The 55,009-nt window shown below is 70.3% G+C and carries 51 protein-coding genes and 1 pseudogene (1 of these 52 cut by a window edge); 37 read left to right on the forward strand and 15 right to left on the reverse strand.

Annotated elements, in window-relative coordinates; genetic code table 11:
- The 8 genes from AB0C35_RS23840 to AB0C35_RS23875 all read left to right on the forward strand — a co-directional run.
- Positions 1-400, forward strand: the 3' portion of a protein-coding gene (locus AB0C35_RS23840; protein WP_358459432.1) for a cation acetate symporter. Its footprint begins 1,328 nt before the window's first position; only the last 400 of its 1,728 coding nucleotides appear in the window; its start codon lies beyond the left edge, outside the window; it ends in the stop codon at positions 398-400.
- Between the two features lie 157 nt (positions 401-557).
- The gene (locus AB0C35_RS23845) at positions 558-908 is read left to right on the forward strand and encodes a DUF485 domain-containing protein (protein ID WP_358459435.1); all 351 of its coding nucleotides are present in this window, start codon (positions 558-560) and stop codon (positions 906-908) included.
- Positions 905-2,515, forward strand: a complete 1,611-nt coding sequence (locus AB0C35_RS23850) for a cation acetate symporter (protein WP_358459438.1) — start codon at positions 905-907, stop codon at positions 2,513-2,515. The genes AB0C35_RS23845 and AB0C35_RS23850 overlap by 4 nt, the downstream gene beginning before the upstream one ends.
- Before the next feature lie 552 nt (positions 2,516-3,067).
- Positions 3,068-4,597, forward strand: a complete 1,530-nt coding sequence (locus tag AB0C35_RS23855; protein ID WP_358459441.1) for an ATP-binding protein — start codon at positions 3,068-3,070, stop codon at positions 4,595-4,597.
- 29 nt (positions 4,598-4,626) lie between these two features.
- Positions 4,627-5,061 carry a roadblock/LC7 domain-containing protein gene (locus tag AB0C35_RS23860; protein ID WP_358459443.1) on the forward strand — a complete coding sequence of 145 codons (435 nt, stop codon included), beginning with the start codon at positions 4,627-4,629 and terminating at the stop codon, positions 5,059-5,061.
- A complete protein-coding gene (locus tag AB0C35_RS23865) occupies positions 5,058-5,423 on the forward strand; it encodes a DUF742 domain-containing protein (RefSeq protein ID WP_358459446.1) in 366 nt (121 codons plus the stop codon). The genes AB0C35_RS23860 and AB0C35_RS23865 overlap by 4 nt, the downstream gene beginning before the upstream one ends.
- Complete coding sequence (locus AB0C35_RS23870) at positions 5,404-5,985, forward strand: ATP/GTP-binding protein (protein WP_358459449.1); 582 nt, start codon at positions 5,404-5,406, stop codon at positions 5,983-5,985. Before AB0C35_RS23865 ends, AB0C35_RS23870 begins: the two co-directional genes overlap by 20 nt.
- 60 nt (positions 5,986-6,045) lie before the next feature.
- Positions 6,046-6,633: a GAF domain-containing protein gene (locus AB0C35_RS23875; protein ID WP_358459453.1), complete on the forward strand. Its 588-nt coding sequence runs from the start codon at positions 6,046-6,048 to the stop codon at positions 6,631-6,633.
- A gap of 12 nt (positions 6,634-6,645) precedes the next feature.
- On the opposite strand, the gene AB0C35_RS23880 is transcribed toward AB0C35_RS23875, so the two are convergent.
- Entirely contained in the window at positions 6,646-8,166 is a 1,521-nt protein-coding gene (locus AB0C35_RS23880) for an acyl-CoA dehydrogenase family protein (RefSeq protein WP_358459456.1), read from the reverse strand.
- Between the two features lie 386 nt (positions 8,167-8,552).
- Positions 8,553-9,446, reverse strand: coding sequence for an AraC family transcriptional regulator (locus AB0C35_RS23885; protein ID WP_358459459.1), 894 nt, complete (start codon positions 9,444-9,446; stop codon positions 8,553-8,555).
- A gap of 98 nt (positions 9,447-9,544) precedes the next feature.
- Between AB0C35_RS23885 and AB0C35_RS23890 the strand changes: the two genes are divergently transcribed.
- From AB0C35_RS23890 to AB0C35_RS23920, 7 genes are all read left to right on the forward strand, one after another.
- Positions 9,545-10,483: a sugar ABC transporter permease gene (locus AB0C35_RS23890; protein WP_358459462.1), complete on the forward strand. Its 939-nt coding sequence runs from the start codon at positions 9,545-9,547 to the stop codon at positions 10,481-10,483.
- The gene (locus tag AB0C35_RS23895) at positions 10,480-11,301 is read left to right on the forward strand and encodes a carbohydrate ABC transporter permease (RefSeq protein ID WP_358459465.1); all 822 of its coding nucleotides are present in this window, start codon (positions 10,480-10,482) and stop codon (positions 11,299-11,301) included. The genes AB0C35_RS23890 and AB0C35_RS23895 overlap by 4 nt, the downstream gene beginning before the upstream one ends.
- A 50-nt stretch (positions 11,302-11,351) precedes the next feature.
- Complete coding sequence (locus tag AB0C35_RS23900) at positions 11,352-14,108, forward strand: family 78 glycoside hydrolase catalytic domain (RefSeq protein WP_358459468.1); 2,757 nt, start codon at positions 11,352-11,354, stop codon at positions 14,106-14,108.
- A complete protein-coding gene (locus AB0C35_RS23905) occupies positions 14,105-15,370 on the forward strand; it encodes an extracellular solute-binding protein (RefSeq protein WP_358459471.1) in 1,266 nt (421 codons plus the stop codon). Before AB0C35_RS23900 ends, AB0C35_RS23905 begins: the two co-directional genes overlap by 4 nt.
- A 265-nt stretch (positions 15,371-15,635) precedes the next feature.
- Positions 15,636-16,043, forward strand: coding sequence for a PGPGW domain-containing protein (locus tag AB0C35_RS23910; protein WP_358459474.1), 408 nt, complete (start codon positions 15,636-15,638; stop codon positions 16,041-16,043).
- A 143-nt stretch (positions 16,044-16,186) separates the two neighbouring features.
- On the forward strand, positions 16,187-16,543 hold the full coding sequence (locus tag AB0C35_RS23915; protein WP_358459477.1) for a hypothetical protein: 357 nt from the start codon (positions 16,187-16,189) through the stop codon (positions 16,541-16,543).
- Between the two features lie 137 nt (positions 16,544-16,680).
- Positions 16,681-17,481, forward strand: coding sequence for an SAM-dependent methyltransferase (locus AB0C35_RS23920; RefSeq protein ID WP_358459480.1), 801 nt, complete (start codon positions 16,681-16,683; stop codon positions 17,479-17,481).
- A gap of 42 nt (positions 17,482-17,523) precedes the next feature.
- Here AB0C35_RS23920 and AB0C35_RS23925 read toward each other — a convergent pair whose 3' ends face one another.
- Positions 17,524-18,705 carry a cytochrome P450 gene (locus AB0C35_RS23925; protein ID WP_358459483.1) on the reverse strand — a complete coding sequence of 394 codons (1,182 nt, stop codon included), beginning with the start codon at positions 18,703-18,705 and terminating at the stop codon, positions 17,524-17,526.
- 148 nt (positions 18,706-18,853) lie between these two features.
- On the opposite strand from AB0C35_RS23925, the gene AB0C35_RS23930 reads away from it, so the two are divergent.
- Genes AB0C35_RS23930 through AB0C35_RS23940 form a run of 3 tightly spaced genes read left to right on the forward strand, consistent with a single transcriptional unit; the run spans position 18,854 to position 22,113 of the window.
- Positions 18,854-19,990 (forward strand): NAD(P)-binding domain-containing protein, encoded by a 1,137-nt coding sequence (locus tag AB0C35_RS23930; RefSeq protein WP_358459486.1) that lies wholly within the window; start codon positions 18,854-18,856, stop codon positions 19,988-19,990.
- A 41-nt stretch (positions 19,991-20,031) separates the two neighbouring features.
- Complete coding sequence (locus tag AB0C35_RS23935) at positions 20,032-20,694, forward strand: dienelactone hydrolase family protein (RefSeq protein WP_358459489.1); 663 nt, start codon at positions 20,032-20,034, stop codon at positions 20,692-20,694.
- Between the two features lie 6 nt (positions 20,695-20,700).
- The gene (locus tag AB0C35_RS23940; RefSeq protein ID WP_358459492.1) at positions 20,701-22,113 is read left to right on the forward strand and encodes an RtcB family protein; all 1,413 of its coding nucleotides are present in this window, start codon (positions 20,701-20,703) and stop codon (positions 22,111-22,113) included.
- A gap of 118 nt (positions 22,114-22,231) precedes the next feature.
- Here AB0C35_RS23940 and AB0C35_RS23945 read toward each other — a convergent pair whose 3' ends face one another.
- Genes AB0C35_RS23945 through AB0C35_RS23955 form a run of 3 tightly spaced genes read right to left on the reverse strand, consistent with a single transcriptional unit; the run spans position 22,232 to position 25,604 of the window.
- Entirely contained in the window at positions 22,232-22,666 is a 435-nt protein-coding gene (locus AB0C35_RS23945) for an archease (protein ID WP_358459495.1), read from the reverse strand.
- Between the two features lie 51 nt (positions 22,667-22,717).
- Entirely contained in the window at positions 22,718-24,259 is a 1,542-nt protein-coding gene (locus AB0C35_RS23950) for a long-chain fatty acid--CoA ligase (protein ID WP_358459498.1), read from the reverse strand.
- Positions 24,246-25,604 carry a helix-turn-helix domain-containing protein gene (locus AB0C35_RS23955; protein WP_358459501.1) on the reverse strand — a complete coding sequence of 453 codons (1,359 nt, stop codon included), beginning with the start codon at positions 25,602-25,604 and terminating at the stop codon, positions 24,246-24,248. Before AB0C35_RS23955 ends, AB0C35_RS23950 begins: the two co-directional genes overlap by 14 nt.
- Positions 25,605-25,824: 220 nt before the next feature.
- Here AB0C35_RS23955 and AB0C35_RS23960 point away from each other — a divergent pair, with 220 nt between their 5' ends.
- From AB0C35_RS23960 to AB0C35_RS23990, 7 genes and pseudogenes are all read left to right on the forward strand, one after another.
- Positions 25,825-26,583: an ABC transporter ATP-binding protein gene (locus AB0C35_RS23960; RefSeq protein ID WP_358459504.1), complete on the forward strand. Its 759-nt coding sequence runs from the start codon at positions 25,825-25,827 to the stop codon at positions 26,581-26,583.
- 143 nt (positions 26,584-26,726) lie between these two features.
- Positions 26,727-27,461, forward strand: coding sequence for an ABC transporter ATP-binding protein (locus AB0C35_RS23965; RefSeq protein ID WP_358459507.1), 735 nt, complete (start codon positions 26,727-26,729; stop codon positions 27,459-27,461).
- A 2-nt stretch (positions 27,462-27,463) separates the two neighbouring features.
- On the forward strand, positions 27,464-28,345 hold the full coding sequence (locus AB0C35_RS23970) for a branched-chain amino acid ABC transporter permease (RefSeq protein WP_358459510.1): 882 nt from the start codon (positions 27,464-27,466) through the stop codon (positions 28,343-28,345).
- Complete coding sequence (locus AB0C35_RS23975) at positions 28,342-29,424, forward strand: branched-chain amino acid ABC transporter permease (protein ID WP_358459513.1); 1,083 nt, start codon at positions 28,342-28,344, stop codon at positions 29,422-29,424. Before AB0C35_RS23970 ends, AB0C35_RS23975 begins: the two co-directional genes overlap by 4 nt.
- 55 nt (positions 29,425-29,479) lie before the next feature.
- Positions 29,480-30,748 carry an ABC transporter substrate-binding protein gene (locus tag AB0C35_RS23980; RefSeq protein ID WP_358459516.1) on the forward strand — a complete coding sequence of 423 codons (1,269 nt, stop codon included), beginning with the start codon at positions 29,480-29,482 and terminating at the stop codon, positions 30,746-30,748.
- Positions 30,749-30,959: 211 nt separating this feature from the next.
- A pseudogene (locus tag AB0C35_RS23985) lies at positions 30,960-31,295 on the forward strand (PaaX family transcriptional regulator); the annotation flags it as partial.
- 29 nt (positions 31,296-31,324) lie between these two features.
- A complete protein-coding gene (locus AB0C35_RS23990; protein ID WP_358459519.1) occupies positions 31,325-31,762 on the forward strand; it encodes a PaaX family transcriptional regulator C-terminal domain-containing protein in 438 nt (145 codons plus the stop codon).
- Positions 31,763-31,854: 92 nt separating this feature from the next.
- On the opposite strand, the gene AB0C35_RS23995 is transcribed toward AB0C35_RS23990, so the two are convergent.
- The 5 genes from AB0C35_RS23995 to AB0C35_RS24015 all read right to left on the reverse strand — a co-directional run bounded on the left by AB0C35_RS23995 (position 31,855) and on the right by AB0C35_RS24015 (position 38,434).
- Complete coding sequence (locus AB0C35_RS23995) at positions 31,855-33,462, reverse strand: right-handed parallel beta-helix repeat-containing protein (protein ID WP_358459522.1); 1,608 nt, start codon at positions 33,460-33,462, stop codon at positions 31,855-31,857.
- Between the two features lie 64 nt (positions 33,463-33,526).
- On the reverse strand, positions 33,527-34,795 hold the full coding sequence (locus AB0C35_RS24000) for an oxygenase MpaB family protein (protein WP_358459525.1): 1,269 nt from the start codon (positions 34,793-34,795) through the stop codon (positions 33,527-33,529).
- Positions 34,796-34,819: 24 nt separating this feature from the next.
- On the reverse strand, positions 34,820-35,737 hold the full coding sequence (locus AB0C35_RS24005; protein ID WP_358459528.1) for a hypothetical protein: 918 nt from the start codon (positions 35,735-35,737) through the stop codon (positions 34,820-34,822).
- Positions 35,738-35,850: 113 nt separating this feature from the next.
- Complete coding sequence (locus AB0C35_RS24010; RefSeq protein ID WP_358459531.1) at positions 35,851-37,695, reverse strand: FAD-dependent oxidoreductase; 1,845 nt, start codon at positions 37,693-37,695, stop codon at positions 35,851-35,853.
- A gap of 124 nt (positions 37,696-37,819) precedes the next feature.
- Positions 37,820-38,434 carry a TetR/AcrR family transcriptional regulator gene (locus AB0C35_RS24015; protein WP_358459534.1) on the reverse strand — a complete coding sequence of 205 codons (615 nt, stop codon included), beginning with the start codon at positions 38,432-38,434 and terminating at the stop codon, positions 37,820-37,822.
- A 156-nt stretch (positions 38,435-38,590) separates the two neighbouring features.
- Here AB0C35_RS24015 and AB0C35_RS24020 point away from each other — a divergent pair, with 156 nt between their 5' ends.
- On the forward strand, positions 38,591-40,060 hold the full coding sequence (locus tag AB0C35_RS24020) for an NAD(P)/FAD-dependent oxidoreductase (RefSeq protein WP_358459537.1): 1,470 nt from the start codon (positions 38,591-38,593) through the stop codon (positions 40,058-40,060).
- A gap of 123 nt (positions 40,061-40,183) precedes the next feature.
- The gene (locus AB0C35_RS24025) at positions 40,184-41,257 is read left to right on the forward strand and encodes a maleylacetate reductase (RefSeq protein WP_358459540.1); all 1,074 of its coding nucleotides are present in this window, start codon (positions 40,184-40,186) and stop codon (positions 41,255-41,257) included.
- A 22-nt stretch (positions 41,258-41,279) separates the two neighbouring features.
- Here the strand turns inward: AB0C35_RS24025 and AB0C35_RS24030 are convergent, their stop codons facing one another.
- Positions 41,280-41,690: a cupin domain-containing protein gene (locus tag AB0C35_RS24030; RefSeq protein ID WP_358459543.1), complete on the reverse strand. Its 411-nt coding sequence runs from the start codon at positions 41,688-41,690 to the stop codon at positions 41,280-41,282.
- Between the two features lie 191 nt (positions 41,691-41,881).
- On the opposite strand from AB0C35_RS24030, the gene AB0C35_RS24035 reads away from it, so the two are divergent.
- The 9 genes from AB0C35_RS24035 to AB0C35_RS24075 all read left to right on the forward strand — a co-directional run bounded on the left by AB0C35_RS24035 (position 41,882) and on the right by AB0C35_RS24075 (position 49,800).
- Positions 41,882-42,469, forward strand: a complete 588-nt coding sequence (locus AB0C35_RS24035) for a hypothetical protein (protein ID WP_358459546.1) — start codon at positions 41,882-41,884, stop codon at positions 42,467-42,469.
- Between the two features lie 126 nt (positions 42,470-42,595).
- The gene (locus AB0C35_RS24040) at positions 42,596-43,507 is read left to right on the forward strand and encodes a LysR family transcriptional regulator (RefSeq protein ID WP_358459549.1); all 912 of its coding nucleotides are present in this window, start codon (positions 42,596-42,598) and stop codon (positions 43,505-43,507) included.
- Positions 43,508-43,647: 140 nt separating this feature from the next.
- Positions 43,648-44,577, forward strand: a complete 930-nt coding sequence (locus tag AB0C35_RS24045) for a VOC family protein (RefSeq protein WP_358459552.1) — start codon at positions 43,648-43,650, stop codon at positions 44,575-44,577.
- Positions 44,578-44,725: 148 nt separating this feature from the next.
- On the forward strand, positions 44,726-46,168 hold the full coding sequence (locus AB0C35_RS24050) for an NAD-dependent succinate-semialdehyde dehydrogenase (protein WP_358459555.1): 1,443 nt from the start codon (positions 44,726-44,728) through the stop codon (positions 46,166-46,168).
- A 125-nt stretch (positions 46,169-46,293) separates the two neighbouring features.
- Complete coding sequence (locus tag AB0C35_RS24055; protein ID WP_358459558.1) at positions 46,294-47,082, forward strand: fumarylacetoacetate hydrolase family protein; 789 nt, start codon at positions 46,294-46,296, stop codon at positions 47,080-47,082.
- Between the two features lie 28 nt (positions 47,083-47,110).
- A complete protein-coding gene (locus AB0C35_RS24060; protein ID WP_358459561.1) occupies positions 47,111-47,482 on the forward strand; it encodes a VOC family protein in 372 nt (123 codons plus the stop codon).
- A gap of 29 nt (positions 47,483-47,511) precedes the next feature.
- The gene (locus tag AB0C35_RS24065; protein WP_358459564.1) at positions 47,512-48,297 is read left to right on the forward strand and encodes an alpha/beta hydrolase; all 786 of its coding nucleotides are present in this window, start codon (positions 47,512-47,514) and stop codon (positions 48,295-48,297) included.
- Positions 48,294-48,761, forward strand: a complete 468-nt coding sequence (locus AB0C35_RS24070) for a heme-binding protein (protein WP_358459567.1) — start codon at positions 48,294-48,296, stop codon at positions 48,759-48,761. Before AB0C35_RS24065 ends, AB0C35_RS24070 begins: the two co-directional genes overlap by 4 nt.
- The gene (locus AB0C35_RS24075) at positions 48,754-49,800 is read left to right on the forward strand and encodes a hypothetical protein (protein ID WP_358459570.1); all 1,047 of its coding nucleotides are present in this window, start codon (positions 48,754-48,756) and stop codon (positions 49,798-49,800) included. Before AB0C35_RS24070 ends, AB0C35_RS24075 begins: the two co-directional genes overlap by 8 nt.
- Positions 49,801-50,011: 211 nt before the next feature.
- On the opposite strand, the gene AB0C35_RS24080 is transcribed toward AB0C35_RS24075, so the two are convergent.
- The 3 genes from AB0C35_RS24080 to AB0C35_RS24090 all read right to left on the reverse strand — a co-directional run bounded on the left by AB0C35_RS24080 (position 50,012) and on the right by AB0C35_RS24090 (position 52,534).
- Positions 50,012-50,785, reverse strand: coding sequence for an ABC transporter permease (locus tag AB0C35_RS24080; protein ID WP_358459573.1), 774 nt, complete (start codon positions 50,783-50,785; stop codon positions 50,012-50,014).
- Between the two features lie 130 nt (positions 50,786-50,915).
- Positions 50,916-51,854, reverse strand: coding sequence for an ATP-binding cassette domain-containing protein (locus AB0C35_RS24085; RefSeq protein ID WP_358459576.1), 939 nt, complete (start codon positions 51,852-51,854; stop codon positions 50,916-50,918).
- A gap of 11 nt (positions 51,855-51,865) precedes the next feature.
- Positions 51,866-52,534, reverse strand: a complete 669-nt coding sequence (locus AB0C35_RS24090; RefSeq protein ID WP_358459579.1) for a DUF4097 family beta strand repeat-containing protein — start codon at positions 52,532-52,534, stop codon at positions 51,866-51,868.
- A gap of 222 nt (positions 52,535-52,756) precedes the next feature.
- On the opposite strand from AB0C35_RS24090, the gene AB0C35_RS24095 reads away from it, so the two are divergent.
- On the forward strand, positions 52,757-53,512 hold the full coding sequence (locus AB0C35_RS24095; RefSeq protein WP_358459588.1) for a helix-turn-helix domain-containing protein: 756 nt from the start codon (positions 52,757-52,759) through the stop codon (positions 53,510-53,512).
- Positions 53,513-55,009: the final 1,497 nt, after the last annotated feature.

A 55,009-nucleotide genomic window follows, 5' to 3' on the forward strand; every position in this document is an offset into this window, starting at 1 on the left:
CCTCACGCTGGCGATCACGGCCCGGTCGCTCCCCGTCGCCGACGTCGTCGGGCTGGCGTTCGCCGTCGCCGCGTCCACGTTCTGCCCGCTGCTGGTCCTCGGTGTCTGGTGGCGGAGGCTGACCGTGCCGGGCGCGCTCGCCGGCCTCGCCACCGGCGGCGTCCTCGCGGGCACCGCGGTGATCGTGACGATCGCGGCCGGGCCGCCGGGCGGGCTCATCGGCGCGCTGCTCGCCGAACCCGCCGCCTGGACGGTCCCCGTCGCGTTCGCGACCATGATCGTCGTGTCGTGGTGCACACCGGGGCGGGTGCCGCCCGGCGTCGCGCGCATGATGGTGCGCCTGCACACTCCGGAGTCGCTCGCCGTCGACCGCGGAACGTGGCGACCGAAACGGGTGTGACCGTTCATCGCGTCAAACGAACCGTTCACCGACGGGGCTCGCAGACCGGCGACGATGAACGGCAGCTGACCGCAGCCCCGCGCCCGCCCCCTCGATCGTCCCCGGCCCCCGTCCATACCGTGGCGCGTGACCGGCGTCACAAAAGAGGAGGGCGGTCGTGTCCGTCGATAAGAACGCCTCCGGCACCGTATATGAACGGTTCCAGAGCACCACGGAGTTCCAGGATCTCCGGCGAAGAGTCCGCAGCTTCGCCTTTCCGATGACCGCGGCGTTCCTCGCTTGGTATCTGCTCTACGTCGTGCTGTCGGGGTGGGCGCGCGGCTTCATGGGCAAGGAACTCGGCCCGTTCAACGTCGCCCTGTATTTCGGGCTCCTGCAGTTCGTGTCGACGTTCGGCATCGCGTGGCTGTACTCGCGGCGCGCCGAACGCCGTCTGGACCCGCTGGCCAAGCAGATCCGCGAGGCCATCGAAGCGGAGGAAGCCAAGGCCGAGGAGGACGTTCGATGAGCCATGAGACCCTCTCGATCATCCTCTTCGTGACCTTCGTGGCGGCGACGCTCGCGATCACCGTCTGGGCGAGCCGCAACACCAAGGACGCCACCGACTTCTACGCCGGCGGACGTGCGTTCTCCGGCGCGCAGAACGGCCTCGCGATCGGCGGCGACTACATGTCCGCCGCGTCGTTCCTCGGCATCGCCGGGCTGATCGCGCTGTACGGCTATGACGGGTTCCTGTATTCGATCGGGTTCCTCGTCGCGTGGCTCGTGGCGCTGCTGCTGATCGCGGAACTCATGCGGAACTCGGGCCGGTTCACGATGGCGGACGTGCTGGCGTTCCGGATGAGCCCGCGTCCCGTCCGCACCGCCGCCGGCGTCTCCACCATCGTCGTGTCGATCTTCTACCTGCTGGCGCAGATGGTCGGCGCGGGCGCCCTGGTCTCGCTGCTGTTCGGCTTCGACAGCGAGTTCGCCAAGGGCGCCACGATCGCGATGGTCGGCGTCCTGATGATCGTGTACGTCGTGTTCGGCGGCATGAAGGGCACCACCTGGGTCCAGATCGTCAAGGCGTGCCTGCTGATGACCGGCGCGGCCCTCATCGTGGTGCTGGTCCTCGCCGAGTCCGGCTTCAACCTGTCGAGCCTGCTGAACGACGCGGCCCAGCAGAGCGGCAAGGGCGACGCCTTCCTGGAGCCCGGCCTGCGGTACGGCACCGAGGAGCAGGGCCTGTCCGGCAAGCTCGACCTGATCAGCCTCGGCCTCGCGCTTGTCCTCGGCACCGCCGGGCTGCCGCACATCCTGATCCGCTTCTACACCGTCCCGACGGCCCGCGACGCCCGCAAGTCCGTCATGTGGGGCATCGGGATCATCGGCGTCTTCTACCTGTTCAGCCTGGTCCTCGGCTTCGGTGCCGCCGCCCTGGTGGGCAGTGAGGAGATCGCCGCGGAGAACGCGGCCGGCAACACCGCCGCGCCGCAGCTCGCCGAACGCGTCGGCGAACTCGTGTTCGGCTCCGCGGGCGGCACGATCCTGCTGGCGGTGATCGCGGCGGTCGCGTTCGCGACGATCCTGGCGGTCGTGTCCGGCCTCACCCTGGCGTCGTCCTCGTCCTTCTCCCACGACTTGTACGCCCACGTGTTCCGCAGGGGCAAGGCCACCGAGCGGGACGAGGTCCGCGTCGCGCGCATCTCCGCGTTCGTCATCGGCGCCGTCGCGATCGTCCTCGGCATCTACGCCCAGCGCCTCAACGTGGCGTTCCTCGTCGCCCTGGCGTTCGCCGTCGCCGCGTCCGGGAACCTGCCCGCGATCATCTACAGCCTGTTCTGGAAGCGGTTCAACACCGCGGGCGCCGTCTCCGCCATCTACGGCGGCCTCGGCTCGGCGATCTTCCTGGTCGCCTTCTCCCCGGTCGTCTCCGGCTCCGAGAAGGCCCTGTTCACCGACTCCGACTGGAGCTGGTTCCCGCTGAGCAACCCGGGGATCATCTCCATCCCGTTCGGCTTCCTGTGCGGGTTCGTCGGGGCCTTCCTCAGCAAGGAGTACAACGCGGAGAAGTACGCCGAGATCGAAGTCCGCTCCCTCACGGGCGCGGGCGCCGAGGTGGCGAGCAAGCACTGAGAGACCCGGCCGCGCGGGCGACCGTCGCCCGGTCCCGCGCGGCCCGCGGCCCCGCCCCCCGCCCCGGGGCGGGGCCGCCCCCTTTCGGGCCGCCGGGTCACGTGCATTGGTCCGTTACCGGCTGCCCGTTCCGTCCTTTTCAGTCGTCCTTTTCGCAGAACGTCTTTTTCGGGCCGGGGATGACGGCCGTCGCGTTGGGCGAAAACAAGGACATTTCCGGACGGATTACCAAATAGCACCCTCGGGTCCTTGGAATCTCAGCAATCCGTACCTGCTCGATGAGGCGTTGTGTCAGCCTAGATACGAGCTGTACACGTATGAGTACGCATTACTCAGAATCGTGATCTCGCTGAAGACGCCCCGAGGACGCCGATGCCTGACTTCTTCGAACCTGCCGCCGGGACCGCGCACCAGGACGCCCGACGAGCCGGCAGGTCCCTGACCCGTGGTAAACGCCGGCGGAGCAGTGGGCGACAGAGCGGCATGCGTGCCTTTCACCTGTCCATTTCCGTCGTTCCCGCTGCCATTGTGGGGGTCCTCGGGCTCGCCGCCGTGGCGGTTCTGTACGACGGCGACGCCCTGAGCCGCCAGACGCGCCTGGCGCTGGTCATGGCGGCCGCGGGGGTCGTGATCGTCTTGGCGGCCGCCGCCGTGGCGGCGGAGGCGGCGACCCGCCGGGTCCATCAGCAGCACGCCCAATCGACCGTCCACATGCAGCGGCGGCTCGGCGAGCTGGGGTTCTTGATCGCCCGCGGCCGGCGGGACCTGCAGAGGCTGGCCGACGGGCTCGGCGCCGGCGAGAAGCCCGCACCGTGCCGTGAAGATCTTCCCGTCCCCGACAACGGCGACGCCGTCGTCCTCCTGACGTACGAACTGCAGAGGGCGCAGAGTGCGGCCTGGAACACCATGCTCGCCGTCGCGAGCCGCGAACCCGCCGGCGACGTCGGCCGGCGTGTCGGCGTCTACGTCAACCTCGCCCGGCGGATGCAGTCACTGTCCCATCGGGCCATCCAGGGACTCGACGACCTGGAGAACCAGGTCGAGGATCCGGACCTCCTCAAAGGCCTGTTCAAGGTAGACCACCTCAACACCCGACTGCGCCGCCAGGCCGAGAGCCTCGCCGTGCTCGGCGGCACCCCGTCACGCCGCAAATGGACCAAGCCGGTGACCGTGTACGAGGTGCTGCGCTCGGCCATCGCCGAGGTGGAGTACTACAACCGGGTCAAGGTGGTGCCGCCCATCGACGGGAACCTGCACGGCGGTGCGGTCGCGGACATCGTCCATCTGCTGGCCGAGCTCATCGAGAACGCGACCAAGTTCTCCCCGCCGCAGACGCAGGTGCTCATCCGCGTCGAGACCGTCAGCGCGGGTCTGGCCATCGAGGTCGAGGACCGCGGCCTCGGCATTCCGCGGGGAGACCAGCGGCGGCTGAACTCCCTGCTCGCCGACCCCGATCGGGCCGACACCGAGGAACTGCTGAAGGACGGGCGCATCGGACTCCTGGTGGTCTCCGCGCTCGCCCGCCGCCACAAGACCCGCGTCCAGCTCCAGGGCAATGTCTACGGCGGCACGCAGGCCATCGTCGTCATCCCCAAGGAACTGGACGGGAGCGAAACGGAGGAGGCCGAGGTACGGCCCCAGGCGGCAGCGGTGCGCCCCCGGCCCACGCAGCCGCTGGCCGCGAGCACATCGGCGCCCACCGCGGACGAGGCCGCCGACCGCCCGCCCGCACCCGCACCCGCGCCGGCGCCTGCGTCCACGTCCGCCGTGCCTGCGCCCGCGTCCGTGCCTGCGCCCGCGACTGCGCAGCCGTCCGGCTCGTCGGCCGGCGTGCCGGCCCCCGGCACCGAACCGGCCCCCGGCATCGAGCCGACGTTTCAGGCGGTCGCCGGTGAACGGCCGCCGTTGCCGCAACGCCAGGCCCAGACCCATCTGGCGCCCGAACTGGCCACCGCCCCCGCCCTCCCCGAGGACGAGCAGGAGATCGAACACAATCCCGGATTGATGGCGGCATTTCAGAAGGGCCTGCGCAGCGCTCAGGAGAATGACGGCGCTGCGGCCGGTTCCGACGGTGCGAACTGACGAGCGTCATGAATGATAAGGAGCGTCCATTGAGTGCTGTCTCCCCAAACCAGGCTCAGGACCTTGCTTGGCTGTTGCGGGGGCTGGGCGAGGAGGTTCCGCACATACGCGGCAGCGTGCTGCTGACCTCCGACGGCATGCTGAAGGCGGCGGACGGTTTCGACCGCACCAGTGCGGAACAGTTCGCCGCGCTCGCATCGGGTCTCTTCTCCATCGCACGCAGCGCCGGAACGAAATTCGACGGCGCCAACGAGGTGCGGCAGGTGGTGGCGGAGCTCAAGTCCAGCCAGCTGTTCATCTCCTGGGCCGGTTTCAATTCCGTGCTGGCGGTGCTGGCGGCGGCGGAGGCCGACCCGGCCATCGTCGGTTTGGAGATGGCCCGGCTGATCAAGTCCGTGCAGCCCTTCCTGCACACCGCGGCACGGTCGACGGCCACGACGATCAATGGAAATCCATCGACATGACGGCCGGTGACGACGATTTCTGGCTCGACGAAGACGCCGGGCCGCTGATACGCCCGTACACGGTGACCGCCGGCCGCACCCGTCCGACCGTCGACCTGGACCTGCTGTCCCTGGTGGTGGCGACCGACCGGCTTCCGCCGGCCATGGATCCGGAGCATGCCAAGGCGCTCGCGCTGTGCCGCGCACCGACTTCGGTCGCCGAGGTCGCGGCGCATCTGCGCCTTCCCGTGATGGTCACCAAGATCGTTCTCTCCGATCTGGTCGACCGCCGGGCGATGACCACACACGCGGCGCATTCCGCGACAGATCCAACCGACCGAGCTCTTTTGGAGAAACTGCTCGATGGCCTACAGCGAGCCTGAGCCGCCCCCCACCCAGGTCAAGATCCTCATAGCGGGTGGATTCGGCGTCGGAAAGACGACGTTCGTCGGCGCCGTGAGCGAGATCGAACCGCTGAGCACCGAGGAACTCATCACCGAGGCCAGTGCCGGCATCGACCACCTCGGAGGAGTGGAGGAGAAGGCCACCACCACCGTTGCGCTGGACTTCGGCAGGATCACGATCGAGCAGCACGGGATCGTGCTCTACCTGTTCGGAACGCCCGGACAGCGGCGTTTCTGGTTCCTGTGGAACGAGTTGTCCGCCGGAGCGCTGGGCGCCATCGTCCTCGCCGACACCCGTCGCCTCGAAGACTGCTTCGAGGCCGTCGACTTCTTCGAGAGCCGGGGAACCCGGTTCCTCGTCGCAGTGAACGAGTTCGACGACGCGTTCCGCTACGTACCCGATGAAGTGCGAGGCGCCCTCGGACTCGGCCCGCAGGTGCCGATCGTCCTGTGCGACGCGCGGGACCGCTCCTCCGCCATTTCGGCGCTCAAAGCCCTGATCCTTCATCTTCTCGCAGCCGCCCCATCCGCCTCCGCCTGACGCGGACCGCACGAATTTCCATGCCCGCCACCGCACACACGTCCCCACCTGGAGGTCCCCGTGACGTATCAGTTCAGTGACCAGGCATACGAACTCCCCACCCGTCCTCTGATCCCGCCCGACCAGGAGGCATCCCAGCGTGCGGCGCGACTGCGAGAGCTCGGTCTGGGGCAGGCACGGGAAGGCGAATTCGATGAGTTCGCCCATGCGGTCGCCCTGGACGCGCAGCAACTCGCGGGGCTCCCCGCCACACCGGTGGCCTTCGTGAACCTCGTCGGCGACGATCAGTTCATCGGCGGCGTCTACGCGCCCCCGGCCGCCGCGGCCGTCGTGGAGGGGGTCCTCGGCGCGAGGATCCCCCTCAACGCCGGCTACTGCCCGCATGTCGTCGTCCGGCGCAAGGCGCTGATCCTCGACGACGTTCTCGACTACCCGCGTTTCGCCGGGAACCCGATCGTCGACAAGCTCATGGTCCGGAGCTACGCCGGAGCTCCGCTGACGGACCGCACGGGCACGGTTCTCGGCACGATCTGCGTCGTGGACAGCGAACCGCGCCCGTGGGGCAAGGCCGGACTGGACCTCATGAAGCGGAGGGCGGCCGAACTGGTCGACCGCATACACCGCCGCGAGGGCCTGCCCGGCCAGTAGCGCGGTACGTCGTCAGTCGCCGACGTCAGTCGCCGCTTCGGCCCAGCCCAGGTCATGCCGGAGCGGGAACGGGTCGCGAGGCCCGTGTCGGGCCGGCTGCGCCGCGCCGCCGCTGTCGAGCACTCCGGTGGCCAGCAAGCGGAACTCCGCGGCCACACCGGCGATGTCGTTCCGGAGGAACTCGATGGCGGACCGGACCCTGCCGGGGTCGGCACCCGTCTCAGCGGCCCATTCGAGGACCCGGCCGACCGCGAACAGGTACGCGACGGCGCGGCCGGCCAGGACCTGACGTGCCTGGTCCAGGCGCTGGTCGAGGAAGCTCAGGTCCGCCTGGAGCGCCGCGACGCCGGACGCCGTGAGCGGCCATTCGGCCAGGAATCCGCTGAGGGGCCGGCCGGCCCGCCGGGTCAGGCAGTGTGCCGCGAGTTGCTGACTGAGCATGTCGTTGTTGCCGTCGAAAATGGTGAAGACCCGTGAGTCCAGGAACGCCTGACCGGCGATGTTGGTGGGCGATCCGCAGCGGTACCCTTCACCGCCGGTCAGCTGCTGGTAATGCTGTGCCGCACTGACGATCCGCTCGGTGGCGACGGTTTTGAGGGCTTGGACCGCCGGAAAGGCGGGAGTCATGTCGTCCCTGAAGTCCAACTCCGTTTCCACGTAGTGGTTGAGCGCCTCGCAGATGGTGAGGGAAGTGTCGATCGCGGCGAGCCTGTAGTTCACGAAGCCGATCTTGGATTGCGGCTTCCGCCCTATCTGACGGCCTTCGGTGTAGGTGTGCGCCTCGCGGCTGATACGGCGGAGGAATCCGGCTCCCGCCGCCGCAAGCAGCGTCCGCGACACCATGAACAAGTCCACTGAGGTAAGGCCCGATTCCTCGGCGTCGATCCGGCGGTGCCGGGGGACGACCACGTCGATGTCGTTGACTCCGTAGTCGAGCAGCTTCAAGCCGAGGGCCTCGTACAGTTCGACGGTGCGGAATCCCTCGCTACGGTTGACGACGAAATAGCCGTACTCGCGGCGGTGTGCGCTTTTTGCGACGACCAGCCACCAGTGCGCGGTGGAACTGAGAGCCTGCCAGTGCTTGCGACCGCGGATTCGGTAGCCCCCGTCGACCTCCTCGAACGTGGTCGCCATGGCGGACAGGGCCGAGCCGGCGCCCGGTTCGGTGGCGGCGAGCCCGGCCATCAGCGGATCGCTGCCGGCGAACAGCGGCAGCATCTCCTGTTTGACCTCTTCTCCGGCCCACTTCACGACGGGCAGGAGGGCCAGTCCCGTGTTGACGATCACATATACGCCGAGTGCCAGGTTCCACTCGGATGCGATCTCCACGATCCGGCACATCTCGGCATGGCTGTCGCGGCCTCCGTACTGTTTGGGCAGGGTCGGAAGACGCACCCCGGCCCTCACCAGGAGCGCCCAGCCGTCGGGGGGAAGGTACTGCTGTGGATAGATCGCGGAATCGAACTTGGACGCGACCGCGTCGATCCCGGCGAGGAACTCGTCCGTCGACAGAGAAGGTAGATCATTCGTCATGGTGTCCGCTCTCAGGGGTCGGCCTGTCAGTGCAGGGGGAAGCCGTCAGTTTCCGGCGGTGCAGCGCACGTTGATGTCCGATTCACTGGTAACAGCAGACCAACGAACCACTTTCCGAAACGTCCATTTTCAAGGGCATACATCATCGTCAATCGTCTGGTCACGATGCACAAGGAACATCTGGCTTACCGCAAGTTTGAACTAATACCGCATACCTTGCGTGGCCTGCACACACTCGCCGCTCAGTGAGGCTTTTTCTCCCCAGCCGAAAGCCACCCGATCATGGTGTGGACGCCCGGTGACCAGGGCATGCCGCGGCCGGATCGCGCTTCCTTCCGGACGGGGGAGCCACCCGGTACCCGGCCTGACGCCCCGGCCCCACCGGCCTACATGCGGACGGTGTTGTGGGTGAAGCGGTGGCGGTAGGTGGAGGCGGGCAGGCCGTAGTGGGCCTTGAACCGGCGGGCGAAATAGTTCTGGTCGGCCCAGCCGACGGCCTGGCCGATCTGAGTGATCGACTGGTCGGTGTGGAGGAGGAGTGAGGCCGCCTTCTCCACGCGGTGCTGGGCCAGGTAGGTCATGGGCGGGAGACCGGTCGCCGACTTGAAGAGGCGTACCAGGTAGCCGGGTGTCAGGTGGAGCTGGTCGGCCAGTTCCGTCAGCGTCCACCGGTGGGCCGGGCGCGCTTCCAGGAGACGCATCGCCTGGACGACGGCGGGGTGCGTCGGCCCGGTGGAGTCGTCGCCGCGGTGTTCGGCGACGGCGCGTGCCAGGTGGCTGAGGAACAGGGTGAGGCGGCCGATGATGTCGCCGCGGTGCCGGTCGATGGGGGCCTGGCCGAGGCGGTCGAGGCCGTCGAGGTGAACGACGGACGCCTTGAGCGCTTGTGCGTCGAGGCGGGTCACGAGCATTCCGCGGCGCTGCATGGAGTTGGGGCCCGTCCACAGGAGGTATCCGAGGAGGGGGTCCTCGCGGGTCCAGGCGAGTTCGCGCTGCAGTAGCTCGGTGCTGAAGCAGCAGTTGTAAACGTCGAGGCGTGTGCAGTCCTCGTAGCCGTGCCAGACGCCGGGGCGGAGCAGGATCACCTCTCCGACCTGGAGCCTGCGGCGTCCGTCCAGGGAGCGGTGGACGCCGCGGCCGCCGATGACGACGGCGATCTCCACGAAGCTGTGCGTGTGGACGGGGTGGTCCCCGTCGTGGATGTAGTGCCCGGCATAGGCGAGTGAACCGTCGGTGAAGTACAGCAGGCTCTTGGCCGTGCCGACCTGGGGCGGGTCCATGCCGGGCACACTAGCGCGGCCCCCGAGGTGAATTTTGTGCTAGCGGAGGTCCATTCTGGGCTATCGGGCCAGGTGGATGCGGGCGCACGATCCATCGCATGAACCAGCATCTTCACCTGGCCGGCGTCGTGCCCCGACGGCGGCGGCACACGGCGCGAAGACCGCGTCCGCTGGGACGGCCACCAGGATGGTTCGTGCTGCCGGCGCTGGCCCTCTACGTCTTCGTGGTGCTCGTGCCGAGCGTCCAGGGCGCCGGGCTGGCGTTCACCGACTGGGACGGGCTGAGCCCGGTGAAGCACTTCGTCGGCCTGGACAACTTCCGGGAGATGCTGAAGGACCCGGCGGCGCGCGGCGCGCTGAGGCAGACGCTGATCATCGCGGCGGCGGTCACGGTCGTGCAGAACGGGATCGGGCTGCTTCTGGCGCTGGGCGTTCACAGTCGGATCAGGAGCCGGTTCGTGCTGCGCGTCCTGCTGTTCGCGCCGGCGGTGATGACGCCGGTCGTCACCGCGGCGCTGTGGAAGTACATGCTGGCGCCCGAGGGGGCGCTGAACGGCCTTTTCGGTGCCGTCGGACTGGACGGGCTGCGGCAGAACTGGCTGGGGGACCCCGATCTGGCGCTCGCCAGCGTCATCGGGGTGATCGTCTGGCAGTTCTCCGGGTACTCGATGGTCATCTTCCTGGCCGGGCTCCAGGGAATCCCGGACGAGGTCTACGAGGCGGCGGCGGTCGACGGCGCCGGGGCGTGGCGGCGGTTCCGCAGCGTCGTCCTTCCGCTGCTGGCGCCCGCGATGACCATCAACCTCATGCTGTCGGTCATCGGCGGCCTGAAGCTGTTCGACCAGGTGTGGGTGATGACGTCCGGCGGGCCCGGAACCGCGACCGAGACGCTTTCCACGCTCCTGTACAAGAACGCCTTCCAGTTCAACGAATACGGGTACAGCGTCGCCATCGCGATCGTGCTCACGGTCTTCGTCGCGGTCATCTCCAGCGGCCAGTACGGGTTGCTGCGCCGGCAGGAGAGGGCGGTCCGATGAACCGGTACACGGCGCTTACCCGGCTGCGCGAAATCGTGATGATCGCGGTCACCGCCGTGATGGTGTTTCCGCTGTACGTGCTGGTGAACCTGTCGCTCCGGGACCCGAAGGACGGCGGTTCGGTGATCGCGCCGACGACGTCACCGACGCTGGGCAACTACGCGGACGCCTGGCGGGAGGCGGGGCTGGCGGGCGCCGTCGTCAACAGCGTCGTCGTGACCGCGCTGAGCGTCCTGTTCATCGTCGTCGTGTCCGCGATGGCGGCGTATCCGCTGGCGCGGGTGACCGCGCGCTGGTCGCGGTGGCTCTTCCTGCTGGTGATGCTCGGCCTGCTGCTGCCGTTCCAGCTCTCCCTGCTCCCGCTCTACCAGACCATCCGTGACCTGCATCTGCTGGGCACGCTGTGGTCTCTCGTCCTGTTCTACAGCGGCCTTCAGATCCCCTTCGCGACGTTCCTGTACACCGGGTTTCTGCGGGCCGTCCCACGCGATTACGAGGAGGCGGCGCTCATCGACGGCGGAAGCCCGTTCCAGGTCTTCTGGCGTGTCGTCTTCCCCCTGCTGAGGCCCATCACCGGGACGGTCATCATCTTGAACGCGATCTTCATCTGGAACGACTTCCTCACCCCCTTCCTGTATCTGAGCGGCGGTGATCAGCAGACCATTCCGGTGGCGATCTTCGGATTCCTCGGCCAGTACGTCTCGCAGTGGAACCTCGTCTTCGCCGGCCTCGTCCTGGCGATGCTGCCGATCCTCGCCGTCTACTTCGTGATGCAGCGGCACATCATCAAGGGATTTGCCGGGGGGCTGAAGGGATGAGCGGAGCGAACCGGGGGGTGTGGGGGGTCGTCCCCCCACGGGGAACAGGGATGAGCGGTGCGCTGACGCCTTATGGGTTGACCTGCGAGATGCTCGACCGTCCGCTTGGGCTGGACGAGCGGCTTCCCCGGCTGTCGTGGAAGCTGCGTTCGGGCCGGCGGGGCGATGCCCAGAGCGCCTACCGCATCACCGTCGCCCTGAGCGAAGCCGACCTGGACATGGGCCGCGTCGTCTGGGACACGGGGCGGCAGGAGTCGGCCGACTCCGTGCTGGTCCCGTACGACGGGCCGCCGCTCCAGTCGTCCACGCGGTACCACTGGCGGGTCGCGGTCTGGGACGGCGAGGGCGAGGAGACGGGACGAGCCGGTTCCTGGTTCGAGACGGGCCTGCTCCACGCCGACGACTGGCGGGCCGTGTGGATCGCCCGGGACCCCGCGACCGCGCCGGTCATGGAGCCGCCCCGCGACGACGACCGCACCGAGCGGACCCGCCATCTGCTTCCGTGCCCCCACCTGCGGAAACCGTTCGTCCTGGACGGCCGGCGGCCCGTGCGCGCCAGGGCGTACGTGAGTGCGCGCGGTCTGTACGAGCTCCGGCTGAACGGCCGGCGCGTCGGCGACGCCGAACTCGCGCCCGGCTGGACGGAGTACGACCGGCGCGTCCAGTACCAGACCTACGACGTCGGCCACCTGCTGAACGAGGGCGAGAACGTCGTCGGCGCCGTCCTCGCCGACGGGTGGTGGAGCGGCTTCGTCGGATTCGACGCGCGGCACCAGGCGATGCACTACGGCGTCGCGCCCCAGCTGATCGTCCAGCTGCTGCTGGACTTCCCGGACGGGTCGCGCCGCTGGGTGCTGTCCGACGGCGGCTGGCGTGCGCAGGCAGGTCCCGTCCGGTACTCCGACATGCTCATGGGCGAGTACGTCGACGCCCGCGAGGAACTGCCCGGCTGGGACCGTCCCGGCTACGACGACGCCGGTTGGACGCCCGCCGCCGTCGCCGACACCTCCACCGGCGTCCTCGAAGCGGCCTGCGACCAGCCGGTCCGCGTTCTGGAGGAACTGCCGGCGCGGTCGGTGCGGCGGCTCGACGACGACCGGTGCGTCGTCGACCTCGGGCAGAACATGGTCGGGCGCGTGCGGCTGACCGTCCGGGGAGCCGAGCGCGGCCGGCGGATCCGGCTGCGGCACGCCGAGATGCTGACCGGCGACGAGCTCTACCTGGACAATCTGCGCACCGCAGAGGCCACGGACGTCTACATCGCGTCGGGCGAGCCCGTGGAGACCTTCGAGCCGCGGTTCACCTTCCACGGGTTCCGCTACGTCGAGGTGACCGGGTACCCCGGTGATCTGCGGCCGAAGGACGTCACCGGCCGCGTCCTGCACAGCGATGTCCCGTGGACGGGCGAGTTCGCATGCTCGGACGCCACGGTGACGCGGCTGCAGTCCAACATCCGGTGGGGGCAGCGCGGCAACTTCGTCTCCATCCCCACCGACTGCCCGCAGCGGGACGAGCGGCTCGGCTGGCTCGCCGACGCCCAGGTGTTCCTCCCGACCGCCTGCCGCAACGCCGACGTGGGCGCGTTCTTCGCCCGCTGGATGCGGGACGTCGTCGACGCGCAGCACCCCGACGGCGCGTTCCCCGACGTCGTCCCCGAGCTGTGCCTGGACCGCGAGGGCGCCCCGGCCTGGGGCGACGGGGGAGTGATCATCCCGTGGCAGCTGTACCGGGTGTACGGGGACCGCCGCGTCCTCGAACGGTCCTACCCGGCGATGAAGGCGTGGGTCGATCACGTCCACCGGAACAATCCGGGCCTGCTGTGGCGGACGGCGGTCGGCAACCATTACGGCGACTGGCTCCAGGTCGGGGTCGAGACCCGCCGCGACCTGCTGGCCACCGCCTACTTCGCGCGCAGCGCGGAACTGGTCGCCGCGACCGCCGGCGTCCTCGGCCACGACGACGACGCCAAGTACTACGGCGCGCTGCACGCGTCCGTCCGGGAGGCGTTCATCGACGCCTTCGTGGACGCGGACGAGGGCCGGGTCGCGGGCGACACCCAGACCGGCTACCTGCTCGCCCTCGCGTTCGACCTGCTGCCAGGCCACGCCGTCCCGGCGGCGGTGGACCGGCTGGTCGCCGACATCGAGGCCCGCGACCGGCATCTGACCACCGGGTTCGTGGGGGTGGCGCTGCTGTGCCCGGTGCTGACCGCCCACGGCCGCGCGGACCTCGCCTACCACCTGCTGCACCAGGACACCTATCCGTCCTGGGCGTACTCGATCCGGCACGGCGCCACCACGATCTGGGAGCGCTGGGACGGATGGACGCGGGAGCGCGGCTTCCAGTCGCCCGCGATGAACTCCTTCAACCACTACAGCCTCGGCTCGGTCGGCGACTGGCTGTACGGCGGCGTCGCCGGCATCGGCCAGGCGCCCGGCTCCGTCGCCTACCGCGAGCTGCTGCTGAAACCCGCCGTCGGCGGACGCCTCACCTGGGCCCGCGCGCGGCAGGTGACCCCGCGGGGCACCGTGAGCTGCGGCTGGACGCTGGAGGACGGCGTGCTCACCCTCGACGTCATCGTCCCGCCCGGCCCCGGCGCCACGCTCGTCATCCCCACCGGCGACCCCGGGGGCGTGCGCGAGAGCGACCGGCCGCTCACCGGCACCCCCGGCGCCACGGGGATCGAGATCACCGAAACCGGCCCGGGGTCCCTGAGCGTCGGGCTCGCCTCCGGCCACTACCGGTTCACCGCCGCGCCGCCCCGCCAGTGGCCCGGCTTCCACCCCCCACCAGGAAGAAAGCCATGACAAGCAGCACCCGAATCTGTGCAGCATTGACCATGTCGGCCGTCGCGCTCGCGGCCGCCGCCTGCAGCAGCGGCACCGGCGCGTCCTCCGGGGAGGACGGCCTGCGGATCTCCGCCGTCGCCACCGACCGCGCCGGGACCGAGGCCGTCGTCAAGGCGTTCAAGCAGAAGAACCCCGGCGTGGAGATCACCACCGCCTACGCCGACACCGACCAGTACCAGGGGACGCTGCGCACCCAGCTGTCGTCCGGCACCGCGCCCGACGTGTTCTTCGCCTGGCCCGGCAACGGCAACCCCGGCGCGATCGAGGTGCTGGCCCCCACCGGTTACATCGCCGACCTGTCCGGGCGCTCGTGGACGTCGGCGATCCCGTCCGGCATCAAGCCGGTCACGCAGGTCGGCGGCAAGACCTACATCGTCCCGCTGACGTTCGTGGGCATCGGCGCGCTCTACAACAAGAAGGCCCTGGACGAGGTCGGCGCCGAGCCCCCCGCCACCTGGACGCAGCTCCTCGCGTTCTGCGACGCGGCCAAGGCCAAGGGCAAGGTCGCGTTCGCTCTCGGCAACCAGACCGACTGGGTCACACAGCTCGTGGACTATGCCCTCGTTCCCACCACCGTCTACGCCTCGAACCCCGATTTCGACCAGAAGATGAAGGCGGGGTCCGCCACCTTCGCCGGATCGGGCTGGAAGACGGCGATGGACAAGTACCTGGAGATGGACGAGCGCGGCTGCTTCTCCAAGGACCCGCTCGGCACCTCCTTCGAGACGTCGGTGTCCCAGCTGGCCGAGGGGGACGCCGTCGCCATGATCCAGGTGACGTCCACGCTCAACCAGCTCAAGTCCGAGGCGCCGGAGGGCACCGAGTTCGGGCTGTTCCCCGTCCCCGCCACCGACGACGCGGACGAGACTCGCATGCCGGGCGCCGCGGGCGGTGCGTTCGCCCTGAACGCCAAGGCCGGGAACCCGGATCTGGCGTCGAAGTTCATCGACTTCCTCGCCACGCCGGAGGCCATGAACCTCTACGCGGGGGCCACCGGGAACCTGCCCAGCGTCCCCAACGACACGTTCGAGGCGGACCCCGCGCTTCAGCCGCTCATCGACTTCCAGAAGGCCGGCAAGACCGTCCCGTTCATGGACCAGCTGTGGCCAAACCCCAAGGTGCAGCAGGCGCACTTCACCGGCGTCCAGGAAATGTTCGCCGGCGAGGCCGACCCCGCCTCCGTCCTGAAGCAGATGGACGCGGCCTACAAGGAGAAGTGACGGAGGCGGACGCATGAACCCCGAAGATCGACGGCCTTCCGGTGGGTGGACGACACCCGGCGGCGCCTATACCGTCCACGTGGGGCCGTCGTCGCGCGATCTTCCGCCGGCCGCCTCCTTCGCCCGGAACGGGAGGACGCGTCTTCCCGGTTGACGGGCGGGGAGTTTGCGGACCTCCCCGTGCGCGAGATCTACCGCTGCATCCGCCCGCCGCCGTTAGCGTGGAAGCGGTGCGGGCGGGGGCCCCGCCGGACGGAGGGGGAGCATGGGGTACGGGAGGTCCGCCAAACGCGGTGTGATGCTCGTCGTCGGCGGGATCGTTCTGCTGGCCGGCATCTCGCTGCTCGTCTTGCCCGGCCCGGGGATGCTGATGGTGCTGGCCGGGCTGCTCATCCTCGCCCGCGAGTTCCCGTCCGTGAACCGCTTCGTCGAACCCGTCCGGCTGCGGGCGATTCAGGCGGCGGAGGAGAGCGTCACCTCGTGGTGGCGCCTCACCGGCTCGGTGCTGACGGGGCTGACCCTGCTCGGCGCGGGCGTGCTGTGGGGTCTCGAGCCGAGGCTGCCGCTCAGCGGATGGAGCACCGGGTCGGGCCTCATCCTGTCCGGATTCATCCTGTTCGCCCTCCTGTATTGGAGCTATCGGCGCGTCAAGGCGGCGCGGCAGGCCGGGTGAGGGGGCCGGACGAATTTTTGTCCGGCGGATTTGATCCGGCGAGCGGGTATGACCGTGCCATGGGTATGGGCATCGTTCTTCGACTACTCGTCGCCGCGGGACTCGCGGCAGACGCAATCATCCACTGGCGTTTCGCGCCTGGCATGGCGCCGGGACCCAACACTCCGGGCGGCACCATTCCAGGGGACACGCTGTTCTACGCCCAGGCGATCGCGGCCGCGGTGGCGGGCGTGCTCGTCCTGGTGTGGGCGCGCAGATGGACGTACGCGATAGCGTTCCTGGTCGCCGCGAGCGCCGCGGGCGCCGTCCTCATCTACTACTTCGTCGATTTCGGGCAGCTCGGTCCGATTCCGCGCATGTACGACCCGTCGTGGTACGCGGACAAGACGATCAGCCTGGCGGGCGAGCTCATCGCGGCGATCGCCGCGCTGATCGGTTTCCTCACCGTCGGGCGAAGCCGGGAGCGGGACAGGGAATCCAGCGCCGTCCCGACCCCCTGAGGCGGGGATTCGCCTCGCGGGGGCGGGCGGAATCGCTGAAGGCCGCATCCGGCCGCACGCGCCTTATGCGGCCGGATGCCGTGGTGCCGAGGCCGGGGATAGTGTGGCGTTCCCCTGTCCGGCCAGCGGAGACTCCAGTGCCACCGAACTTCGACGCCAGCGTCCCGAACATCGCCCGGATCTATGACGCGATGCTCGGCGGCAAGGACAATTTCGCCGCCGACCGGGAGGCCGCCGACCGGCTGACCGAGCTGGAGCCGCTGTCGCCCCTGTACGCGCGCCAGCATCGCGAGTACATCGGCCGGGCCGTGCGGTTGATGGCCGGGTACGGGATACGCCAGTTCCTCGATGTCGGCACCGGCCTGCCCACCATGGACAACGTCCACCAGATCGCCCACCGGCAGGCGCCCGGCTCGCACGTGGTGTACGTCGACAACGACCCGAACGTCTGCGCCCACGCCCGCGCGCTGCTGGCCGACGATCCCGGTACCGTCGCGGTCGTCGAGGAGGATCTGCGGCGCCCGGAACGGATTCTGGCGCACCTCGAGACCCGCCGCCTGATCGATTTCGACGAGCCGCTGTGCGTTCTGGCCACGGGCGTTCTGCATTTCGTCCCCGACGCCGACGATCCGCACGGGTCGATCAAGGTCCTCACGGACGCGATGTGCCCCGGCAGCCATCTGGTCATCTCCCATATCACCGACGAGGAGGTGCGCCGGACGCGGCCCGACGACAACCGGTCGGGAATGGACGTGTTCGCGAAGAGCAACGCCCCGATGCATCCGCGGACCCGCGCCGGCATCGAACGGTTCTTGGACGGCCTGGAACCGCACGATCCGGGCCTGGTGTGCATCTCGCAATGGCGGATGCCGGATCCCCCGGTCATCCGCGAGGACCTGCGCGAAGTCTGGCTCGGAGCGGTGGCCCGCAAGCCCTGATCGGCGTTGCGGAAGCCCTGATCGGCGTTGCGGAAGGCCCGGTCAGCGGGCGGTGACGGTCATGGGGAGGGACGCGAACCCCCGGATGTAGATGGAGTGCCGACGCGCTCCGGCGGACGGGTCCAGGTCGAAGTCGGCGACCCGTTCCACCATCTCCTCCAGGACGACCCGGGCCTCCAGCCGGGCCAGCGCGGCGCCCAGGCAGAAGTGCGGGCCGCTGCCGAAGCTCAGCATCTCGCTGGTGTCGCGGTCCAGGTCGTACTCTTCGGGCCGTTCGAAGACCCTCGGGTCCCGGTTGGCCGCGCCGGGGAGCAGCATGACGCGGCCGCCGCTGGGGAGGCGCGTCCCGTGCAGCTCGACGTCCTCGGTGAGGGTCCGAAGCTGGGTCGGTGCGGCGGTGTCGTAGCGCTGGGTCTCCTCGACCCAGTCGGCGACCCGGCCCTCGAACGCCTTGGCCCGCTGCGCCGGATGACGCCACGCCCAGTACCAGGCGTTGCCGATGAGGTTGGTGGTCGTCTCGTTGCCCGCCCCGACCAGCAGGTGCAGGAACGCGATGATCTCCTCGTCGGTGAGCGGATCCTCGTCGACGGCGGCGTCCAGCAGCGCGGACGCGAGGTCGTCGCGCCGCCGCCGGTGCCGGTCGGCCACGATCTCGGCGAAGTGCCCGACCATTTCCAGGATGGCGGTGGCGCCCTCCTGGCTGATCTCGTGCGTCCCCGGTTCCCGGTGCAGCGCCGCGTCGCCCAGCCGGCGCAGCTCGGCCCGGCTCTCCTCGGGGACGCCGACGAGTTCGGAGATGACGTCGGTGGGCAGCGGCGCGGCGATGTCGGCGACCAGGTCGAACTCGCCGCGTTCCAGCGCGGCCTCGATATGGCGGCGGGCGATCACGCGGACGCCCGACTCCAGCTCGGCGATGCGCCGCGGGGTGAACGCGCGGGACACCAGCCTGCGCATACGGGTGTGCTCGGGCGGGTCCATCGCGATGAACGACAGCGCCTTGCGCGCCTCCGGACCCCAGCTCCGCTGTTCCAGCAGCGGCCCGTTGACGCTGGAGAAACGGGCCGCGTCGCGGAACGCGGCGAGCACGTCGGCGTGGCGGGACAGGGCCCAGAAACCGAGTTCCTCGTTGCGGTAGACCGGTGCCTCCTCGCGCAGCCGCGCGTACGCCGGATACGGGTCCGCGTCGACCCCGTGGAAGTCGTACGGGTTGAACTCCACGCCCATTTCCGCCTCCCTACCGCCTGGATGACCACCTTCTCCCGATCCGTCCGCCTGCGGCCACACCATGATCGCGAAGCGGCCGACACCGGCCACACGGTTTCCCACTCCGAAACATTTTGATGTTTCATGAAGCATTGATATGTTTGCCGGCATGTCCTCCACCAGGTCCACCAACACGCCTGCAGGCCCGTCCGCCGGCACCGCGCCGGTCGTCGTCATCGGCGGCGGCCAGGCCGGTCTGGCCACCGCGCACACCGTCCGGGCGCTGGGCATGGGCCGTCCGGTCGTCCTGGAGGCCGCGAACCGGCCGGCCGGGGCATGGCCGCACTACTACGACAGCCTCACCCTGTTCTCCCCGGCCCGGCGCAGCGCCCTGCCCGGCGCGACCTTCCCCGGTGACCCCGACGGCTACCCCGCGCGCGACGAGGTCGTCGCCTACCTCGCCGACTACGCGGCCCGGCTGGACGCCGACATCCGCACCGGACACCGCGTCGAGCGGGTGCGCGCGGCGGGCTCCGGCGGGTTCGAGGCCGTCACGGCGAACGGCGAGGTCTTCGCCGCGCCGCTGGTGATCGCGGCGACGGGCGAGTTCAGCCGTCCGCACCGGCCCGTCCTGCCGGGGCTGGACGCCTTCACCGGCACGGTCCTGCACTCGGCCGAGTACCGGCGGCCCGAACCGTTCGCGGGGCGGCGGGTGGTGATCGTGGGCGGCGGGAACTCGGCCGTGCAGATCGCGATCGAGCTGGCCGCCCACGCGCGGGTCACCCTGGCCACCCGGCACCCGCTGCGCTTCATGGCGCAACGCGTCCTGGGCCGGGACGTCCACCTGTGGCTGCACCGGACCGGGCTGGACACCGCCGGGTGGGCGCGACCGCTGCTGACCGGCGGCAAGGGCACCCCGGTCATGGACACCGGCGCCTACCGGGACACCATCGCGAAGGGGAATCCCGACCGCCGCCCGATGTTCACGCGCCTTGACGGCGACCAGGTCGTCTGGAGCGACCGGACCCGGGAGCGGGTGGACGTGGTGCTCCTGGCCACCGGGTACCGGCCGGGCGTGGAGTACCTGGACGGGCTCGGCGCGCTCGACGCGAACGGACGGCCACGCCACGACGGCGGCGTCTCCACCACCCATTCGGGGCTCGGGTACGTCGGGCTGGAGTGGCAGCGCTCGTTCGCGTCCGCCACCCTGCGCGGGGTCGCGGCGGACGCCCGGCACGTCCTGAGCCGGCTGCGCGAGCGGAGCCGTTCCGGCCGGCGGCCGGCGCGGGCCGGGCGCACCGGCTGAGATGCCCGCATGGGGGCCGGTCGGAGGGGTAGCCCCGCGGTATGAACATTGCGAACGTAACGATTGATCTTGAAGATGCGTCGCTGCCGGGCGATCTGGCCCTGCCGGACGAACCGGGCGGCGTGGTGCTCTTCGCGCACGGCAGCGGAAGCTCCCGGCACAGCCCGCGGAACCGGGCCGTCGCGGCCGGCCTCAACGAGGCGGGGATCGGCACCCTGCTGATCGACCTTCTCACCGCCGAGGAGGACGAGGCCGACGCCGCCACCGGCGAGCTGCGCTTCGACATCGGGCTGCTGACCGGGCGGCTGATCGGGGCGATCGACTGGCTCGCCGACGCGCCGCCGACCGCCGGGTACCCGGTCGGGCTGTTCGGCGCGAGCACCGGGGCGGCGGCCGCCCTGGCCGCGGCGGCGCGGCGTCCGGGACACGTCCGCGCGGTGGTGTCGCGCGGCGGCCGCCCCGACCTCGCCGGGGACGCGCTGGAACGGGTCAGCGCGCCGGTGCTGCTGATCGTGGGGGCGCGGGACCCGCAGGTCCTGCGGCTGAACGACGACGCGGCCGGCCGGATGCACGCCGCCGAGCACCGGCTGGAGATCATCCCTCGGGCCTCGCACCTGTTCGAGGAGCCCGGCACGCTCGAACAGGTGACGGCCATGGCCGCCCGGTGGTTCGACCGGTATCTGACGCAGCCCGCCACGGTGTGATCGCCCGTGCGACTGGTGGAGGACGGGGCGTACCGCTTCCGGATCGAGCCGTCCGGCGCCATGCGCGTGCCCGGGGTGGTGTTCGCCTCGCGGGACCTGCTGACCACGGCCGACCAGGCGGTCGACCAGGTCGCCAACGTGGCCGCGCTGCCGGGCGTGGTGGACGCGTCGTACGCCATGCCGGACATCCACTGGGGGTACGGCTTCGCGATCGGCGGTGTCGCGGCCACCGACCCGCGGGACGGCGGCGTGGTCTCGCCCGGCGGCGTCGGGTTCGACATCTCGTGCGGCGTCCGGCTGATGGCGGCCGACATCGGCGAGGCGGAGCTTCGGCCCGTCCTGGAGGACGTGATGGACGGCCTGGACCCGGCCATCCCCCGAGGCATGGGCCGCGGCGCCGTGTGGCATCTGCCCGGGCGGCGCGAGCTGACCGGCATCCTCACCGGCGGCTCGCGCTACGCGGTCGAGCAGGGCCACGGCGACGAACGGGACCTGCTGCGCTGCGAGGACGCGGGCGCGGTCGCCGACGCCGACCCCGGCCAGGTGAGCGAACGGGCCGTGGAGCGGGGCGCCCAGCAGGTCGGCAGCCTCGGATCGGGCAACCACTTCCTGGAGGTGCAGCAGGTCGCCGAGGTGTACGACGCGGACGCCGCCGAGGCGTTCGGGCTCCGGCCCGGCCAGATCTGCGTCATGATCCACTGCGGGTCGCGCGGCCTCGGGCACCAGATCTGCACCGACCACGTCCGGGCGATGGAGAAGGCGATGCCCCGGCACGGCATCGAGGTGCCGGACCGGCAGCTCGCCTGCGCACCGGTCGACTCGCCCGAGGGACGGTCCTATCTCGGCGCCATGGCCGCCGCGGCCAACTACGGCCGCGCCAACCGGCAACTGCTCGCCCAGGCGACGCGAGAGGTGTTCCGGCGGGTGGCGGGCGCGCGGCTCGACCTCGTCTACGACGTCTCGCACAACCTCGCCAAGATGGAGGACCACCGGGTGGACGGTGAGCGGCGGCGGGTGTGCGTGCACCGCAAGGGCGCCACGCGGGCGCTGCCGCCGGGCCATCCCGAACTCCCGCCCGACCTCCGCGAAACCGGGCAGCCGGTCCTGATCCCCGGGACGATGGGCACCTCCTCCTATGTCCTCGCCGGGGTGCCGGACGGGCCCGCGTTCCACTCCACCTGTCATGGGGCCGGTCGCGCGCAGAGCCGCCACCAGGCCGCCCGCGGGGTCAGCGGCAAGCAGCTGCGGGCCGAGATGGAGCGGGGCGGAATCGCCGTCCGCGCCTCGTCCTGGCGCGGGCTCGCCGAGGAGACCCCGGACGCCTACAAGGACGTGTCCGCGGTGGTCGAGGCCAGCGAGGGCGCGGGCCTGTGCCGCAAGGTCGCACGCCTGACCCCGGTCGGGGTCGTCAAGGGCTGACGCCCGCCCGATCACACGTCGTGTCCGCGGTGGTCGAGGCGAGCGAGGGCGCGGGCCTGTGCCGCAAGGTCGTGCGGCTGACCCCGGTCGGGGTCGTCAAGGGCTGACGCCCGCCCGATCACACGTCGATCGTGACCGCGCAGGACCAGCCGCCGGTCGCCGGGTCGACGCCGAAGCGCAGGGCGTGCAGGGACACTGCCTTGGGGACCGCGCCGACCGCCGTGGCCTCCGCCGCGTCGCCGACCTCCAGCCGGGACGCGAGCCCGCCGCCCGGCGCCTCGGTGATCTCCGCGCCGAGCACGATCTCCCCGCCGACCTCCAGCCGGTAGATCACCTCGTCCAGCACGGTCACCAGCAGGTCCGCGTCCGTGCCTGGCGGCACGTCCAGCGAGGCGGTGCGCGACGGCCGGACGCCGGTGGTGTCGGCGAACGACTCCACCAGGCCCAGCACGGCCTCGGCGACGCAGCGCTCACGGTCCGGCGCCCACGCCTCGATCCGCAGATCGGCGGTATGAGGGACGCCGCGATGCCCACTCCGGCCGGCACCGTCCACGCCGCGCGCTTACCCGCGGCCGTACCGGCGAAACCCGGCCGGCGGGTGCGGCTAGTCGTGCTGCCGCCTGGCCGGTGTGAGGCCGCCGGGGTGGTCGTCCGGCGGCGCGGGGTCCGCCGTGGGGAACGACAGCCCGAGAGCACGCTTGAGGATCTTGCCGGTGGGGCTGGTCGGCATCTCGTCCACGAACCACACGCGCCGCGGATACTTGTACGCCGCCACCCGTTCCCTGACCCACAGGCGCAGCTCGTCCGCGCTCGCCGGGGCGCGCAGCGCCACGGCCGCCGCGATCTCCTCGCCGACCTCGGGATGCGGGAACCCGATGACGGCGGCCTGGCGCACCGCGGGATGCTCGTACAGGACCTCCTCGACCTCCCGCGGATACACCGTGTAGCCCGCCCGGATGATCACGTCGCGGCGCCGGTCGACCAGGAAGAAGAACCCGTCGTCGTCGACCCGGCCCAGGTCGCCGGTGTGGAACCAGCCGTCGCGGATCGCCTCCGCCGTGGCCTCCGGGTTGTTCCAGTAGCCCTTCATCACGTTGGGCCCGCGCACGAGGATCTCCCCGATCTCGCCGCACGGCACCTCCCGGCCGTCGTCGCCGACGACCCGCATCTCCACCTCCCGGACCGGCCGCCCGATCGACCCCTGCCGGCGGCCCGGACCGCCCCGGTTGGACGCCGACAGCGGGGAGGTCTCGCTCAGCCCGTAGCCCTCGATGATCGGGCAGTCGTACCGCGTCTCGTACACGCGCAGCACGTCCAGCGGCATCGCCGCGCCGCCGGACACGCAGATCCGCAGCAGCGACAGGTCGGACACGCCGGGCTGGTCGAGCAGCGCGATGTACATGGCCGGGACGCCGTGGAACACCGTCACCCCGTCCCGCCGGATGATCTCCAGCGCGCGGCCCGCCTCGAACCGCGGCAGCAGCGTGAGCCGCCCGCCCGCGTGGATCGTGGCGTTGAGCGCGCACGTCTGGCCGAACGCGTGGTACAGCGGCAGCGCCCCGAGGACGACGTCGTCGACCCCGAGTGCGAGCATCCGCGCCACCGTCTCGGCGTTGCTGGCGAGGTTGCCGTGGGTGAGCTCGATCCCTTTGGCGCGGCCCGTCGTCCCGGCACTGTAGAGGATCACGGCGGTGTCGCCGGCGGCCTTCGGGACGATGTCGGGCTCGGGCGCCATCGTGCGCAGCAGCCTGCGGAACTCGCCCGGCACCACGAACATGAAGTCGGTCCGGGTGTCCGCCGTCCCCGCCTCCACGGTCTCCGCGTACGCGTGCCACGCGATCACCAGCCGGGCGCCGCTGTCGTCGAGGTACGCGGCGATCTCCCGCCGCTTCAGCAGCGGATCGAGCGGGACGACGACCGCGCCGATCCGCATGGCCCCGTAGTAGACGACGGCGAACTCGGGGACGTTCGGGAGCATCACCGCGACCCGGTCTCCGGGCCGGACCCCGCGTCTTCGCAGCAGCAGACCCATGCGCGCGCTCAGCAGGTCCAGCGCGCGGTAGCTGAGCCCCTCCCGGTCCAGTGTGAGAACCGTCCGTGCGCCGAGCCGTTCGGCGGCGGTCCGGAGCCGCTCAGCGAGGTTCATGGGCCGACGGTACGTCGGCTATCCCGTCCGCCTCATTGGTCGCGGAGACCAGTCTTTTCCGCCCGGGATTGGTGGTGGGCGGCAACACGTCCTGCAGGGCGATGGCGACCAGCAGATCGACGAGGTCGGTGAAATGCCGGAGGTTCCGGCCGGTCCGCTCCTGGATGCGGCGGAGCCGGTACTGGGCGGTGTTGTGGTGGATCTGCAGCTGTTCGGCGGCGGCGCGCAGGTTGAGGTCCGCGGCGGCGAACGCCCGGATCGTCGCGGTCAGCACCCCGCCGCGCATCCGGTCCTCCGACAGCAGTTCGGCGACCCGCGGGTCGACGAGGTGCCGGGCGGTGTCGTCGGCCCGCAGCGCCATGTACTCGAACGGGGAGATCCGCGGCAGCGCCGCCACACCGCCGTCCTCCGGCAGGTAATCCAGGACGGCCCGCGCCTCCTGGTAGGCGCGGGGAATCTGCGCCATGCCCTCGACGACGGTGCTGATCCCCATCGCCAGCACGATCCCCTCGGCGAGGAGGTTCTCCTGGACGGCCTGGAGCCGGTCGCACAGCTTCCCGACGTCGCCGCCGGGGCCGAGCGCCGGCACCGCCACGATCTCCGACTGCCGCACGACCGACAGCGTGCGGTGCTTGTTGACCTCGGTCCGGGCGATCGCCGCGCATGCCGCGTGCTGGGCGTCCACCTGGGACTCCGACCCCACCAGGACGGCCGCCACCACCACCAGCGGGGCGCGCGAGTCGGGGTTCAGGCCGTGCGCGTGCGCGGTCGCGAGCTGCGGCCCGCGCGTGGGCGCCTCCCCGCCCAGCAGCAGCTCCACCAGGTCGCGGCTCTCCCGGACGGTCTCCGCGGCGGCGTACTGCTGGAACTCCGCGTACGCGTTGGCGGCGTGCGTGCTGGCGAAGTCGCAGTACCGCATGAGCGGGGACGCCAGCGTCAGCGCCGCCTCGTGCCCGGCGTACGACCGGCCCGCGTGCTCGACCACCGCCTCCCAGAAGATCTGCTGGCCGACCCGGAACGCGTTGATGTAGTCGGCGAGGGCGAATCCGGCCTGGGCGCGGCGCATCGAGGCGCGGCGGGTGAAGGCGATGTCCTCGAACGTGACCGTGCGCTCCTCCAGGAGCACGGCGAGCTTCGTTCGGTAGTGCCGGCCCACCTGTTCGCGCACGTCGGCGCAGAAGTCGTCGCCCTTCGCGGCGTAGGCGGGGATCTCCTTGCGCATGGTCTCGACGGCCTTGTCCGCCAGCTCGTCGACGACATGGAGCAGTTCGGCGAGGATTCGTGAGCGTTCGGTACGGAGCGTCTCCGTATCGCTGAGCGTTCCCGTGCTGAATGCAGCGGACATGTCCGGATGATTGCTGGGTATCCGCCCAGCGTCAACGGTCCGTGACACGTCCGAGACGGACGCTGTGCGGGACGGACAATACCCAGGTCACATCTTGGGTTCCCGTGCCCAATGTGCGCGCTGAGCGGCGGATTTTACGGTGAGGACCCCTGCTCCAGAACACCGTTCTGTGGTGACCGCCCGAGGGCGGCGCCGCCGCACCCCGCGCACAGGAGGCCGGATGCTGGAGGTTCACGATCTTACCGTTCGCTTCGGAGGCATCACCGCACTGGGGGGTGTCGGCTTCGAGGTGCGGCGCGGCGAGATGGTGGGTTTGATCGGACCGAACGGCGCCGGCAAGACGACCCTGTTCAACTGCCTGACCCGCCGCTACGACGCCGACGGGGGCAAGGTCACCTACGAGGATCGGGACCTGCTCGCCGTGGCGCCGCACGCGATCGCCGCGCTGGGCATCGCCCGGACGTTCCAGAACCTGGGGCTCTTCCCCCGCATGTCCGTCCGGGACAACGTCATGGTCGGCGCACATCACCACGGCCGGGCCGGTTTCGTCAGTGCGAGCCTGCGGCTGCCGTCGGTCCGCAGCGAGGAGCGGAGGCTGCGCGGCGAGGCCGACGAGCTGCTCAAACGGCTGGATCTGACCGAGGTCGCCGACCATCCCGCGGCCGGGCTGCCGTTCGGCACCCTCAAGCGGGTCGAGCTGGCCCGCGCGCTGGCCGCCCACCCCCGGCTGCTGCTGCTGGACGAACCCGTCAACGGCCTCAGCCTCGGCGAGGTCGACGAGTTCGCCGGCTGGCTCCAGTCGATCCGGGACGACTTCGACGTCACCGTGATCGTCGTCGAGCACCACATGGGGTTCGTGATGGGCACCTGCGACCGGGTGGTCTGCCTGGACTTCGGCAAGAAGATCGCCGAGGGCTCGCCCGAGGAGGTCCAGCGCGATCCCGCCGTCATCGAGGCCTACCTGGGGACAGCCGCATGAGCGAGCCGAGCGAGGCCACAGAGGCCACACAGGCCAAAAAGGCAACAGAAGCCGCAGACGCCGCGGAAGCCGAAGAGGCCACAGACACTGCGGAAGCCGAAGAGGTCGGAAAGGCCACAGAGGGGACTGAGGCGAAGGTGGCCGTGGCCAAGGGCACCGGCCAGGACTTCCTCGTGGTGGAGGACCTCCACGCGGGCTACGGCGCCGTGCGGGTGCTGCACGGCGTGAGCCTGCGGGTCGGCCAGGGCGACATCTGCGCGATCCTCGGGCCGAACGGAGCGGGCAAGACGACCCTGCTGCGGGCGCTCAGCGGGGTGATCCGCGGCCGCGGCACCGTCCGGCTCGACGGAACGGCACTGTCGGGGCGCTCGCCGGACGCCGTCGCCCGGCACGGCGTGGCGCACGTCCCCGAGGGACGCGGGACGTTCATGCCGCTGACGGTCGAGGAGAACCTGCGGCTCGGCGCGTACGCGCGCCGCGACCGGGCCGGCGTCCAGGCCGACCTGGAACGCGTGTACGGCCACTTCCCCGTGCTGAAGGAGCGGGTCAAGCAGCCGGCGGGCAGCCTCAGCGGCGGTGAGCAGCAGATGCTCGCGATCGGCCGGGCGCTGATGTCGCGGCCCCGGCTGCTGCTGCTGGACGAGCCGTCGCTCGGCCTGGCCCCGCTGGTGACCAGGGAGCTGTTCGGCATCGTCCAATCGATCAACCAGGAGGAGCGGACCACCGTGGTCGTCGTGGAACAGAACGCACATCTGGCGCTGGGCATCGCCGGGCAGGCGCACGTGCTGGAGAGCGGCCGGATCGTGCTGTCGGGCTCGGCGGCGGAGATCCGGGCCGACGATCAGGTCGCCCAGTCCTACCTCGGATACCGGATCTAGTCATGGCCGACTTCCTGCAGACCGTCATCGGAGGGCTGAGCGCCGGCGCGATCTACGCGAGCCTGGCCCTCGCCCTCGTGCTGATCTACCAGTTCACCGGGATCGTGAACTTCGCCCAGGGCGAGCTGGCCATGTTCGCGACCTACGTCGCGTGGACGTTCATCGACGCGGGCCTGTCGTTCTGGCTCGCGCTGGTCCTCACGCTCGCGATCTCGTTCATCGGCGGCATGCTGATCGAACGGGTGATCATCCGGCCGGTGGAGGGCGCCCCCGAGCTGACCCTCGTGATCGTCACCGTCGGCCTGTTCATCTTCATCAACGCGGCGGCCGGCTGGATCTGGTCGTTCCTGATCAAGGACTTCCCGAACCCGTTCCCGGACGGCGCGCTCCGCGCCGGCGGGGTCAGCCTCGGCTACTCCACGCTCGGCGTGTTCGCCGTGGTGGGCGGGGTGATGGGCCTGCTCTACCTGCTGTTCCGCTACACCAAGGTCGGCCTCGGGATGCGCGCGGTGGCCACCAACCCCGAGTCGGCCCGGCTGGTCGGCATCCGGGTCGGCCGGACGCTGGCGCTGGGCTGGGGCCTGGCCGCCATGGTCGGCGCGGTGTCGGGCGTCCTCGTCGCCCCGCTGCTGTTCCTGGAGCCCAACATGATGGGCGGCGTCCTGATCTACGCGTTCGCCGCGGCCACCCTCGGCGGCTTCGACAGCCCGCTGGGCGCGGTGGTCGGCGGCCTGATCGTCGGCGTGGCCGAGACCCTCGCCGGGTCGTATGTGGACGCCATCGGCTCCGACCTGAAGATCGGCGTTCCGCTGGCCGTCATTCTCGGCGTCCTGCTGCTGCGCCCCCAAGGCCTGTTCGGACGAGCGGCGGTGGAACGCGCATGAGCGAATCGACGGAAGCCACGGAGACCACCCGGGCGGTGGACACGCCGGAGCCCGCCAAGGACGAGCGGCCGGCGCCCGCGACGCCGCGGGACCGCCTGGTGGCGTTCACCGTGCGGAACTGGCGGTGGATCGCGCTCGGGGTACTGCTGCTGACGGCCGTGTGGGCGCCGTTCCAGCTGGTCCCGTTCCGCGTCTTCCAGTTCACGATGGTGATGGTCTACGCGGTGGCGCTGCTCGGGTTGAACCTGCTGACCGGCCATGCCGGGCAGATCTCGCTGGGCCACGGCGCGTTCTTCGCGGTCGGCGCGTACGGGACGGCCGTCATGATGTTCCACTGGGAGCTGCCGTACCCGCTGACGCTGCCGCTCGCGGCCGCGCTGGCGTTCGTGATCGGGCTGGCGTTCGGGGTGCCGGCCACCCGGCTGCGCGGGCTGTATCTGGCGCTGGTCACGCTCGCCATAGCGATCTTCATCGTGCCGCTCCTCAAGCGGTTCGAGTCGGTGACCGGCGGGTCGATGGGCCTGACGCTGGAGAAGCCGTCGGCGCCCGCTTGGACGGGCCTGGCCCCCGACCAGTGGCTGTACTTCCTGGCGCTGGCCGTGACGATCCTGGCGTTCGTGGCGGTGCGCCTGCTGCTGCGCTCGCGGGTCGGCCGGGCGCTGCACTCCGTCCGCGACAGCGAGACGGCGGCGGAGGTCATGGGCGTGAAGCCCGCGTCCTACAAGCGGCTCGCGTTCGCGTGGAGCGCCATGTTCGCGGGCGCGGCGGGCTGCCTCTACACGTGGACGATCGGGTTCGTCTCACCCGACTCGTTCACCGTCAACCTCTCGATCACGCTGCTGGCGGGCATCGTGGTCGGCGGACTGGGCTCGACCTGGGGGCCGCTGCTCGGCGGCCTGTTCGTGATGTTCGTGCCGAGCTTCTCCCAGGACATCAACAAGGCGGCGCCGGGGGTCATCTTCGGGCTGCTGATCATCGCGGTGATGTACGTCGCTCCGACCGGGCTCGCCGGGCTCGCCGGACGCGCCGCGCACTGGTTCAACAAGACCCGCTCTAACAGGATCCTCCGGAAGGGGTAAGGGCATGCGTCGATCAATGGGAAGAGGCCGGTCAATCAGCGGGGGCGGGGTGCTGATGCGGGGCACGGCGGTGTCGGCGGCCGTGCTGCTGGCGGCCACGACCGCGGCGGCCTGCGGCGGACGCGACGACGGCGACGGCGGCGGCACCGCGAGCGGTGCGTGCGAGGGGCAGCAGACGACCGGCATCACCGACTCCACGCTCAAGCTCGGCGGCATCTACCCGCTGTCCGGCCCGGCCTCCGCTTACGGCGCCATCCCGAAGGGCATCCAGGCCTACTTCGACTACGTCAACGCCGAGAAGGGCGGCATCGACGGCCGCAAGGTGGAGTTCACCGTCCGCGACGACGGCTACCAGCCGCCGAAGGCGGTCGAGGAGGCCCGCCGGCTGGTCGAGCAGGAGCAGGTGTTCGCGCTGTTCCAGACCCTCGGCACGCCGTCGACGACGGCGACGTGGGACTACACCAACCAGCGGAAGGTGCCGCAGATCTTCGTGGCCACCGGCGCGTCCAAGTGGGGGGCCGACGACAAGCACCCGTGGACGATCGGCTGGCAGCCCAACTACCTCTCCGAGGGCCGGGTGTACGCCCAGTACCTCAAGCAGGAGAAGCCGGAGGCCAAGGTCGCGGTCCTGTTCCAGAACGACGACTTCGGCGAGGACCTGCTGGGAGGCTTCAAGAAGGCGATCGAGGGCAGCAAGATCAAGATCGTCCAGGAGAAGAGCTACGAGGTCACCGACCCGAGCGTCGAGGCGCAGATGCGGGACCTGGCGGGCTCGGGCGCCGACGTGTTCCTCAACATCACCACGCCGAAGTTCGGTTCGCAGGCGCTGGCCGCCGACGCCAAGATGACCGACTGGAACCCGCTGCACGTCCTGAACAACGTCGCCGCGTCCGTGACGGTGCTGAAGCCGGTCGGCTTCAAGAACGTGCAGGGCGTCGTGTCGTCCACGTACTACAAGGACCCGAACGACCCGCAGTGGGATGACGACGCGGAGATGAAGCTGTACAAGGCGAAGATGAAGCAGTACGAGCCGGGCGCCGACCCCGCCGTGCCGTACCACGCCTACGGCTGGGCGGTGGCGAGCAGCTTCCACAAGGCGATGGAGGCCGCCAAGTGCAAGACCCGCGAGGGCCTGCGCGACTCGGTGCACAACCTCAACAACGTCGAGGTGCCGATGCTGCTGCCCGGCGTGACGATGAAGACCGGGCCCGATGACGGCTTCCCGATCGAGTCGATGCAGATGATGGAGTTCAAGGGCGAGCGCTGGAGCCTGGTCGGCGAGGTCATCGACACCCGCAAGGAGTTCGGCCCGCTCGGAGACTGACCGGTCCCACCTCCCACCCCCACGGCCACCGGCCCGGCTGCGCGCGCAGCCGGGCCGGTGGTCCGTCATGGACGCGACGTCGCGTCGGATGTTCGTCAAGTGGCGATGGCTATCCTGTGGACGTTCCCAGTCAAGGAGTAACGGCCCCGCCATGTCCCGTGACGATGACGATGCGCCCGCGCCCGTCCCCTCGCTCAGCCGCCGTCAGCAGATGGGCGCGGGCACGGCCCGTTCGCTTCTGCTGACGGTCTTCGGCGAGTTCGTGCTCCCGCACGGCCGGCCTGTGTGGACGTCGACGGTGCTCCACCTGCTGACCGGCCTGAAGATCGAGGAGAAGTCGGCCCGCCAGGCGCTGAACCGGCTGGCGGCGGACGGCTGGATCGCGTCCGAGCGTTCGGGGCGGCGGGTCCGCTGGGCGCTGACCGGGCACGGTCACGCGCTGCTGACCGAGGGCGCGGAGCGGATCTACTCGTTCGGCCGCGACCGCGACACGTGGGACGGGCGGTGGCTGGTGCTGCTGGCCAGCGTCCCGGAGGCCAAGCGCGACCTGCGCCACCAGCTGCGCAACCGGCTGACGTGGGCGGGCCTCGGCAGCCCCGCCCCGGATTGTGGATCAGCCCGCACACGTCCCGGGAGGCCGAGGCCAAACAGGTGGTGGAGAGCCTCGGCCTGGACGCGGAGGTGTACTCGTTCTGCGGTCCCTTCTCCGGCATCGGCTCCGAGCGCACGATGGTCGAGCAGGCCTGGCATCTCGGTGACCTGGCCACCGCCTACGAGGGCTTCGTCCGGGAGTTCGCCGGGTTGCAGCCCGACCCCGGCGACCAGGTCCTCCTCGCCCAGGTCCGCCTGGTGGACGCGTGGCGCCGCTTCCCGCGCCTCGACCCGCAGCTGCCGCGTGAACTGCTCCCGCCGCATTGGATCGGGGTCCGCGCGGCCAACGTGTTCAAGGACCTGCACCAGGAATGGCACGCGCCCGCCCAGCGGCGCTGGACGACCCTGACCACCGACACCTGACCGAACCCGGGACGCGGCGACACGGGGCCGGGCCGGCGCCGGCGCTCGTCCGGGACACGGCGCCCGCATCCGGCCGGGTCCCGGTCCGCCCGTCAGGGGGCGGGGCGGGTGGGGGTGTCGAACCAGTCGCAGCCCTCGGGCCTCGGCTTGTCGCGGCCGTACTCCGAGCACGGCAGGGCGGCCAGGACCTTCAGCAGGTTGCCGAACGGCGAGAAGATCGTCCAGCCGGACGGGTGGGCGCAGTCGGGCAGGCGGGCCGGATCGGACTTCACCGTCCCCCAGGACGAGGTGTTGTCCTGCCAGCAGTTGCCGTCGCCCTGCTCGTCCCACCACACGTCCAGGCCGTTGGGCAGGACCCTGCCGTCCGGCGCCACGCCGAAGGCGTTGTGTGTGTACCGGTTGCGGTGCGAGGTGTCGCGGAACTTCGTCCAGTCGTTCTCGCCGCGCAGCGGCGCGGGCACCCAGATCTGCCGGAAGCCGCTGCGCCAGTTGTCGTACAGGCGGTTGTGCACGTAGTTGTTGTCGTTGCCGCCGCCGAGGAGCAGGCCGGTGCCGACCGGAACCGGTGGGGCGGGGCAGACCACGCCGTCCTCGTGGCCCCGGTCCCTGGGGAGCTTGGCGCAGGTGCCGTCCCAGACGTTGCCGTAGTAGTTGACGTTGTTGCTGTAGATCAGGTTGTTCTCGAACGTGGCGTGGTTCTGCGGCAGGCCGGGGTGGCCGGGGAAGGCGCTGTCCATCGAGACGCCCGCCGAGTTGTGGTGGAACTTGTTGTCGTGCGCGTAGACGGAGTCCCCGGCGGTGCCGGAGTAGCCGAGCGCGTTGTGGTGGGAGTCGCAGCGCTGGATCTCGACGGAATGCCGGCGCCCGTTGAGCGGTGACGCCGAGCCGGGGTAGAGCCCGGCGTCACCGTTGTGATGGCCGACGCAGTCGGTGTAGAGGCCGTGGTCGCTGGCGAAGGTGAGGAAGCCGTACTCCTCGTTCCACCGGGCCAGCGCACGGTCGATCACGAAGCCGTCCTGCTCCAGGATGTACACGCCGTTGAACTCGAACAGCTGCGTGGTGATGTTGCGCAGGTAGAAGCCGTCCGCGCGGTCCGACCGGATGCCGTTGAGCTTGGCCCAGGTCCCGTCGGACGTGAACCCGCCCTCGACGACGACGTCGGTCATCTCGCGGCCGGTGCCCTCCAGCTGGAGGTCGCAGCGCGCGCTGTCGCACGAGTAGTCGTCGTCGTCCGGCGTCTCGTCCCCGAAGATCGCGACGAGCTGCTGGAGGTTCGGGCAGGCGTACTGCTCGGCGTAGGTCAGCAGGTCCTGGTCCTCCAGCGCGGCGCAGCGCGGGCTCGGCTCGGCGCGGCTCGGCTCCTCGCGGTACGTGCCGGGCAGCACGTAGATCGTCGTGCCGCGCACGGTGACGTCGTTCACCGCGGCCTGGATGTGCCGGTATGAGCACTCCGCCAGCAGCAGTTCGTTGAGCGTCTTCAGCCACCCCGTGTAGCCCTTGATCAGCTCGGCCGACTCCGGTTTGCACACCACCAGCCGCGGCGACGCCGGCGCCTTCCGGTACGTCGGGACCTTGCCCGTCCCCGCCGGAAACCTGACCTCGCGTTCGGCGTGGCCGAGCGCCGGGGCCGTCATCAGCCCCAGGGCCACGGTGAACACGAGCGCGACGACTGCGGTGCGCGAGACGCGCTTACCCATCATGACCGGAAATATGAACGCTATTCGCGATCTTGCCCAGACCCACTCTCCGGCCACATCGGGCCACTCACGTCCCTTCGGTGAGGGGTCCGCGGCCGATTTGCGCGGAACGGCCGGCGTCCAGGCGGCTGTGGGTGCGGTCGGCGTGCTGTTCGAGGAGCATCCGCTGAATGAGGGCGGTGCGGCGGTGCTGCCCGAAGCGTTCGCTGAGGCGGGTCGCTCCGGGAACCGCCCGGCGGACGGTCTCCGCGGCGAAGACCGCGGCGGCGGTGCCGAGAACGGCGGCCTGGTACGCCTTCCGGTCGGGGGCGCCGAGGAAGTCGGCGTTGCGTTTGCCGAGGACGACGCGGCTGTAGGAGAACAGGTAGTGGGTCAGGACGCGCTGGGCGGTGGCGGAGTTCTTCAGGCGGGGCGGGAGGAGCAGCGGGGCCGCGGCGTTCATCAGGGAGTCGGCGAGTCGGCGTGAGTCCTCGTCGGGAAAGAACTCGGTGGAGCCCTCCAGCCAGAACAGCCGCCACGCGTCGGCCTCCGACGTGGGGAGCAGGTCGTGGTGGACGCCCATGAGGTGACCCACGTAGCGCCACAGGTGCAGGGCCGCGGACTGGTCGGCGGCGGAGAACCGAAATCCGAGGGCACGCGATCCGAGCAGCATGACCAGGGAGAACAGCAGCAGGGTCCCGGCGGTCTGGATCTGGTTGATCGGGGCGTCCCACGCCTCGTGCTCCCAGTCGCCGCGGCGGCGCATCGCCGCGCGCACCTGGGCGTGCATGATGCGCACCCGGATCGTCTGCTTGAAGCCGGTGTCGAAGCGTCCGAGCCCGCCGGGCGTGGTGACGTCGACCCACCAGCTCGCGGTCTCGGCGAGGCGGCGCGGCGCCATGGAGTCGAGATCGCCGGTGCGCACGAGGGTCTTGTTGGCGCGGGAGGCCAGGTAGCCGCCGTAGAGGGACAAGCACGGCATCACCATCGTGAGCCCGAACAGCCCGGTGCGGCCGATGACCCTCGCGCCGTGGTCGAGCCGATCGGCGTCCACCCAGTACGGGACGGCGTCGACCTCGGCGAAGAAGTCCACCAGCTCGCGCGGCGGGTCGTCGAGGGCGTCGATGCCCTCGTGCAGGGCACGTTCGAACAGCCGTCGGCCGCTTCCGCCGGGACGTTCCGCGATCATCGCCGCCACGGCGTCCGCCGGCGGGTCGCCGACGTCGGCGAACGAGCGGAGCGTGGCGAGTTGTGCGGGGGTCGCCCGGATGTCTCCCGGAGTCAGGTGGCGCAGGATGAACCTCCACTGGGGGTTGGACATCCAGGCGGGGTGCGGCAGGCGGTGCTGTCGGTTCATGCTTCCTTCCGGTGGTGCGCGTGGTCAGTGCATGGCTGCGGACTCGCGGGGGAGCCGGGGCGGGGCGGTGCGGGGTTCGTGATGGGGGACGGCGACGATGGCCAGGATCGTCAGTGCCAGCGCGAGCGCGACCTGGGTGCGGTCGGCGGGCCAGGGCTCGTCGTAGAGGACCGTCGCCGTGATCAGCAGGTAGGTCTTGGCGGTGGCGGTGGCGACCAGCCCGACGACCACGAGGCGGCTGCGTTGCAGGGCGATCTGGAGCTGCCCGAGGGCCAGCAGCGCGGCTATCGCGAAGATGTAGAGGTAGGGGGCGGCCAGGAGGGCGGTGGGGGCCGTGCTCATCAGGTCGGCGGCTCCGTTGAGCATGAGTTCGGAGGTGCCGGTGAGCAGGCCGACATGGATGGCGAATGCGACACCGGTCAGCGGTCGTGAGTGGGTGCCCTTGCGGGCCAGGTCGACGCCCAGGAAGGCGATGCAGGGCACCAGCAGGGAGGGCAGGGCGACCGCCACGACGAGCACCGGCGCGGGGGCGGTGGCCTCGGCGGGCGGGTGGGCGGCGGCGCCGGTTTGGACGAACAGGGCGGTCGCGCCGGCCAGCAGGAGCACGCATCCCCACTCGCGCGGGGTGAGTCGCTCGCCGAGGATGGGGATGGCGAGAACGAGCAGCACCACCACGCCCACCAGGAACATCGGGAGTGCTTTGAGCACGGAGAGGCCGGACAGTGCGGCGACCTGGACGGCGGCGCCGACGGCCAGGACGGTCGCGCCGGTGAACCAGGTGCCGCTGCTGAGCATCTCGCGGGTCAGCATCCAGGGCCGGTCTCCCCGCAGGGGCCGCATGTTCGCCGCGGCCATCTTGAAGTAGGCGAGCCCGCTGAAGTAGATGCCGGTGGACAGGACCGCGAGGGTCTGGAACTGCATCGGCAGGTGGTCGGTGGGCATGGCTGGGCCTTCCGTGCCGCCCGCGGCCCGGTTGTCGGCGCGCAGGGCCGGACCGCGGGCGGCGGCTTGGGATGGGGAAGGATCCGTGTGAGCGAGACCATCCCGCCGGGTGGTCAGGGCTTGGCGGGGTCCCAGAGGTCGAAGATGTTGGCTTCGCCGCGGTCGTAGCGCCGGTCGTCCTCGTCGTAGAAGCCCTGGAACTCGTCGGGCAGGTACATCTTGAACAGCTTGGCGGGGGTTTCGTTGACCCCGGAGGCTTCCAGGATGCCGTTGGCGGCCTTGCGGCCGGCCTCGTTGGCGCCCTCCATGGTGGCCAGGTTGATGTCGGCCTTCACGTAGTCGGAGGCCAGGAACAGGTTGGGCAGGCCGGTGGTGGCCTCGGGCCGGTGGTTCCACGAGCCGGGCTTGTTGATCATCAGCGGCTCGGCGTTGGCGGCCTGCGGGGTGCCGTTGCCGGTGATGGCCGGGTCGATGAAGTAGGAGTGGATGTTGAAGTCGTTGAGGACGATCGGGCCCCACGGGATGGCCGCGCGGAGCTGTGCTTTGACTTCGTTGAAGATCTGCTCGTCGGTGCACTCGCGGGCCGGCTTGTTGTAGAGGATGCCGGGAACGTCCCAGGCGGAGATGCACATCGACAGGCACTCGTTGACCTCGCCGGTGCCGTAGGTGTCGCCGAAGTCGTTCTTCCAGAACTGCGACTGGCTGATCGAGGTCAGCGCCCACGGCTGGGCGGCGTAGGCGACGTGCCCCTTGCCGAGGCTGATCGGCTGCCGCAGGTAGAACATGATGCCGTTCATCCAGTCGGTCGTGATGTTGCTCAGCGACTTCAGGCTGGGGTCGGCGGCCAGGATGTCGTTGTTCAGCAGCGGGACGGCACGTTCGACCGGTACCGCCAGCACGTAGTAGTCGGCCTCGACGTCGACGACTCCGTTCGCCCCCCTGACCCGGGCACTGGCGATCTTCTTGTCCTGGACGTTGAGCTGCTCCAGTGTCGCGTCGATCTGGAAGGTGACGCCCATCGAACGCAGGTGCGTCATCCACGGGTCGATGAGCGACTCGTTGGTGGGGGCGTTCAGGAGCCGGTCGGGAGCGCCGTATCCGCCCAGGCCCAGGGTGCTGTAGACCCATGCTTCGGCCATCTTGCCCATGGTGTGGGCCCCGGCCTTCTCGGGCTTGGCCGCGACGAGCGTGCCGGTGAACATGTCGACCAGCAGCTCGTTGTAGGACTCGGACATCTTGTGGGAGTTGACGAACTGGGCGAAGCTCAGGTTCTCCCACTGCCCGTACCGGCGCTTCGGCCCGCTGGTGACGAAGGCGATCATCTTCTGGAGGAAGTAGCCCACCTCCCACGCCGGTACCTTGCCGAGCACGTTGATCCCGGTGCTGAGGAAGTTCAGCAGCGACTCGGGGCTGAGCGTGCCCTCGATGCTGCCGGCCGCCGGGAGGATGATCTTGGTGCCGTCGTAGTAGGCGGTGACCTCCTTGCCGTCCTTCAGGTTGCCGGCGGCATTGCCGCCACCGGGTACCGGGATGCGGCTCATGGTGTCGGGCAGGTTCTGGTAAAAGCCGGGGAAGAACCGGAACCCGTGCTCGCCGGGAAGGTCCTTGCGTCCCCCGGACCCGGTGTTCGGCACCGGGATGCTGCGGTTCTTGCCGCCCCACGTCTTGCGTTCGTAGATGGTGACCTGGAAGCCGCGTTCGGCGAGTTCCATGGCGGTGCTCAGCCCGCCCATGCCGCCGCCGAAGATCGCGACGCGGCGACCGGCGGCCCTGCGTGCTCGCGGGGCCTTGTGGGCGGTGGCGGGCGTGGCGGCCGACGCCGTCCCGCCGCCCAGTACTCCGGCCGCGGCGACCGCCCCGGCCGCCGCGACCGCTCCGGTGACGAACTTGCGGCGGTCGACCTGGTGCTCGTTCTCGTTCTCTTCCGGACCGGCCTGCGATGAGGTTCTGTCCTCCACGGCGCACTCCTCACGGGGGTGGATCTAACCGACAGTGGTGTCGGTTAGGAGTTGGCCCCAACTATGAGGAAGCCGCCGGGGGACGTCAAGTCCCGCGGCGGCTGAATCTCGCAGATGTCAGTGCTTATTCCGAATGGCCCAAACCCGTCCACAACAACCGCATCGGCCCTTCGACCAGCATCGACCGGGGCATGTCGGGGTGGCGTTCCCACCACTGGGCGACGCCGTCCAAACCGGTGATGAGGAGTTCGACCATCGCCTCGGCGATCGGCTCGTGCGGATTCAGCCCGACCGTCGTGCGGATGTCGTTGCCGAGCAGGGCCGTCACCGCCTGGGTGCGCGCCTCCCGGATGCCCTGCCGGACGGTGCGGATGGCCGGATCGTCCTCGTCGGTGCGGTCGAACAGCAGCCTGCGGGCGGCGGGCTTGCTCTGCGCGAAGCCGAAATAGGCGTCTATGGTCGACCGCATCCGTTCCCGCGGCGTGCCGGCGCCGGTGATCCGTGCGCCGACGTACTCGACCAGCGCGGTGTTCTGCTCCTGCATGACCGCCAGCAGCAGCACCCGTTTGGACGGGAAGTGGTCGTACATCACCGTCCGCGCCACCCCGGCCGCCGTCGCGATCTCGCCGAGCGAGGTCGCGTGGTAACCCTTGCTCGCGAATATCTCCAGCGCGGCCTCGGTGATGAGCGCCTTGCGGGCCGGCCCGCGCATCCTCGATTTCGGACCTGTTTCCGCCATCGGCTTGACTCCCTCCCGTGTTGGCTTCACCCTAACCGACATGAGCGTCGGTAAATGACGTGCCGACGGCGGGCCGCCCGGCCATGCGACCGCGCGGCCGTGCGGCCGTGCGCCGTCGCCGTCCTCCGACCACCCGGACCGAGCAGGGAGCCGTGCATGGGGCGCAGGGAACCGTCGATCGTCATCGTCGGAAGCGGGTTCAGCGGCATCGGCCTGGCCATCGGCCTACGCAGGGCCGGGTTCACCGACCTCACCATCTTCGAGAAGGCGGACGGCCTCGGCGGCGTCTGGCGCGACAACACCTACCCCGGCGCCGCATGCGACGCCCCGTCCCACCTGTACTCCTATTCGTTCGAGCCCAAGCCCGACTGGTCACGCCGGTTCGCCGAGCAGCCCGAGATCCTGAACTACCTGCGGCAGTGCGCGCTCAAGTTCGAGATCCTCCCGTACTTCCGGTTCGGCACCGAGGTCACGCAGGCCGAGTACCAGCCCGCGACCGGGCGGTGGCGCGTCCACACCGGAAACGGGAAGTGGCACGATTACGATCTCCTGGTCTCGGCGTGCGGGCAGCTCAGCAACCCGGCGATCCCGAACCTGCCCGGACTCGACGCCTTCTCCGGCACCGTCTTCCACTCCGCCCGCTGGGACCACGACCACGACCTGCGCGGCGAACGCGTCGCCGTCATCGGCAACGGCGCCAGCGCGATCCAGTTCGTCCCGCTCATCGCCCCGGACGTCTCCGAGCTGACCGTCTTCCAGCTCGAAGCCCACTGGATCAGCCGCAAACCCGATCGCGTCTATCCGCGCTGGCGGCGGGCCCTGAACCGCCGCGCACCGTCCGTGCAGAAGCTCTCCAGGCTGGGCATCTTCCTGTGGTTCGAGCTGCTGCTCAACCCCGCCCTGGTCTCACCGCGCGGACGCCGTCTGCTCTCGGCGCACATCCGTGCGATCTGCAGGTTCGCTCTCCGCTCGGTGCGCGACCCGGGTCTGCGCAGGCGGCTGACGCCCCACTACGAGCCCGGCTGCAAGCGCATCCTCACCTCGAGCGACTACTACACGACCCTCAACCGGCCCGACGTGCACGTCGTCGACCGCCCGATCACCGAGGTCACGGCCGATGGCCTCCGCACCGGCGACGGCGAGCACCACCCGGCCGACACCATCATCTGGGCCACCGGCTTCCGCTCCCAGGACTTCGTCGCGCCGATGCGGATCATCGGCCTGCACGGCCAGGAACTGAACGCGGCCTGGAAGGACGGCGCGCGCGCCTACCTCGGCCTCGCCGTCACAGGGTTCCCCAACTTCTTCCTTATGTACGGGCCCAACACCAACGTGGGCTCCGGCTCCATCGTCCATATGCTCGAAAGCCAGATCGCCTACATCGTCCAGGCGGCCCGCCTCCTCGCCGACGGCGTCACCTCCCTGGAGGTCCGCGCCGACGTCCTGGACGAGTTCGACACCGCCGCCCAGCACCGCCTCAGCACGTCCGTCTGGAACCAGGGAGGCTGCGACAGCTGGTACCTCGACGCCGACCGCCGCAACACCAACAACTGGCCCGGCTCCATGACCGGCTACCGCCGCCGCACCCGCCGCCTCAACTCCTCCGACTACCACCTCGAACGCTGAACGGGAGCACCTCGGCCAGGCGAACGACGCGGTGAGGCAGCCGGTGGCCCCCGCGCGTCCGTTACCGTGAGCCCCCGGAGCGGGCCGCCGGGAACGGCCTTTCATAGCTGGGAGAAAACCGTCGTGAGCACTGGTTCCGCGGGCGGCCGGGACCGTCCGGCCGTCCGCGTCCACGAGATGCTCGCCTCGCGCGTCCTGATCGGCCCCGGCGCCCGCCGGCTCGTCGCCGGCGAGGTGGCCCGGCTCGGGGCGGGACGGGTGCTGCTGGTCGCGTCCCCGTCCGCAGCCGTGGCCGCCGCCGGGGTCGCCGAGGAACTGGGCGGGCGGCTGGCCGCGTCGTTCGGCAGGCCCGCGCCGCACACGCCGGTCGCGGTGACCGCGGAGGCCATGGCGGTGGTGGAGGAGGCCGGCGCGGACTGCGTCGTCGCGATCGGCGGCGGGTCCGCGATCGGGCTGGCCAAGGCGGTGTCGGCCCGGACCGGAATGCCGCAGGTCGCGGTCCCCACCACCTACGCCGGCTCGGAGGCGACCCCGGTTCTGGGGGAGACCGAGGACGGGGTGAAGACCACCCGCCGCGACCCCGCCCTGGCCCCCGGCACGGTCGTCTACGACCCCGACCTCACCCTCACGATGCCGCCCGCCCTGACCCGGACCAGCGCCATGAACGCGCTCGCCCACGCCGTCGAGGCCCTGTGGGCGCCGGACGCGACCATGGTCACCGACGCGCTGGCCACCGAGGCGGCGGGCGGCATCCTGGACGCGCTGCCGGAGGTGCTGGACGACCCGTCCGCCCCGGAGCCCCGCGCCCGTTTGCAGTCGGCCGCGTGGCTGGCGGGGATCTGCCTCGCGCAGACCCGGATGGGCCTGCATCACCAGCTAGCGCACGTCCTCGGCGGCGCGTTCGACCTGCCGCACGCCGAGCTGCACACGATGCTGCTGCCGCACGTGATGGCGTTCAACCTGCCCGCGGCGCCCGCCGCGTCGTCCCGGCTCACTCGGGTCACCGGACGGGACGACCCGGTCGCGGTGGTCGAGGGCCTGGCCCGCGGCCACGAGGGCCCGACGCGCCTGTCCGAGCTGGGGGTTCCCCGGGCGGCGTTGCGCGGCATCGCCGGGCGGGTGGCGGCAGACCCGTACCCGAACCCGCGGACGCCGTCCGAAGCGTCCCTCACAGACCTCTTGACCACCGCGTGGTAGCAGAGCCTTGTGGCCCGGGGGCCTAGTCGCGGGCCATTTTGTCTTCGGGGGAGAGGTGTTCGACCGTGATGCCCGTGTCGGTGAAGGTCCGGGTGACCTCGGCGGACGTATAGACCCACAGAATGCGCAGCGGGGTCTGGCCGGCATTGCGGAAAAGATGCGGGATCGGGGAGGGAATGTAGGTGGTGTCGAACCGGCTGAGCCGGGTGACTTCGCCCTCCACCAGAACCTCGGCCTCGCCGTCGAGAATGGTGACGTGCTCATCGCAGTTGTGCGAGTGCATGGGGGCGCCCGTTCCCACCGGGTAGACGCTCATACCGCTGGTGATCACGTTCTCGCCGGCGGCCGAGGCGGAGGTCACCAGCGGCGTCGTCGCGATGGCGCCGCCGCGGTCGAGGGTCGCGACCTGGGAGGACTTGATGATCGTTGGCATGGAGCACGGCCTCTCGGGAGGAACGACGTGCCTTCGAGCGTAGATCCGGAGTGCGGCCGGCCGGCGCCACGAGAGGTGCACCCTTAACTTGCATAAGGCGCTCTGTGAGTGGCGTGCGCCGCGCTGTACGTTCTGGCGAAACCGCCCCCGTCGGGTCGGCCAGGACCACTGAGGCAGGTGTTCGGTCACTCATGAGACTTCCCATCATCGCTCCGGACGAGATGAGCGAGCGGCAGCGCGAGATCGCCGAGCGCATCGCCGGGCGCCGGGGTGCGGTCCGCGGGCCGTACCGGGTGTGGCTGCAGAGCCCGGAGCTGTGTGAGCGCGTCGAGGCGCTGGGAGCCTTCGTCCGGTTCGAGTCGAGCCTGCCTCTGCGGCTGCGGGAGCTGTCGCTGCTCATGGCCGCCCGGCACTGGGACGCGCAGTACTCATGGAACGCCCACGTCGACAAGACCGTGGAGGCGGGCATTCCCGCCGAGGCCGTCCAGGCGATCGCCGAGCGCCGGGAGCCGGAGTTCGACCGGGACGAGGACGCCGCCTTCTACCGGTTCTGCCACGAACTGCTGGAGGAGCACTTCGTCAGCGAGGAGACGTTCCGCGCGGCGCACGGGCACTTCGGTTCGCAGGGACTGGTGGACGCGGTCGGTTCGCTCGGCAACTTCAGCATGCTCGGCATGTGCCTGAACGCCTTCCAGGTCGACCTGCAGGCCGACCGGACGCCGCCGTTCCCCGACATCCGCGGCTACGGGCGCGTGGAGGCCGGTGAACACCCGCGGTGACCCGGCCCGTCCGAATCGGATTGGAACATTAAGGATGTCATAGAATGTCCCAAATTTAGTATCCGGACCGTAGGAAACCCACGGGTGAGGCGCGGCACGCCCCTTCACCCTCACGCCGGAGGAGCCATGGACCGTCTTCTCGTCATGCGCAGCTTCGTCACCGTCGCGAAGGTGGGCAGCTTCAGCGGTGCCGCCAAGGTCCTCGGCTCCTCCGGGTCGCTCGTCTCCCGGCACGTCGCCGACCTGGAGAAACAGCTCGGCGTGCGGCTCGTCAACCGCACCGCGCGGTCGATCAGCCTGACCGAGCCGGGGCTGCGCTACAGCACGTTCGCGCAGCGCGTCCTCGACGAGATCGACGACGAGGACGCGAGCATCGCCGAAATGCACGACCGGCCAGAGGGGCCGCTCTCGGTGATCTGCCCGAAATGGATCGGCAGCTTCGACCTCGGCGACGCCATCGCGGCCTTCGCCGTCGCCCATCCGAAGATCACCGTGCGTTTCGAACTCGGCGGAATGTCCGACCGCACCTATGACTTCCTGGACAGCGGATTCGACGTCGCCTTCCACACCCGGGATCTGCGGGACTCCAGCGTCCGGTTGAAAAAGATCGCCGCATTGCCGTTCGTGCTGTGCGCCGCGGAATCGTATGTCAAGAAACGCGGACTGCTCGCCGACCCGAACGAACTGAACGACCACGATTGCCTTGTGCACGTCAACGACCCGGTGTGGCGGATCGGGCACGGGCACGCCAGCACCCTGCACAAAATCCGCAACGTCGCCTTCATGTCGAACTCCTACATCGCGCTGCAGAAGGCGGCGGTGCACGGCCGCGGCATCGCCCTCATCCCGCACCGCCCGGCCTACGAGGACCTGGTCAGCGGCAACCTCCGCGTCCTGCTGCCCGACCTGCCCGTGCCCGACCGCTCCCTCTACGCGATCTACGGGCCGTCCGCGCAGATCCCGCGCAAGGTCGAGGTCTTCCTGAAGTTCCTGACCAGCTGGTTCTCCGACAACCCCATCCCCGCGTTCGAGCGATAGCGCGGCCGCGCCGTCGGTCATTGTCTGCAACTAACGTTTGCAGGCTTCATGGTCATGGAGCGTTGGAGCCGGGCCGCCGAGTTCCTAGGATCAATATGTGACCGTGCCGGACATCGCGCTCGGCACCTTTCAGGAAGGCAATGGCGGTGGGAATCCAGCGCATCGAATCGGTCCGCTACAACGTCGGGGACCTCGGCGAGTGCGTCCGCTTCTTCGAGGACCTCGGGCTGACGCTCGTCGAGCGCGACGACGAACGGGCCGTGTTCGAGACCCTCGCCGGGCAGACCCTCCGCCTCGCCGTCCCGGCCGACCCGGACCTCCCGCCGGCCCTGGAGCAGGGCCCGGGGATCCGCGAGGTGGTCTGGGGCGTCGACACGCAGGACGAACTGGACGCGATCGTCGCGCGGGTCGCCGCAGACCGTGAGGTGCGGCTCACCGACGACGGCGTCCACCACACGGCCGACGAGACGGGATTCGGCCTCGGCCTGACCCTGGCGGGGCCGGACAAGACCGGGCCGCGGACGCCACGCGCCGGCAACACCTGGGGGAACGTCGCGCGCTGGAACACCCCGGTGACGTCGGTGGGACGCGTCCGGCCACTGCGCATGTGCCACGTCGCGCTCAACATCCCCAAGGCCGGACGGGACGAGGCGGTCGCCTTCTACGTGGACCGCCTCGGCTTCGTACCCACCGACATCGTCAAGCCCATGGGCGTCTTCATGCGGTGCGAAGGGGACGCCGACCAGCACAACTTCCTGCTGTGCCACCGTCCCGACCGGGCCTCGACCAACCACGTCTCCTTCGAGGTGCCCGGCTTCGACGACGTCGTCGAAGCCGGCAACCACATGATCGCCGAGGGCTGGCGGGAGGCGCGGCGGCTCGGCCGGCACACGGTCGGCTCGAACATCTTCCGGTTCGTCCACGCCCCGTGCGGCGGGCGGGTGGAGTACGCCGCCGACATGGACCGGGTGGACGGCGCCTACGGCACCCGCGTCCACGAGACGGCCCCGCCGCACCACGTCTGGACCCTGCGCACCTCCCGGGACGCCCCCGAGGACGCCGACCGCTGACACCGACCTCCGGCACTGACCTCTGGCACTGACCTCTGACGCCGCCCTTTGGCACTGACCGCCGACGCCGACCTCTGACGCCGACCGCCGGCACTGACCGTCGACCGCTGACGCCGACCACCCCGACGCGACGAGAAGAAGAGAACCGATGACCCGGCAGTACACCTCCCTTCAGATGTTCATCGCGGGCGCCTGGTGCGCCGGCGGGACCGGGCGGACCGCGCCCGTGATCGACCCCGCCACCGAAGAGGTGATCGGGCAGGTTCCGCTGGCGACGACCGGCGACCTGGACCGCGCCGTCGACGCGGCCGTCGCCGGATTCGAGGCCTGGCGGTCGACGCCGATCGCGCGGCGGACGGCCGTCCTGCGCGCCGCCGCCGACCTGCTCACCGAGCGGGCGGACCACGTCGGCAGGGTGATGACCCTGGAGCAGGGCAAGCCGCTGCCCGAGGCCCGCGGCGAGGCCCTGCGCGTCGCCGACGCGCTGCGCTGGCACGCCGACGACGCGCGCCGCGCCTACGGGCGCATCATCCCGTCGGCGGACGACACGGTCCTGTCGGTCCGGCGGGAGCCCGTCGGGCCCGTCGCCGCGTTCGTCCCGTGGAACTTCCCGGCCGGCTCCCCGATGCGCAAGATCTCCGCGGCGCTGGCGGCGGGCTGCTCGATCGTCATCAAGGCGTCCGAGGAGACGCCCGGCACGGCCTGCGAGATCGTCCGCTGCTTCCAGGAGGCCGGGGTACCGGACGGCGCCCTCAACCTGGTGTTCGGCGAACCCGCCGAGGTGTCCGCGCATCTCATCGCCTCGCCCGCCGTCCGGCTCGTCGCCTTCACCGGCTCCATCCCCGTCGGCAAGCTGCTCGCGGCCCGCGCCGGCGCCGAGATGAAGCCGACGCTCATGGAACTGGGCGGCCACGCCCCCGTGATCGTCTGCGCGGACGCCGACCCGGTGACCGCGGCCCGGCGCGCGGCCAAGGCCAAGTTCGTCAACGCCGGGCAGGTCTGCACCTCGCCCAGCCGGTTCCTCGTCCACGAGAGCCTCATCGAGGACTTCACCGCCGAGTTCGTCAGGGCGGCCGACGCCATCGTGGTCGGCAACGGCCTCGACGACGGCGTGACCATGGGGCCCATGGCCAACGAGCGGCGCGTCAAGGCCATGGAGGACCTGGTCGTGGACGCCGTGAGCCGCGGCGCCGAGGTCGTGCGGGGCGGCGGGCGCCTCGACCGCGCGGGCTACTTCTTCGCCCCGACCGTCCTCACCGGCGTCCCGGGCGACGCCCGGGTCATGGTGGAGGAGCCGTTCGGCCCGATCGCCCCGATCACGGCGTTCACCGACCTCGACGACGCGCTCAAGACCGCGAACGCGCTGCCCTACGGGCTGGCCGCCTACGGCTTCACCCGGTCGTCGGCCACCGCCGAACGGCTCGTCCGCGGGTTCGACGCGGGCATCCTGTCGATCAACCACTGCGGCGGATCGGTCCACGAGGCCCCCTCGGGCGGCTTCAAGGAGAGCGGCCACGGACGCGAGGGCGGCCCGGAGGGACTGGAGGGCTACCTCGTCACCAAGCGCGTGTCCCACCTCCTGGAGGACTGAGCCGCCATGAGGAAGTTCTTGCGCTCGCGGCTGAGCGTGTCCCACCTCCTGGAGGACTGAACGCCATGAAGAAGTTCTTGCCGTCGCGGCTGAGCGTCCCCGACCTGCTGGAGGGCTGAGCCGCCATGCGTTTCTGCCGGATCGAGCTGGACGGCCGTCCCACCTGGGGACGGGTCGAGGACGACGTCGTCCAGCCGCTGGACGGGTCGCCGCTGGAGGGCGGCCGCCGCGACGCCGGGACGCCGGTCCCGCTGGCCTCGGCCGTCCTGCTGCCGCCCGTCGTCCCGCCGGTGTTCTACGCCGTCGGCCTGAACTACAAGGGCCACATCGAGCACGCTCTGGAGAAGGGGTACGCCGCCGTGAACGTGCCCGGCCGGCCGGAGGTCGCGTACCGGGCCAACAACGCCCTCACCGGCCACGGCTCGCCCATCGTCAAACCCGCCGGCGTCGAGGGGCGCTTCGAGGCCGAGGGCGAGGTCGTCGCGGTCATCGGGCGGAGGCTGCGGCGCGCGAGCTACGCGGAGGCGCAGGAGTCCGTCTTCGGCTGGACGATCGGCAACGACGTCAGCGCACGCACCTGGCAGCACCAGGACCGGTCCTTCTGGCGCAGCAAGAACAGCGACACGTTCAAACCCATGGGGCCGTGGATCGAGACCGACGTCGACCCGCTGGCCCAGACGACGACCATGCGCGTGGACGGAGAGCCGCGCGCGTCCTTCCCGACCGGCGCGATGATCTTCGACCCGTACGAGTACATCGTCGAGACGACCAGGTACATCACGATGCACCCCGGCGACGTCCTGTGGATGGGCGCCGACGGCACCTGCCGGATCGAGCCGGGCAACGTCATCGACATCGAGATCAGCGGGATCGGAGTGCTGTCCAATCCCGTCCACGCAGAAGAAGACGACTAAGACACGGCGCACCGAAAGGCACCCGGCGATGAGCAACAGGCCCCGCTACATCCATCACGTGAACTTCCCGACGACCGACCCCGACCGGACCGCCGAGTGGTACACCAAGGTCTTCGGCCTCAAACGGATCCAGGCGAAGAGCAACACCCGCGTGCTGCTGATGACGCGCGGCAACTTCGACCTCCACTTCACGCCGGTGGAGGAGATGGACCGCATGGCCCCCTACCACTTCGCGATCGAGGTGGACGACTGGGACGGCTTCCTCGCGCACCTCAAGGAGCTGGGGATCCGGCACACCCGGCCGATCGAGCGCCCGGAGAACCAGTCGAAGTTCTGCTACATCCACGACCCCGACCACACGATGATCGAGCTGGTCTACCACGGCAAGCGCCCGTCCTGACGCGCGATACGACCCAAGGAGGACCACAGATGAGCGTCGTATCGTCCGACGGCACCGCCATCTACTACGAACGTCACGGGTCCGGCCCGGCGGTGCTGCTCGTGCACGGCTCGGGCGGCCACCACGCGGCGTGGTGGCAGCAGGTCGCGCCCCTGCGCGACCGGTTCACGGTCGTGACCGTCGACCTGCGCGGCTTCGGCAAGTCGGACTCGACGATGCCGGAGTTCGACAGCCGGGACTTCCCCGGCGACATCGTCGCCGTCCTCGACCGGGAGCACCTGGCGGACGTGCTGCTGGTCGGCCAGTCCATCGGCGCCGTCGCCGCGCTGCGGGCCGGGCTGGCCCGCCCCGACCGCGTCGGCGGCGTCGTCCTGGCGCACTCGCTCGGCGGCATCTCCCACCCCGAGCTGTCCAGGCTCGTCGCCGACGACCGCGCCGAAGCGGTGAAGCTTCCCGTCATCGACCGGCTGCTGAGCAAGCGGTTCCAGGAGACCGAGCCCGCCCGGACGTTCCTGTTCCAGCAGATGGGCACGTTCAACGTCGCCAAGATGGCCGACCTGCGCAACCTGTCGGTCGACGGCCCCTCCATCGACGAGGTGGTCTCCTCCGGCATCGACGTGACGTTCCTGGCCGGGGAGGACGACGCCGTGCTGAGCCCCGCCACCGTCAGGCGGGCCCACGAGCTGGTCAAGGGGTCCCGGCTGGAGCTCATTCCGGACGCTCCCCACTCCATGTACTGGGAGCGGCCCGACCTGTTCAACGCGGCCGTCGTCCGCGTCCGTGAAGCACTTTCGGAGGGAAAGGCGTCGGCATGAAACTCACCCAGGCGGAGGCGGAGGAGATCGTCGCCGCGTCCCTCAGGAAGAGCGAGGCCCTCGGCAAGGCGCTCAGCATCGCGGTCGTGGACGCCGGCGGCTTCCCGGTGCTGATCAAGCGTTCGGACGGCGCCCGACCGCTCACCCCCAGCATCGCCATGAGCAAGGCCTACACCGCGGCGGTGATGGAGCGGCCCAGCAACATGCTGAAGAACTGGGCCGAGAGCAACCCGGGCTTCTTCGCCCAGCTCTCCACGATGGGCACCCATCCCATCGTCGCGACGGAAGGCGGCGTCACCATCAAGCGCGACGGGGAGATCCTCGGCGGCCTCGGCGTCTCCGGCGGCACCCCCGACGAGGACCAGAAGATCTGCGACGAGGTACTCGCGGCGCTGGGCTACGAGCTGGAGTTCCCCGCATGGGGCTCCGGCGCCCCCAGGAAGCAGGAGAGCGGCAATGGCTGACACTTACAAATTCCGCATCGACCACCACGGGAGCCTGATCCGCCCGGCGGAGGTACTGAACGCGCGCGCCCGGCACGCCGCCGGGGAACTCGACGACGCGGGCCTGCGCGCCGTCGAGGACGAGGCGGTCAGCGAGACGGCCCGTCAGCAGCGCAAGCTGCGGATGTCCGTCGTCACCGACGGCGAGTTCCGGCGCGAGGACTTCCGTGGCGCCGTCCTCGACACCGTCGGCGGGTTCCGCCGGACCGGCGGCACCGACAAGTACGGCCGGGCGCAGTGGGCGGTCGACGGCGAGGTCAAGGCGAGCGGCGCCCTCATCGCCGACGGCTACGACGGCGTCAAGGCGATGGCCGGGAGCGCGGCCCCCAAGGCCACCCTGCCCTCCCCGGCATACGTGGCCGCCACCTGCTACGACCCCGAGATCTCCGGTGCCGCCTACAAGAGCCCGGTGGAGCTCGGTGAGGCCCTCGCCCGGATCATCCGCGACGAGATCGAGCTGCTCGTCTCGCGGGGCATCCGCCTCGTCCAGCTGAACAACTTCCGCTACGGCTCGTACTTGTTCAACCGGGGCGGGCAGCCGCTGACGCTCGATCAGGCGATCGCCATCGACTCCATCGCGGTGGACGTGGCCAAGCCCGAGGACGTCCGCATCGGCCTCTGCCCGACCCACCGGGCGTCCGGCGCCGTGGACCGCGACGCCGCCGCGCGCCTGTTCGCCGGCCTGCCCGTCGACCGCTGGGTCCTGCCCTACGACAAGGGCACCGAAGGCGAGACGCACCTCCTGCGCGCCGTCCCCACCGACCGCGACGCCGCCCTCGGCATCGTCGACCCGACGGTCGCCGAACTGGAGGACGTCGAAACGATCATGCAGCGGATGGACGCCGCGGCGGAGCTGAAGGACATCGAGGACATCGCCGTCACCCCGAGCGCCGGCTTCTCCGACACCGCCGGACGCGCCGCGATCTCCGCCGACGACCAGCGCCGCAAGCTCGTCCACGTGGAGACCATCGCCCGCATGTGCTGGGGCAACGAGCTGTAGGCCAGAGGTGGGCCAACGCGCTGATCGACGCCGCCGCCACGTCACTGAATCCGACCGGAAGTCGCTGGTGCCGCGACCGGAAGTCGCGGCACCAGCCGGGTCGTTCGGGGGCGACCCGGGGCAGCAGCGCGAGGTCGGTGGAGCGGCTTGGGAAAACGTTCAGGGCCGTCGGAACCCGGGGGTCCGACGGCCCTGTTCGGCCGGTCCATGGTCAGGCCTTGTCGAAGGTGTTCTTGGCCCAGAGGTAGGAGACGGCGGCGATGCCGACGCACCAGGCGGTGGCGATGGCGGCGCTGTTGCCGATCGGCGTGCCGAGGAGGAGGCCGCGGACGGTCTCCATGATCGGGGTGAAGGGCTGGTACTCGGCGAACCAGCGCAGGGCGGTGGGCATGGAGTCGGTGGGGACGAAGCCGCTGCCGAGGAAGGGCAGCAGGATCAGCGGCATGGGCGCGTTGCTGGCGGACTCGGGGGTCTGGGCCTTCAAGCCGAGAGCGACCGACAGCCACGTGATGGCCACGACGAACAGGGTGAGCAGACCGGCCGCGGCGACCCATTCGGCGGCGGTGGCGTTCGGGCGGAAGCCCATCGCCAGGGCGACGCCGATCAGGACGGCCATGCCGAGGAGCTGCTGGATCACGGCGCCCACGACGTGACCGGTGAGGACCGACGGCCGCCAGATCCGCATGGTCCGGAAGCGGGCGATGATGCCTTCGGTCATGTCGGTGGCGACCATGACGGCTGTTCCGGTCGCGGCGGTCCCCACGGCCATGAGCAGGATGCCGGGGACGACGTAGTTGACGTAGGTGTCGCGCCCGCCGCCCAGGCCCGCGCCGAGAGTGCCGCCGAAGACGTAGACGAACACGAGCAAGAGGATGACCGGGGTCGCGACCAACTGCACGGTCATGGACGGATAGCGGAGCAGGCGCTTGAGCTGGCGCCGGATCATGGTGGACGAGTCGCGCGTGGCAAGGGCGAGAGTGTTCATCGGGCGGCCTCTGTCTGCTGGTTCGTGGGGGGTGAGGGTGTTCATCGGGTGGTTTCTGTCTGCCGGTTCGTTGCGGTGAGGGTGTTCATCGGGCGGTTTCTGTTTGCTGGTTGGTGGGGGGTGAGGGTGTTCATCGGACGGCTTCCGTCTGCTGGCCCGTGAGGGTGAGGAAGACGTCGTCGAGGTCGGGGGTGTGGACGCTCATGTCGGCGACGTCGATCGAGCGTTCGTCCAGGAGGACGAGCAGTTCGCGGATCGCGCTGACGCCGCCGTCGCTCGGCACCTGCAACGTGAGCGCCTCGGGATCGGCGATCGCCGTGCCGAGAAGGTCGCGGGCGGCGTCGAACGGGGGCATGCCGGCGAAGGTGAGCTTGATGTGGCCGCCGGGGATGAGCCGCTTGAGCTCTTCGGCGGTGCCTTCGGCGATCAGCCGCCCGTGGTCGAGGAGCGCGATGCGGTCGGCGAGCTCGTCGGCCTCCTCCAGGTACTGCGTGGTGAGGAAGATGGTGACGCCGCTCGCGACGAGTTCGCGCACGATCTGCCACATCGAGCGGCGGCTGCGGGGGTCGAGGCCGGTGGTGGGCTCGTCCAGGAAGATCAGGCGCGGGTCGCCGACCAGGGTCATCGCCAGGTCGAGCCTGCGCTGCATGCCGCCGGAGTAGGTTGAGGCCGGCTTGCGGGCCGCGTCGACCAGGTCGAACCGGTCGAGCAGCTCGGCGGCCCTGCGCTTGCCGTCCCCGCGGGACAGGTGGTTCAGGTCGGCCATGAGGAGCAGGTTCTCCTCGCCGGTGAGCAGCTTGTCGACGGCCGAGTACTGGCCGGTGACGCCGATCGCGCCGCGCACGTCGTCGGGCCTTCGGGCCAGGTCGTGGCCGGCGACCTGGACGGTGCCGCCGTCGGCCGGGATCAGGGTGGAGAGGATCTGGACGGTGGTGGTCTTGCCGGCGCCGTTCGGGCCGAGCAGGGAGAAGACCGTTCCTTCGGGGACGGCCAGGTCGATGCCGTCGAGCACGATCTTGTCGCCGTAGGACTTGCGCAGCCCGTTCGCCGCGATGGCCGGGTTCGTCATGATGCTGCTCCTCAGAGGCTGCGGGCGACGATGTCGCCGTGGGCGGTGGTCGCGTGGATGTCGAGCTGGGCGCCGGCGCCTTCGGCGTTCTTGAGCGCGTTGCGGATCCGGCCGTGGGCGGTGCCGGCGTCCAGTGAGGCCGAGACTCCGGCGGCGGCGCCGACCGACACCTCGCCGGCCTGGGTGCGCAGCACGACCGTGCCGCGCACCGCCTCGGCGATGTGAATGTCGCCCTTCGCGGTGCTGATCTCCGCGGGTCCGTTGAGCCGTCCGACCGAGACGTCGCCGGCGACGGTGGTGAGGCGGACGCTCGCGGCCTCGTCGAGCTTGATCGGGCCGTGCGCGCTCTCGAAGGCGACGTCGCCGAGCCGTCCGACGCCCCGGAAGTCGGCGCTGGCCGCCTTCGCCTCGACCCGGGAACCGGCGGGCAGCCGGACCGTCACCTCGATGGATCCGGAGGGGCCGAGGAACTGGTTCGCCGCCGAGGTCTCGATCCGCAGGACGCCGTCGTCGTACCCGACCTCGGTCCGCTCTGCCATCTTCACGTCGCGTCCCTTCGAGGCGTCCGCCGGCCGGACCTCGACCGTGGTCTCGGCCCCGTCGGCGGCGATGAACTGGACGCGTCCCGCGGGGATGTCGAGGACGGCTGAGATCGGGGCGGGGGTGTCGAACTTCTGCATCGTGCTCTCCTGTGGCTCGTTGTTTCGAACACTGGAAACGCTACGTTGCGTTCAAGATTCCGGCAACTAGTTCGTTGCATGCATGTAGTGTTAGTGCAGGTAGATAGACGAATATTGTTGCAATGGTCCTGAAAGGAATGCAACAGCGATCACTTGATTCATTGCAATGGCATGAAGGTGAACGCTATGCTGGGGGCATCGACGAGCACGAAGGAGATCGCGATGCCGGGAGGCAGGCTCACCCAGCAGGAACGCCAGCAGATCGCGCTGGGGCTGGCCGACGGCCTCCCCTACGCGGAGATCGCCCGACGTCTCGACCGTCCGACCTCGACGGTCACGCGTGAGGTGATGCGCAACGGCGGCCCCACCGCCTACCGCGCCGACCTGGCCCACCGCGCCACCGAGCGCCGCACCCACCGGCGCAGGCGGTCCGCGCCCACGGGACCGGAGGCGACCTCCCAGCCCTATGGGCGCGACGCCGAGGCGGTGCGCGAGTTCGAGGAGGCGTTCACCACCGTCCTCATGCAATCGGGCCTGCCCAAGATGACGGCCAGGGTGCTGGCCAGCCTCTCCATCACCGACTCCGGCAGCCTCACCGCGTCCGAACTCGCCCGGCACCTCCAGGTCAGCCCGGCGTCCATCTCCAAGGCGATCACATTCCTGGAGGGCCAGAGCCTGGTCCGCCGGGAACGCGACGAACGCCGCCGCGAGCGCTACGTCGTCGACGACGACCTCTGGTACCAGGCGATGATGGCCAGCGCCCGGTCCAACACCCAGGTGATCGAGACCGCACGGCAGGGCGCCGGCGTCCTCGGCCCCGACACCCCGGCCGCCGCCCGCCTGGAGAACGTCGCCCGCTTCCTCGACTTCGTCGGCGAAAGCATGATCCGCGCGGCGGAGCAGGCCCGCGAGGTCCTCTACACCAAAGCCGAGACGCCCCCTGGCGACACCGCCAAGCCGAGTTCAGACCCCGAATAGCCGACCGTCCCAAACGCCAGCCGGGCGAGGGCGAGGGGACGGCCACCGAGGCGGCGAGGCGAGGGCGACGGGACGGGCATCTGCGAGGGCGACGGGCGGCCGCTGCGGCGGCGAGGGGACGGCCACTGCGACGGCGAGGCGAGGGCGACCAGACGGCCCATTGCGACGGCGACGGCGACGGCGCGACGGCGACGGCGAGGGGACGGCCACTGTGACGGCGAGGGTGACGGGACGGCGAGGGCGACGGCGTAGGCCGTTCACGTCGGGAGGCATCGGGAACGACAAGCGGCGGTCGGTGCACAGTCGGATCTCGCCGCACGGGGTCATGCTGGTGTGAACAGCGGGGTAAGCCCACGCCGGTCGGCTTCGAGCCCAAGCAGGTCGGCCTTGGTCAGGACGTCCTCCCACTCACTGGGGCGGTCCGGCAGGGGTGAGGGTGTCCTGGATCATCACGGTGTTGATCAGGCCCGGTGCGGACTAGAGGATGCGCAGGCAGCACAGCATCCCGGCTCCTGCTCCTCGCGCCGGTTGCTACACAGGGCGGCTACTCGGTACCCACCCTCCCCCCCCGGCTCATCCTGCTCGCCCCCTTTGGCGCTTGCTGACAATCCAGTGGGACGACAGCGACGCCACCTTCCGGCGGGCCGGACGAAGGCCCGTGCCATGCATCGCCCCGGTCTACAACTACCACCTCGTAGGCAGTTCTGGTCGCGTTCCGGCGAAGAGGCCGCCGCGAAGGTGATCTGTTCTGCGTGAATGGTCCCCGGCATGGGTCTCCTGCGCGGATTCACGATGTGCGCGTGCCCGGGGTCCTCCTTTTTACCGGTTTTAGTGTGGTTGCTGTAGGTGGACGGCTGAGCTGGCCTTCCGAAGGCGAGCGCGGTCGTTTCTCTTGGTTGCCGGTTGCTGTCACGTTGGTTGCGGTAGCCGGATCGGGGAGGGATGTTCTTCTACGGGTCGGCGCGGAGTTCCGCCGGGCGCCGCGCTCCGCGCGGCAAAGCAATCAGCGACAGCGAAATGGGGTGCCCGGGGTCGCCGGTGACCGCGCGAAGCGCGCCCTTGGCAGCGGCCGCACCCCGCACCCGTCCCTCACCCGAGCAGCCATCCCCAACCCGACCACCGCAACCAACGTGACCCCAACCGGCAACCACCCCCACCCTGCGCACCCACCCGCAGGGACCACCCCAACCACCCACCCACAGCAACCACCCCAACCCCGATAAAGCCGCGCTCAGCCACCCACAAACCGTGGGACGACCATCGGCCGCAAGGAACGGCCCTTTCGCGCTGGGCGGACCGACCGCAAGAAAAGGGCGGTGACATTAATGTGGCGTGTCCAAAATGTCCACCAGCAGTACCGTGATCTTCCCCTACAATTAAAAGGGTAACGGACTCTGGTGTCGGGAGGTGAACCCCGTGTCCATGCCCCTCCAAATCGTCGAAGGCCCCGCAATCGTCGGCGGCGCACGAGAATGGGAAGACCGGGAGTGGTTCCCA

This window comes from Spirillospora sp. NPDC048819 (assembly GCF_040650055.1).
GTDB lineage: Bacteria > Actinomycetota > Actinomycetes > Streptosporangiales > Streptosporangiaceae > Spirillospora.

Bases quoted from the DNA above. Each gene is read 5' to 3' on its own strand.
- AB0C35_RS23850 (WP_358459438.1), top strand. From the start codon at position 905: ATGAGCCATGAGACCCTCTCGATCATCCTCTTCGTGACCTTCGTGGCG.
- AB0C35_RS23865 (WP_358459446.1), top strand. From the start codon at position 5,058: ATGACGGCCGGTGACGACGATTTCTGGCTCGACGAAGACGCCGGGCCG.
- AB0C35_RS23870 (WP_358459449.1), top strand. From the start codon at position 5,404: ATGGCCTACAGCGAGCCTGAGCCGCCCCCCACCCAGGTCAAGATCCTC.
- AB0C35_RS23880 (WP_358459456.1), bottom strand. From the start codon at position 8,166: ATGACGAATGATCTACCTTCTCTGTCGACGGACGAGTTCCTCGCCGGG.
- AB0C35_RS23885 (WP_358459459.1), bottom strand. From the start codon at position 9,446: ATGGACCCGCCCCAGGTCGGCACGGCCAAGAGCCTGCTGTACTTCACC.
- AB0C35_RS23890 (WP_358459462.1), top strand. From the start codon at position 9,545: ATGAACCAGCATCTTCACCTGGCCGGCGTCGTGCCCCGACGGCGGCGG.
- AB0C35_RS23895 (WP_358459465.1), top strand. From the start codon at position 10,480: ATGAACCGGTACACGGCGCTTACCCGGCTGCGCGAAATCGTGATGATC.
- AB0C35_RS23900 (WP_358459468.1), top strand. From the start codon at position 11,352: ATGAGCGGTGCGCTGACGCCTTATGGGTTGACCTGCGAGATGCTCGAC.
- AB0C35_RS23905 (WP_358459471.1), top strand. From the start codon at position 14,105: ATGACAAGCAGCACCCGAATCTGTGCAGCATTGACCATGTCGGCCGTC.
- AB0C35_RS23910 (WP_358459474.1), top strand. From the start codon at position 15,636: ATGGGGTACGGGAGGTCCGCCAAACGCGGTGTGATGCTCGTCGTCGGC.
- AB0C35_RS23915 (WP_358459477.1), top strand. From the start codon at position 16,187: ATGGCGCCGGGACCCAACACTCCGGGCGGCACCATTCCAGGGGACACG.
- AB0C35_RS23925 (WP_358459483.1), bottom strand. From the start codon at position 18,705: ATGGGCGTGGAGTTCAACCCGTACGACTTCCACGGGGTCGACGCGGAC.
- AB0C35_RS23930 (WP_358459486.1), top strand. From the start codon at position 18,854: ATGTCCTCCACCAGGTCCACCAACACGCCTGCAGGCCCGTCCGCCGGC.
- AB0C35_RS23935 (WP_358459489.1), top strand. From the start codon at position 20,032: ATGAACATTGCGAACGTAACGATTGATCTTGAAGATGCGTCGCTGCCG.
- AB0C35_RS23950 (WP_358459498.1), bottom strand. From the start codon at position 24,259: ATGAACCTCGCTGAGCGGCTCCGGACCGCCGCCGAACGGCTCGGCGCA.
- AB0C35_RS23955 (WP_358459501.1), bottom strand. From the start codon at position 25,604: ATGTCCGCTGCATTCAGCACGGGAACGCTCAGCGATACGGAGACGCTC.
- AB0C35_RS23960 (WP_358459504.1), top strand. From the start codon at position 25,825: ATGCTGGAGGTTCACGATCTTACCGTTCGCTTCGGAGGCATCACCGCA.
- AB0C35_RS23970 (WP_358459510.1), top strand. From the start codon at position 27,464: ATGGCCGACTTCCTGCAGACCGTCATCGGAGGGCTGAGCGCCGGCGCG.
- AB0C35_RS23975 (WP_358459513.1), top strand. From the start codon at position 28,342: ATGAGCGAATCGACGGAAGCCACGGAGACCACCCGGGCGGTGGACACG.
- AB0C35_RS23980 (WP_358459516.1), top strand. From the start codon at position 29,480: ATGCGGGGCACGGCGGTGTCGGCGGCCGTGCTGCTGGCGGCCACGACC.
- AB0C35_RS23995 (WP_358459522.1), bottom strand. From the start codon at position 33,462: ATGATGGGTAAGCGCGTCTCGCGCACCGCAGTCGTCGCGCTCGTGTTC.
- AB0C35_RS24000 (WP_358459525.1), bottom strand. From the start codon at position 34,795: ATGAACCGACAGCACCGCCTGCCGCACCCCGCCTGGATGTCCAACCCC.
- AB0C35_RS24005 (WP_358459528.1), bottom strand. From the start codon at position 35,737: ATGCCCACCGACCACCTGCCGATGCAGTTCCAGACCCTCGCGGTCCTG.
- AB0C35_RS24015 (WP_358459534.1), bottom strand. From the start codon at position 38,434: ATGGCGGAAACAGGTCCGAAATCGAGGATGCGCGGGCCGGCCCGCAAG.
- AB0C35_RS24020 (WP_358459537.1), top strand. From the start codon at position 38,591: ATGGGGCGCAGGGAACCGTCGATCGTCATCGTCGGAAGCGGGTTCAGC.
- AB0C35_RS24030 (WP_358459543.1), bottom strand. From the start codon at position 41,690: ATGCCAACGATCATCAAGTCCTCCCAGGTCGCGACCCTCGACCGCGGC.
- AB0C35_RS24035 (WP_358459546.1), top strand. From the start codon at position 41,882: ATGAGACTTCCCATCATCGCTCCGGACGAGATGAGCGAGCGGCAGCGC.
- AB0C35_RS24040 (WP_358459549.1), top strand. From the start codon at position 42,596: ATGGACCGTCTTCTCGTCATGCGCAGCTTCGTCACCGTCGCGAAGGTG.
- AB0C35_RS24045 (WP_358459552.1), top strand. From the start codon at position 43,648: ATGGCGGTGGGAATCCAGCGCATCGAATCGGTCCGCTACAACGTCGGG.
- AB0C35_RS24050 (WP_358459555.1), top strand. From the start codon at position 44,726: ATGACCCGGCAGTACACCTCCCTTCAGATGTTCATCGCGGGCGCCTGG.
- AB0C35_RS24055 (WP_358459558.1), top strand. From the start codon at position 46,294: ATGCGTTTCTGCCGGATCGAGCTGGACGGCCGTCCCACCTGGGGACGG.
- AB0C35_RS24060 (WP_358459561.1), top strand. From the start codon at position 47,111: ATGAGCAACAGGCCCCGCTACATCCATCACGTGAACTTCCCGACGACC.
- AB0C35_RS24065 (WP_358459564.1), top strand. From the start codon at position 47,512: ATGAGCGTCGTATCGTCCGACGGCACCGCCATCTACTACGAACGTCAC.
- AB0C35_RS24070 (WP_358459567.1), top strand. From the start codon at position 48,294: ATGAAACTCACCCAGGCGGAGGCGGAGGAGATCGTCGCCGCGTCCCTC.
- AB0C35_RS24075 (WP_358459570.1), top strand. From the start codon at position 48,754: ATGGCTGACACTTACAAATTCCGCATCGACCACCACGGGAGCCTGATC.
- AB0C35_RS24080 (WP_358459573.1), bottom strand. From the start codon at position 50,785: ATGAACACTCTCGCCCTTGCCACGCGCGACTCGTCCACCATGATCCGG.
- AB0C35_RS24085 (WP_358459576.1), bottom strand. From the start codon at position 51,854: ATGACGAACCCGGCCATCGCGGCGAACGGGCTGCGCAAGTCCTACGGC.
- AB0C35_RS24090 (WP_358459579.1), bottom strand. From the start codon at position 52,534: ATGCAGAAGTTCGACACCCCCGCCCCGATCTCAGCCGTCCTCGACATC.
- AB0C35_RS24095 (WP_358459588.1), top strand. From the start codon at position 52,757: ATGCCGGGAGGCAGGCTCACCCAGCAGGAACGCCAGCAGATCGCGCTG.